Source organism: Pseudoxanthomonas sp. JBR18, from assembly GCF_028198165.1.
Taxonomy (GTDB): Bacteria; Pseudomonadota; Gammaproteobacteria; order Xanthomonadales; family Xanthomonadaceae; genus Pseudoxanthomonas_A.
Map to the genome: position 1 here is coordinate 1,149,246 of NZ_CP116339.1, position 57,671 is coordinate 1,206,916.

Genomic DNA, 57,671 nt, shown 5'->3' on the forward strand with positions numbered 1-57,671 from the left:
TCAGTGCCTTGCCCAGGCTGGCGCGATAGCCCGACACCTTGACCGTGTCGACCTCCACCACGCCGTCGTCGGCCTGCTTGGGCGGTTCCTGCTGCGGCTCGGCAGCCAGGGCCATGTTCGAGAAAGACAGGGCGGCGGTGATGCTCAGGGCTAACGGCGTGATTCGGCGCTGCATGGGGGCTCAACCTCGATCGGGGATGGGACGTTTCAAAATCCGTGTCTGCGCAGCCGTGATGCGGCGGCGAGCTTCAATCAGGCAACACGCCAGCCTTCCAGCACGCATGCAGAAGTGTTCTGGCTTGGGAATTGGAGGGTCGAACACGCCGCACGATTGAGGAGGCGGCAGGCGCAATGAGCGCTTCGGCGGCCAACCCGGCGAAGCCCTCGTTAATGCGATCAGGGGCGGGCCAACGCCTTTGGCTGCGTAACGCGCATGCAATCTGAAGGGTGTAATGGAGAATGCCGGTGCGGCTTGAGTCTCGGATGTCGCTGACAACCTTGTCAACCATGCAAACGCCTTGATTCGCAGCATTTGGTGCGAAAGCGTGACAAGCATCCGAGCGCATGTCCGGGTCGGAAATGGCGCCAGCACAGACAGCCAGATGCACGACATTTTGGCGCGCCATCAGGGACCGAGCAGGCCAAGACCATGCCTCTCCAAGTCTCGCCCGCAGCGTCGCGCAGCCCGCCCTGCCTTCAGGCCTTGATCAACACCACCCCAGCGCGCTCCATGGTCTTTGCCAGGCCCCACCAAAGCCCGGTGAATGCCATCGCAAAAGCCAGCGAGGCCAGCTCTGGTTCTGCGCCTGGACTCCACCACTGTGCAAAGCCGACGCGATAGATCGCACTCCCGGCGCCGGTCGCGTCGAGCAGGATCGCCATCACCGCGGCGCCCACGTAGACGGTGAGGGCATGGCGTCCGAGCGAACGCCCCAGCGCGGGCCAGCCGCGCACGTCGATCAACATGTGGAACAGCCATAGCAGCGCCATGGCCCAGCCGGCCGTCCACAGGACGAACGAGGGCGTCCACAGGTTCTTGTTCCAGGGCACCACTGCCGCCCATAGCCAGCCCACCAGCAGGCAGCCCAGGGCACCGGGCAGCAGCCGGTGCGCACGCCCTCGACGCAGCCAGCCACCCGCATGCAGGCCGATCAGGGTGGTGGCGATCGCCGGCAGCGTGCTGAGCAGGCCTTCGGGATCGTGGCCGCGCCCGGTCGCAGAATCAAATTCGTATACCAGCGGCCCAAGCAGCGCGGTATCCACACGACTGGCCAGATTGGTCCACGGAGCGAACCCGCCGGTCAATGCCAGCAATGCCCAGTAGCCCAGCAACAGGGCCACGATCAGCGCGCCTTGTACCCGCGCACGGGGCCGGGTGGCGAGCAGGCCGACCACCAAGAAACACAGGCCGATGCGCTGCAGGACGCCCCAGGGCCTCAGATGGGGCTTGTCCAGCAACCACCAGCCCAGCAGATTGATCGCCAGCCCAATGCCGATGATCTTGCCCGCACGAATCCACAGCTCGCGCCGCAGCGGCGCCGGGTCGGCACCGGCCTCCACGCGGGGGACGATGCCCAGGGCGATGGAGACCCCGACGATGAAAAGAAAGAACGGGAAGACCAGGTCGGTCGGCGTGCAGCCGTCCCATTGCGAATGCAGCAACGGCGCGTAGACATGCGCCCAGTCGCCCGGGTCGTTAACCAACAGCATGGCCGCGACGGTCAGGCCACGCAGGGCATCGACCGAAGCGAAGCGACGAAGAGAGGGAACAGCCATGGCATCAGCCGGCGGACGTTTCCCCGCCGATCCAGGTTTCGATAACCTGCACATTATCGTCCAGCGCCACCAGGTCGGCACGCAGGCACGGTGCGATGCGGCCACGCTCGTGATCCACGCCGAGGAACTGCGCGGGATACAGCGCGGCCATGCGCAGGGCTTCGTCCAGTGGCAGGCCGACCAGCTGCACCGTGTTGCGCACCGCCGTGGCCATGTCCAGCGCCGATCCGGCCAGCGAGCCGGCCGCGTTGCGCACCACGCCATCCACCGCGGTGATCGTTTCGCCGTACAGGTCGAAGGCGGGGCTGTCGGCGCCCACCATCGGCATCGCATCGGTGACCAGGAACACCTTGCCGCGCGGCTTGGCGGCCAGCGCCACGCGCAGCGATCCAGGATGCACGTGGACCCCATCGGCGATGACGCCGCACCAGCTGCCGGCATCCTCCAGCGCCGCGCCCACCGCGCCGGGCTCGCGCCCCTGCAGCGGCGACATGGCGTTGAACAGATGGGTGAAACCGCGCACGCCGGCGTCCAGCCCGGCACGGATCTGCTCGTAGGTGCCCGCGGTGTGTCCGGCGACCACCAGCGCGCCTTGCGCGATGAAGGCGCGCAGGGTCTCCACCGGCACCTGCTCGGGCGCCAGAGTGACCAGGGTGACGCCGTTGTCCAGCGCCGTGGCCATGGCGACCTCGTCCGCATCGGGCACGCGGAAGGTGCCCGCGTCATGGGTGCCCTTGCGCGCCGGCGCCAGGTACGGGCCTTCCAGGTGCACGCCGATGACACCGTCCACGCCTTGCGCGATGGCCTGGCGCGTGGCCTGGACCGCTTGCGCCATGACCTCGGCACGGTCACTGATCAGGGTCGGGAGGAAGCCGGTGGTGCCGAAGCGACGATGCGCGCGGCCGATGCTGTCGATCGCGCCGGGCGTGGGATCGTTGTTGAACAGCACCCCGCCGCCGCCGTTGACCTGGCAGTCGATGAAGCCCGGCGCCAGGGTCGCTCCGCCCAGGTCGAGCACGGTGTCGGCCTGGCGCCGCGCTTCGGCGGAGGACATGACCGCGACGATGCGGCCGGCATCGACGACAACGCCACCGTCGGCGATGAAGCCCGTGTCGGACAGGACGCGGGCGTTGACCAGGGCAAAGCGCAGGCTCATACGGTTTCGGTGACCTTGTTCAAATGGGGCGGCACGTCGGGATTGTGCCCGCGCGCCAGGGCCAGCGCGTTGATGGCCTTGTAGAAGCTCTGGATGGTCAGCAGCGGCGCGCAGGCCGGATGCGGGGCCGCCACCAGCGGCAGGTCCCCCTGCCCCGAGGCCACCCACACCTGCGCGCCCCGGCCGCGGAACTCCTCGGCCAGCGCCAGCATGCCGGCCTCGGTGCCGTCGGGCTGGGCGAAGCACAGCACCGGGAAACCCGGGCCCACCAGCGCCATCGGCCCATGCTTGACCTCGGCCGAGCTGTAGGCCTCGGCGTGCAGGCCACAGGTTTCCTTGAATTTCAGCGCGGCCTCCTGGGCGGCGCCCAGACCCAGGCCACGGCCAAGCACGAACAGGTTGTGCGCGCCGACCAGACCTTCGCTCAGGCCCGACCAGTCTGCATCCCAGGCCTGGCGCAGCGCACCAGGCAGCGCGTCGAGCGCGGCCAGCAGCTTCTCGTCCTGCGACCAGTGCGCCACCAACTGCAGCAGCGCGGCCAGCGAGGCCAGGTAGCTCTTGGTCGCGGCGACGGAAGTCTCCGGACCGGCGCACAACGGCAGCACCACGTCGGCCAACTGCGCCAGTGGCGAGTCCTCGACATTGACCAGCGCCACCACGCGCGCGCCGGCAACCCTGGCCGCCTCGGCATTGCGCAGCAGGTCAGGGCTCTTGCCCGATTGGGAGATGGCGATGAACAGCGCGCCGGACAGCTTGAGGGGCGAACCGTAGACCGACCCGATCGAGGGCGAGGCCGAGGCCGTCATCACCCCGACCTGGGTCTCGATCAGGTACTTGCCGAAGGTCGCGGCGTGGTCGGAGCTGCCACGCGCGCAGGTGGCCACGAACGGCGGCGGCGACTGGCGCAGCGATTCGGCCAGTGCCACCACGGTGTCGTGGTTGCGCGCGAACTGCGCGGCGACTACCTCGGCGGTGGAGGCGGCCTCGTTGTACATCAGGGTCTGCGTGGCGGCAGGCAGCGCCGCGGCGGAAGTCGGGGATGAGCTCATGGAGTCGATGTCTTGGGTTCGGCGCGGGTCGGTCGCATCGGCGCGGTGGAGCCACGCACCACCAGCTGCGGGGTGAAGCCCTGGTTGTGCATGGCGATGGGGGATTCTTCGTAAGCGTCCTGGCGTAGACGCGCGATCAACAGGCGCGCGGCGTGCTTGGCGATGTCCTCGGTCGCCTGCTTGGCCGTGGTCAGGGGCGGCCAGGACTGCTTGGAGAACGGGCTGTCCTCGAAGCCGGCGATGGACAGGTCGTAGGGCACGTTGAGTCCCATCGACTTGGCTGCGGCCAGCACGCCGGCGGCGATCTCGTCGTTGGAACCGAAGATCGCGGTGGGTGGCTCGCGCAGGGCCAGCAGGCGACGTGCACCACGAAAGCCATCGTCGAAAGTGAAGTCGCCCGGCACCACCAGGTGCTTGTCCAGGGTGATGCCGTAGTCCTTCAGCGCCTGCTCGTAGCCGGCATAGCGCTCGGTGCTGGAACGGTGGGCCAAGCCGCCCATAAGGAAACCGATCCGCTGGTGGCCGAGCTGGATCAGGTGCTCGGTGATCTCGTAGGCCGCATCACGATCGTCCACGTACACGCACGGCGGGCCATCGCCCGGATCCTCGGTGGCGGCGATGATCCGCACCAGCGGCACGTTGCGCGCGGCCAGCGCGGCGATCAGCTCGGGACGTTCGGACATCGGCGCGGTCAGCACCAGGCCGGCCAGGCGCGAGCGCTGGACGAACTCGGCCAGCTCCTCGGCCAGCAGCGGCGAGGTGGAATCGCAGGGCTGGATCTGCAGGCCGAAGCCGGTTTCGCGGCATGCGGCCAGCACGCCGTTCTGCACGCCGATGATGTGATACGGATTGGGGTTGTCGTAGACCAGCCCGATCACGAAGGGCGTGCCGCTGCGCAAGTTGCGCGCGGAAGGGTCCGGCTCGTAGTCCAGCTCGGCGATGGCGCGCAGCACCCGGGCGCGGGTGCCCTGCATGACCGAAGGTTCGTTGTTGATGACGCGCGAAACGGTCTTGAGCGACACCTTGGCCCGCTCGGCAACGTCCTTGATGGTGGGTCTGCGCATGGTCGGTTCTGCCTTGTGTGCCAGATGCGCCTCAGCGCGCGGCCGGCCCCTGGCCGACGCGATGACCGCGCACGGCAAAGAACAGGATGTACAGGTAGCAGGGCACCGCCAGACCGGCGAAGACCCACTGGAAATCGAAGTGCTGCTTGAGGATCGCGAAGCTCTGCGAAAGCACCGCGCCACCGGCGATGCCCATCACCAGCAGCGCCGAGCCGGTCTCGGTGAAGCGTCCCAGGCCCTTGATCGCCAGCGGAAAGATCGCCGGCCACATCATCGCGTTGGCGAAGCCCAGCGCGGCCACAAAGCCCACCGACACATAGCCGTGGGTGAACAGCGCGCCCAGCGCGAACAGCACCCCGAGCACCGCGGAGATGGCCAGGTAAGCCTGCTGCGAGAGCATCCGTGGGATGGCCACCAGACCGACCAGGTAACCGAGCAGCATCGCGCCGAGGGTGAAGGAGGTGAAGAACTTGGTCTGGTCCAGCGGCAGCCCGAAGCCATTGCCGTAGGTGCCGATCGCATCGCCGGCCAGCACTTCCACGCCGACGTAGACGAACAGGCACAGCACGCCCAGCCACAGATGCGGGAACTGGAAGATGCTCGCGCGCGCCGCACCGCCGGCGGCCGTGGACTCGGCGTTGGCGTCGCTGCCCTTCAGCTCCGGCAGCGGCGAGAACAGGATCACCACCGCCACCACGACCAGCACGCCGGCCATCACCAGGTAGGGCCCATGGATCTTGGCGGCGAAAGCGGTCAACAACTGCTCCTTGGTGGCCGGATCAGCCGCGGCCACCTGCGCGGACAGGTCGCCGATGCCATGCAGCACCACCGAACCGATCACGATGGGGGCCAGGATGCCGGCGATCTTGTTGCACAGGCCCATGGCTGCGATCCGACGCGCGGCGGTTTCGATCGGGCCCAGGATGCTCACGTAGGGATTGACCGCCGTCTGCAACAGCGCCAGGCCGCCACCGATCACGAACAGCCCCGACAGCGCGCCGGCGTACCAGCGCTGGGTGGAGAACTGGCCGAACATCGCCGCTCCCACCGCCATCACCACCAGGCTCAGGGCCAGGCCCTTCTTCATCCCGGTCATCTTCAGCGCGGCCGCCGCCGGCAAGGCCAGCACGAAGTATGAAATGTAGAAGACGAACACCACGAAGAAGGCCTTGACCTCGTCCAGGTCAAAGGCCAGGCGCACGAAGGTGATCAGCGGCCCGTTGATCCAGGTGAAGAAGCCGATGATGAAAAACAGCAGACCGGTGACGGCGAGCGAGCTGGCGAAGCTTTTGGGCTGGTCGGGCGACATGGGACGTGCAACTCCGGGCTGAGGCGTCGGTGGAAGGAACACCCGCTGACCGGCTTGATGCCGATGCGCGGACATCGGTCTGGCTAGCGCCGCAACTCGGCGACGAAATCGTAGAAATCGTTGTGACAATAGGTATTGCTGAGCTCGATCGCCGCGCCGTCGCGCGCATACCCCACGCGCACCACGTGCAGGATCGCATCGCCAGTGCTCATGCCCAGGTGTCCGGCCATGCGCGCACTGAGATTGACCGCGCGGAAATACTGCAGCGCGCGCACCACCGGCGTGCCGTGCGCGTCGAGCCAGGCGTAGAGCGAATCACCGACATCGTCGGGATCGGGCAGGACGCGCTGCGGGATCACCGAATGTTCGTAAGCCATCACCCGCTCATCGGCGCGACGCAGACGCGTGATCGAAGACACCGGCGTCTCCGGGGACAGGCCCAGGCGCAGGATTTCCTCGCCATGGGCCGGACGCACGCGCCGCTCCAACCACTGGCTGCTGGGCTGGTAGCCCTTCATGCGCAGGGTTTCGCTGAAGCTGGCCAGGCCCGTCAGCGGATGGGTGATTTGCGAGGTGACGAAGGTGCCCGCGCCTTGCCGACGGGTCACCAGGCCCTGTTCGACCAAGGCATCCATCGCTTGGCGCAAGGTCACCCGCGAAACCCGCAACTGCTCGCACAGCACGCGCTCGGCCGGCAGCGCCTCGCCAACCTTCCAGGCCCCGTCACGGATCGTCTCGCCGAGCTGCGCGGTCAACTGCAGATACAACGGCGTGGGCGCGTCGGCATTGAGCACGATCGCCGACAGCCGCGGTTCCAAGACGGACGTGCGACGGGTCATGACCGCGCGCCGGGCGTGAGTGGGCTCAAATTCATTGGGTCCAATTTAAAACCAATTTTTCTGACGACTGCAAGCGCCGGAAGATGGCAGGGCCATCGCATGCGGGTCGCCGCGCTCCAAGTCCAAGGGCTCCGACGCAATCGCTGCTCCCGTTTGGTATCGACCGCTGACGATCGTGCTGCGCTGCCGCAATGCCACGGAGTTAAAAAAATATTGCGACACCTGTTGACATCGTTGTCATCACCGGCGGAGACTCGATCCATCGGCGCCGGGGAGCTAGGCGCGTCGGCCATCCGTCGGGGAGCGCTGTTCGCATGAAGGATCAGGACATCCAGGGGGCACAGCCTTGAGCACCAGCGCGCCCTTCATCGCGGCGGACGTGGGCGGCACGCATGTGCGCCTGGGTTTGGTACGCCCCACCGGGCGCGACCTGCAGCCGGTGGAGATCCTGAGCTACCGCAAGTACGCCTGCGCCGAGTTCGCCGGGCTGGCCGACATCATTGGCAACTTTCTCGACGGCCTGGACGGCCAGCGCGTGCAGCGCGGCGTCATCGCCAGCGCCGGATTCCCCCTGGAAGACGGCACGGTCATCACCGCCAACCTGCCCTGGCGCCTGTCCCCCCGGGAAATCCAGGGTGCCCTGGGCCTGGATGACCTGCGCCTGGTCAACGATTTCGAGGCGGTGGCCTATGCCGCGGCCTTGGTCGGCGACCAGGAGGTCCTGCGCCTGACCGGGCCCGCGCATGTGTCCGAGCGCGGCCCGACCCTGGTGCTCGGCCCTGGCACGGGCCTGGGCGGCGCCGTCTGGATCCCCACGGGCCGCAGCGCCACCGTGCTGGCGACCGAGGCAGGCCAGGCCGCGCTGAGCGTCGGTACCGAACTGGAGATGGCGCTACTGGCGCAGATGCTGAAAAAGCGGCCGCACGTGCCGGTCGAACATGCACTGTCCGGCCCTGGCCTGCTCAACCTGTACCGCACGCTGTGCGAGGTGCGCGGCGCCACGCCTGTGCACGCCGCACCCGACGCGGTCACCGCCGCTGCCGGGGAAGACCCGCTGGCGCGTGAGGCCCTGGACGTGTTCTGCGGACTACTGGGCAGCACCGTGGGCGACATGGCCCTGCTGTACGGCATCACCGGCAGCGTCTATCTGGCCGGCGGCATCCTGCCGCGCATCCGTGAGTTCCTGCTGCAGAGCAGTTTCGTCGAGCGGTTCCTCAACAAGGGACCGATGCGGGCCGCCCTGGAGCGCATACCCGTGCGACTGGTCGAGCACGGGCAGTTGGGCGTCCTGGGCGCCGCCAACTGGTACCTGGGCCAGACCGCACCGCACTGAAGTCTCTCGTACGGCCGCCCGCGGCGTGACGCTGGTCGGGACATTCGGCACCACGCAACACGTTATTTCGACGTTTCACCACATCGACGTACAGGCCTGGCAGCTCACTGCCACAACCCAACACACAGACCGGGGAACGCACCATGACCTGCAAGAAATCCCTTTTGACCGTGGCCATCCTGAGCAGCCTGAGCTTCGCCGCGCAGGCGCAGCAGGCTGACGGCAGCCAGTCCAGCACCGACGCCACCAACCTGGACACCATCACGGTGGTCGGCATCCGCTCCAGCCTGGAGAAATCGCTCAACACCAAGCGCGACGCCTCCTCGCACGTGGAAGCAGTCAGCGCCGAGGACATCGGCAAGCTGCCCGCCAAGAACGTGGCCGACACTCTGCGCGAACTGCCGGGCGTGAGCATCAGCTCGTCCTCGGCCAGCGAAGGCGGCTTCGACGAGGCCGATCGCGTGTCCCTGCGCGGCACCAGCCCCAGCCTGACCCAGACCACGGTCAATGGCCACGGCGTGGGTACCGGCGACTGGTTCGTCCTCAGCCAAGTCCAGACCGTGGGCCGCAGCGTGAGCTATTCGCTATTGCCCTCAGAGATCGTCGATCAGGTGATCGTGCACAAGACCTCCGAGGCCAAGCTGGTCGAAGGCGGCGCGGCCGGTTCGGTGGACATCATCACCCGCAAGCCGCTGAACTTCGACAAGAACTTCACCGGCGAGCTGTCGGTGGGTGCGGTCTACGCCGACCAGCCCGACGACACCAAGCCGCAGATCGACGCGCTGCTGAATTGGAAGAACGATGCAGGCAACTTCGGCGTGCTGTTCCAGCCTTTCTACGAAAAGCGCAGCCTGCGCCGCGACGGCCAGGAAGTGGTTGGTGGCTACGCTGCCGTGCCGGGAACGACTTCCGTGGACATCGATGGAGACGGCATACCCGAAACGATCCCCTCTGCGGTCTCGCAAGCCAATCCGGACTTGGTGGGCATGCTGTACCCAAACGAGATTGGCGCAGTGCTGTTCGAGCAGCAGCGTGAGCGCAAGGGCGCCACCGTCGATATCCAGTTCAAGGCCAGCGACACGCTGGAGTTCAACCTCAACGGCTTCTACAGCAAGCTCAAGGCCGACAACTACAACCGCAACTACATGATGTGGGCCAGCCACGCACTGGGGAATGGCGCAACGTTCTCGAACGCCACCGTGAAGAACGGCGTCATTACATCCGGCACGCTCAATGGCGATGGCATCGCGAATGTCTATAACGGGACCACTTACGCCAACGACGGCGCCTACGGCATCTACGACATGATCTCGCGCCCCGGCGCCAGCTCGCAGACCAACTACATCACCCTGGATGCCGACTGGCAGGCCACCGATGCGCTGGGCTTCAAGTTCCAGGCCGGCACCAGCGAGGGCATCGGCAAGAGCCCCACCCAGAACGTGATTGAAACCGGTACCCAGTACGGCTCGGGCGCCAGCTGGGCGATGAACGGCATTGGCAACGTGATCGACTGGTCGATGGGTGATGACTACGGCAATCCCGCCTCGTCCATCCCGTCGGCCGGCTGGATCTTTGGCGGCCAGGACATCGAGGTCAAGGACAAAGAGGACTGGTTCTCGGCCGATGGTGAGTACGCCTGGACCGAGGGGACGCTGGCCTCGCTGGACTTTGGCGTGCGCTACACCGACCACGATCGTCACAACGACTATGAGATCGCCCAAGGCCCGAATTGGTCCAGCAACTGGACCGACCCCTCGGCTTATCCAACCAGCACCGGACAATATCCCGGCGACTTCGGCAACGATCTTGGCGGGAACACCCCGTCGGGCATCTGGTACTACACGCCCGAGCAGTTGGCCGCGCTTAATGCCGAGTTTGCCAACCGCAACTATCCCGAGCGCTTCTACTTCTCCGACGTATACGGGGTGAAGGAGAAGAACGCCGCGGCCTACATCCAAGCCAATTTCCAGAGTGATCGCTGGAGCGGCAACATCGGTGTGCGCTACGTGCACACCAGCGGCGACATCCGCTACAACCAGGCCCTGGCGTTGAATTCCGGCCTGCCCGGCGCGGTCGTGGGCTCGGCCTTCGGTGACTACCTGCCGGTCAAGGTGAAGAACAACTACGGCAAGTTCCTGCCCAGTGCCAATATCAAGTTCGACCTGACCGACGACCTGGTCCTGCGCGGCGCCGCCTCGCAGACCCTGACCCGGCCGGACTACTCGGCGCTGGCCGGCTCGCTGTCGCTGGACGACCTGACCCACACCGGCAGTGGCGGCAACCCCGAACTCAAGCCGCTGGTGTCCAGCAATGCAGATGTCTCGCTGGAGTGGTACTTCATGCCGCGTGGTCTGCTGGCTGCCAGCGCGTTTTATATGAAAATGAAGGACTATGTGGACGTGGGCGGCTCCACGGTCATCCAGTACAAGGACCAGCAGGCCAGCTTCGATCAGGGTACCGACGTGTACTCGAACTACACCGTCACCGTGCCGGTCAACACCGACGCGACGGTCAAGGGCATCGAGCTGACCTACCAGCAGCCGATCGGCGAGTGGTTCGGCGTCAACGCCAACTACACCTATACCGATGGCGACACCGATACAGAAACGCCGATGTTCGGCACCTCGAAGAACACCTACAACATCGCCGGGTACTTCGAGAACGATGCCTTCAGCGCCCGCGTGTCCTACAGCTACCGTGACAAGTTCTACGCCGGCGCCAGCCGCGCCACGCCGTTCTATCAGGATGACTTCGGCGTGCTGTCTGCTTCGCTGGGATACAAGATCAACGACCATCTGTCCGTGTCGCTGGACGGACTGAACCTCAACAACCCCAAGTACAAGTATTACACCGACACCTCGGCCGGCTTCCTGCCGTATTCGATCTACTCTAACGGTCGCCAGTACTACCTCAACCTGCGCGCGAAGTTCTGATCGGCGCCAACTTGTTGCATGCTTGCCCCCAGGCGGGCCCGGACTTGTCCGGGCCCGCCTGCGTTTTTGCCACGACCGGCACCGCCCCCCCGGCGATACCGGTCCCCGCTTTCAAAGGTGCCTTCATGCCACTGCCGTCCCCACTCCGCCCCGCCCTGCGCATCGCGCTGGCCTGCCTGGCCCTGCTGTGCGCGGGCGCCATCGCCGCGCCACTGCCGCTGATTCCCGCACCGCGCAGCGCGACCCCGGGCCAGGGACAGTTCGTCCTCAAGTCGGGGATGACAGTGACCGCGCAAGGCGAGGAAGCCCTGACCACCGCGACCCAGTTCATCGACCTGCTGCGCAGCACCGGCGGACCGGCGCTGAGGCTGGCCGACACCGGCGAGCAGGCGGCGGTGCGATTCGTCCTGGATCCGACCACCGGCGGCGCCGAGGGCTACACCTTGCATGTCGGCCAGGACGGCGTGCGCATCCAGGGCGCGACCTCGGCTGGCCTGTTCCACGGTGCCGTGAGCCTATGGCAGCTGCTGCCGGTCGGCGGTGGCCAGGGCGCGCCGGCAGCACTGGACGCGGTGGACATCACCGACAGCCCGCGCCTGGCCTGGCGCGGGGTGATGCTCGACTCGGTGCGCCACTTCCAGAGCGTGGAGGAGATCGAACGCCTGCTCGACGCGATGGCCGTGCACAAGCTCAATGTCTTCCACTGGCATCTGACCGATGACCAGGGTTGGCGCATCCAGATCGACCAGTACCCGCGCCTGACCAGCGTGGGCGCCTGCCGCGTGCCCTTTGGCGATGCCGGCATCGGCGCGGACGGACAGCCGATCCAGGAGTGCGCCTTCTATACCAAGGACCAGATCCGCGCGGTGGTGCGCTACGCGGCCGAACGCCACATCACCGTGGTGCCGGAGATCGACATCCCCGGGCACGCGACCGCGGCCATCGACGCCTACCCCGACCTGGGCGTGGACCGGCCGCAACTGAAGGTCTCCAGCTGGGGCGGCGTGCACACCAACCTGTTCAACGCCGACGAGGCGACCATGCAGTTCCTGGAGAACGTGCTGGGCGAAGTGATTCCCCTGTTCCCCGGGCCGTTCTTCCACATCGGCGGCGACGAAGCAGTCAAGGACAGCTGGAAGGCGTCCAAGCACATGCAGGCGCGGATCAAGCAACTCGGCCTGAAGAACGAGGAAGCGTTGCAGGGCTGGATGATCGACCGCCTGGGCACCTACCTGGCTGCGCACGGCAAGCGCCTGATCGGCTGGGACGAGATCCTCGAAGGCGGCAAGCTGCCGGCCAACGCGGCGGTGATGTCCTGGCGCGGGACAGAAGGCGGCATCGAGGCCGCGCGCAAGGGCCACGACGTGGTGATGACCCCGGTCTCCCCGCTGTACATGGACTACCTGCAGACCGCCTCGCCCGATGAGCCGCCGGGCCGTCCCACCCTGAATCCGCTGCAGAAGGTGTACGCATTCGATCCGGTGCCGGCGGTGCTCGATGCGCAGCAGAAGCAACACATCATCGGCGTACAGGCCAACGTGTGGACCGAGCACATGCAGTCCTTCGACCGGGTCGAACACGCGCTGTTCCCGCGCGCGGCGGCCCTGGCCGAGATCGGCTGGTCGCCCCAGGCCAGCCGTGATCTGGACAGCTTCAAGGCCCGCCTGCCCAACCTGCTGGCGCACTACCGCGCCCTGCACCTGGGCTACGCACGCACGCCGTTCCAGGTGCTGTACGACACACAGGCCGACGCCAGCGGCCAGCACGCCACCGTGCGCCTGTCCGATCCCCTGGACTATTCGGACATCCGCTACACGCTCGACGGCAGTGCGCCCAAGGCGGACTCGCCCCGTTATCGGGATCCGCTGCAGCTGGACGTGCCGAGCACGCTCAAGTCGGCGGCCTTCTTCAACGGCAAGGCGCTGGCGCCGGCCACGGCCCTGAGCCTGACCGCGCAGGGGCTGCGCACGCGCAGCGACGAGCAGTTGGCCATGTGCACCGGCGCGCTGACCCTGCGCCTGGAAGACGACGGCCCGCGCGAGGGGCCGCGGGCGATCTTCAACGTGGACATCTTCAATCCCTGCTGGGAGTGGAAGCAGGCGCACCTGGACGGCATTGGGGCCATCAAGGTCCGGGCCGGACGCATGCCGTACTACTTCTACCTGGCCCACGACGAGCCCAAGCGCACGTTCAAGCCGGCCAAGAGCGCTTACGGCGAACTGGAGATCCACGACGGCTGCGCCGGCCCGCTGCTGGCCACCGTGCCGCTGCCGGAGGCGCCGGGCATCGACGGCTTCGTGACCTTGCAGGCGCCGCTGCAGCAGGCGCCTTCCACCTCGGACCTGTGCGTATTCTTCACCGGCGATACGCGCCCGGACATGTGGGTCCTGGATCGCATGACCCTGGTGCCCGGCCCCTAGCGCTGCGCCGTGACCGTCCCGGTGCGGGTCGCGCGCGCCGGGATTTCAGTACAGCAGGTAGCGCGCCCGCAGCGCCTTGAAGCGGGCCAGATCGGGCTGCCAGCGGTCCTGGAGGGCCTGCAGGTCTTCGCCCTCGGCGATGGCCGGCCGCAACCAGTCGTTGCCGATCAGTTTGTCGAAGAACGGCGGCGTCCCCGGCAAAAACTGAAACTGCGCCGGATACAGGTCGTGCAACGCCTTGATCACGGCCACCCCGGTGAGCACCGGCCTGAAGGCCTGCGCATCGGTCACGTGCAGCTGCACACCGGCACAGGCCTGGCCCTGGAACTTGGAAAAGGTCGGCGTGAACCACACCGGGCGGAAGCGCACGCCCGGCAGCTGCAGCGCCTCCAGCGCGCGTGCCAGCGTGGGTGCATCGACGAAGGGCGCGCCCAGCATCTCGAACGGCAATGTGGTGCCGCGTCCTTCGGAGACATTCGTGCCTTCCAGCAGTCCGGTCCCGGGGTAGACGCGCGCGGTCGCCACAGTGGGCATGTTCGGTGACGGCGGCACCCAGGCCAGCGTGGCCGGGAACCCATCGCCGCGCTGCCAGCCGCGCATCTTCACCACGTGCAGGTCTGCGCCGATCCCGAAGCCCTCGTTGAACAGCCGTGCCAGCTCGCCGATGGTCATGCCGTGACGCACCGGAACGGCGTACATGCCCACGAACGATGCCACCTGTGGCATCAGCACCGGGCCTTCGACCGCCTCGCCGCCCAGCGGGTTGGGCCGGTCGGTCACCACCACCGGGATGCCCGCGCGCCTGGCCGCGATCAGCAGATGCGCAAGCGTCCAAGGATAGGTATACCAGCGCGTGCCCACGTCCTGGATGTCATAGACCAGCACGTCGATGCCGGAGAGCATCTGCGGCGAGGGCTCGCGGTGGTCGCCGTACAGGCTGTAGACCGGCAGGCCGGTGGCGGCATCGCGGCGGCTGTCGACGTGTTCGCCGGCCTGTGCATCGCCGCGCACGCCGTGCTCGGGCCCGAACAGCGCCACCAGTTTGAAGTCGGTGCGCGCGGCGAAGCGGTCGATGTCGCTGCGCAGTTGCCCATCGACGCCGGTGGCGTTGGTCACCAGCCCCACGCGCTTGCCACGCAGCAGCGCCGGATCGTCCAGCAGCACGTCCACGCCCAGTCGAAAGTCCGCCTCACCCGCGGCGGATCCCAGCCCGGCCGCCCGCCCGGGTAGCGACAGGACAGCGCACAGCATCGCCAGACACCAGCACGACAAGCGAGTGGACAAGCGTGACGGCAACCAGGACATGCAACGACTCCCTGCCCGCACTTGCGATCCATCGCACGCGGGCATCGTGCGAACGTCGGCCGCGGTCATGCCGATGCGGCAGCTGCGTGTTATATCGTGGTGACCCACGTTGGAACATGTCCGCTGCGCCAGCTTCGGCGCCATGCCTTGCGAGGGTCTGTCCTGATGGTTCTGCGCGTATTTTCGTCCATGGCTCTTGTCGCCTGCCTGTCCACCAGCATGCTGCCGCTCGTCGCGCACGCCGATGACCGCCTGGGCATCACGCCCTCGGCGCAGTCCATCGACTATGTCCAGCACAGGCAGCAGTTCCAGCTGCACACGCTGCTGACCGAACAGCGCCATCCGCGCACGATGGACCTCAGTCAGGTCATCGCCGAGGACACCACCGCCGGCCTGCGCGAACTGCTTTCGGTGGATCAGGACGTCACCGCCACGATGAACGCCGTGGCCATCGACCCGGCGCGCCTGGGCCAGCTGCAGGCCGCGTCGGGTGCGGTGCAACAGGCGCTGCGCGAGGGGCATCGGATCTATTTCTACGGCACCGGCTCGACCGGGCGCCTGGCCGAAACGCTGGAAAGCGGCCTGTGGCGTCCGTTCTGGAAACGCGTGGCCAACGAGCATCCTGATCTGTGGAAAACCATCAGCGCCAAGTACCCTGGCCTCGACGCGCGCGTGCGCGGCGAGATCACCGGCGGCGATCGCGCGCTGATCTCCTCGCTGGAAGGCTTCGAGGACCTGCAGCTCATCGGCAGACTGCAGCTGCAGGACAACCACATCGCGCCGCAGGATGTGGTCTTCGCGGTGACCGAAGGCGGCGAGACCTCGGCGGTGATCGGCACCGCGCTGGCCGCGGCCGCACAGCCCGGCCGCGCGCAGGGCCGCACTTGGTTCGTCTATAACAACCCGAACACCGTGCTGCGCCCGTTCGAGCGCAGCCGCGCGGTCCTGGACGATGCGCGCATCGGCAAGATCGAGCTGGCCACCGGCCCACAGGCCATCACCGGCTCGACCCGCATGCAGGCCACCACCACCAGCCTCTACGCGCTGGGCGCGGTGATGGAAGACGCGGTCCAGCGACTGCTCGCGCCCATCCTCACGCCGGCCCAGCTCGCCTCGCTGGGCTTCGATCCGGGCACCACGTTGGCCGAGCGCCTGCGTACCTTTTCCAGCCTGCAACGCATCGCCGCGGCGGCCGCGCCGCAGCTATCGGCCTGGACCGACCTGGAGGCCAGCACCTACCGCGACGGCCACCACGCCACCTACCTGGCCCAGCGCGCGCTGATGGCGGTGTTCGTGGATGTGACCGAACGCGCGCCGACCTTTCGCCTGGCGCCGCTGGACCGCCGCGATGCCGATCCGCGCCGATCCTGGATCCAGGTCTGGGCGCCGGTGGACGACCCGCGGGCAGCCTGGGACGCACTGCTGCACCGGCCCTTCCACGGGCTGGACCCGGCGCTGTATTCGGGACCATTCCAACACGACATCGACGATGCCTATCTGCGCGGCGCGGCGCTGCACAGCCTGGCCTCGGCCGGCGCCGACGAGCAGGCGCTGTACGACCTGTCGGTCTCGGCACACAACCTGGACCACGCCGGGCCGCAGGCCGGTGACCTGGGTGCGCTGGTGCTGCTGGGGCACGAGGCGGTCTCGCCCGTCGGCCGCCGCTGGCTGGAGCAGGTCGCGACGGCCAAGGCGCACCAGGTCGTGTTCTCGGTCTCCGACCAGCCGCTGGACCGCTCGGTACACGCGTCCGCGCCGCAGGCCACCGTGGTCGCGGTCACCGTGCCGCAGCGCGATCCGTTCGCCCTCAATCAGACCATCGTGCTGAAGATGCTGCTCAACGCCCACTCCACCGGGGTGATGGCCAAGCTCGGGCGCGTGGTCGGCAACACCATGACCGCGGTGCAGCCAGGCAACCTCAAGCTCTATGGACGCGCGACCTACCTGATCCAGTCGCTGGTCAACGGCGCGCTGGACAGCCCGGCCTGGCGCCAGACGCACGGCACCACCGCGCCGCTGACCTACGCCGAGGCCAATGCGGTGATGTTCGCAGCCATCGACCAGCGCCAGCACCTGGCCGCAGCCACCGACATCCCGGAAGTGGAATTGTCCATCGTCGCGGTGCTGCAGGCCCTGGCTGCCGGCAAGCCGGTGGACTGGGCACAGGCCGCCACCACCCTGCAGCACGAACGCCTGGGCACCTACATGGCGCCCTACACCGCCGCCACCGCGCGCTAGGCGCGGCGCGGGAACAGCTTCAGCAGCAGGTCGCGGGCGGGGGTCAGGGCCACGCACAGGCCCAGCAGGACGCCCGCGGCATCGGCCAGGGCGTCGGTCGGATCCGGGGTGCGGTCGGCGGTGAACCAGCCCTGCATGAATTCGATCAGCACCCCCAGGATCACCAGCCACGCCGCCGCGCGCCACAGCGCCCGGCGCGTGGCGAACAGCTGCACCGCGCACACCGACAGGACGAAGAACGCCGTGGCGTGCTCCACCTTGTCCCAGCCCAGCGGGACTTCGGGGATGTCCTTGCCGGGCAGCAGGCACACGGTCACCACCACGGCCATCGCCACGCCCCACAACACCAGCCAGAAACCGGGCCAGCGCAGCGGCTTCACGGCACCGCCGCTCAAAGGCGCCATGTCAGATCTCCGGACAGGAAGGCGGCCTCGAAGTTGCAATCCCGCGCAAATCCCATGAACTGGAAGCGCTCGCCCATCTCGTTGGGCAGGGTGAGCTTCTTGAACTCGTTGCGCAGGCGCAACTTGCCGGCCTCGTCCATGCGCGCCTCGGCCTCGCCCAGGCGATCCATCAGCCCATTGCCGATCAGGAAGCCGGCCTGGGTGGCATAGCCCGACAGCTCGAAGCCTGCGCCGGTGCCGGCCTCGGCCAGCGCGGTGAAATCCACCGAGGCAGTGATGTCCTGCAGTCCGGGCCACCGATACACATCCGCGTGCATCCGATGCCGGTAGAAGGCGCGCGTAGTGCCGCCGTTGCGCTGTTCCAGGTAGTACTCCTTGCGCGGGTAACCGTAATCGCAGAACAGCATCGCGCCGGCCTGCAGGCCGCCGATCACCGCCTGCACCCAGTACGGCAGCTGCGGCAGGAGTTCGGCGCGGTAGCCGTCCTCGAACAGGACATCGCGCGCACGCTCGACATGGCGCACGGCGGCGGCCAGCAGCGGATCGGCCGGGCGATCGGTGGCCACGAAGCACCCCTCCCCATCCAGGGCGACGTGCTCTTCGAACACTTCGCCCTCGCGCAGGGTGAAGCGTGGCGTGGGCAGCGCATCGATGACCTCGTTGGCGAACACCACGCCGTTCCAGGCCTCGTTGGGTGGTGTGTCCAGCCACTCCACGCAATCGAACACCGGCGGGATCAGGCGCCGGCCCAGGCGCTCGCGCTGGCGCTCACGCAGGTCCGCGCTGGGCTCCAGGATCCAGTACTTGGCGGGCATCGCGTCCAGCTGCAGCAGTCGCTTGAGCATCACCTCGGCAAAAGCCCCGCTACCGCCGCCGATCTCCAGGAAGCAGCATTCCGGACCCAGCTGCTGCAGGACCGGCGCTACGGCCTGGGACACCGCGCTGGCAAACAGCGGGCCCAGCTCCGGGGCGGTGACGAAATCACCCGCCTCGCCGAACTTCTCCGCACCGGCGCTGTAATACCCCAGCCCTGGCGTGTACAAGCAGCGCTCCATGAAGCGGGAGAACGGCACCGACCCGCCAGAGGCGTTGATTTCGCTACGGATCAGCGTGGCCAACCGGTCGCTGTGGGCCAGCGCGTCGGCATCGGGAAGAGGAAGATCGTTCATGCAGGTGAGGGGGGCTTCTCAACAAAGAACGCCATGTTACGCGGCGCTGCCAGCTGCGTTGCGCGGATCGCGTGAATGCAGTCGGGCGATGGCCCTAGCCAGCACCGGATGCCTTCCCTATGATCCAAGGTGCACTTTTCCCCGGCTTTGACATGACCTACTGCGTCGGCATCGAAGTGGACGAAGGCCTGGTCTTCGCCGCGGACACCAGGACCAGCGCTTCGTTTGACGACGTGCGCGTCTACCGCAAGATGCATATCTTCGAATATCCCGGCGACCGGGTGTTCGTGATCATGTCCGCGGGCAACCTGGCGACCACGCAACTGACCATCTCGCGCCTGAAGCGCGACGCCGAGGATCCGGACTGCACCCGCAGCCTGCGCAGCTTCAAGCATCTCTACGAAGTGGCCGAGTATGTGGGCGAGGTCCTGGTGTCCAGCCAGGTGGCCGTGGGCGACCAGGCCCAGCACAGCGGCGTCAGCGTGCAGTCCACCCTGATCCTGGGTGGCCAGGTCGCCGGCGAGCGGCCCGGGCTGTACATGGTCTACCCGTTGGGCAACTGCATCGCCACCTCGCCCGAGACGCCCTACCTGCAGATCGGCGAGTCCAAGTACGGCAAGCCGATCCTGGACCGCATCCTGCGCCCCGAAACCACGCTGGAAGATGCGGCGCGCTGCGCGCTGGTCTCGCTTGACTCGACCATCCGTTCCAACCTCTCGGTCGGCATGCCGGTGGACATGGCCGTCATCCGCGCCGGCGATCTGCGGATCACCCAGCAGATGCGCCTGGAAGCCGATACCCCGCTCTATGCGGAGATCCACGACACCTGGTCGCGCAAGCTGGAGAACGCCGTGCGCACCCTGCCCCGGTTTCCGTGGGAAGCGCCGCGCGGGGATGCCGGTGACGAGGACGATGGCCCTGCACGCGCGCCGGTCGCACCGCCCAGGCGCATTGCCGCGCGCCCGGATCCGGGCGATGAGTCCGGCCAGCAGTAACCATCCACTTTTCAGACCCTAGCGCAGGGACGACTGGGTAGCACGCTTCCCCGGCACACCTCTTCGCTAGTTGTAGAAGTAGCCCTCAACGACGGCGTCGTGCAGGCGGCTCAGATGCACCTGCACCTCGTCCATGAAACCGGCCGGATTCTTCGCCGCCAGCCACACCGGATCGGCGTTGCGGATCATCCCGACCACCCGGTTCAGATGTCGATCCACCGCCGGACGCGGCGGCATCGAAGGCAGTACGTGCTGGGCCCGGGTCAAGCAGAACTGCACGCTGCGCGGGAACTCGGTGTTCTGCAGCAGAAAGCGCAATGCGTGCTCGCCGGTGACGCGCTGGCGAATGTGCCGACGGTACATCTGGTAGGCGGCCAGCGAACGCAGGACCGCCATCCATTGCATGTTGCGGAAGGCCTCGCGGTCGTCCTCGGTACGTGGCGTGATCAGGCCTGAAGCCCCGGCATCGATGATGCGCGTGGTCATGTCGGCCTGCTCGATGCCGGTGCCCAGGCGCAGGAACTGGTAGCCGATGTCGCGGCTGACGTTGGCCGAAAGCAGGCCGGAGACCTTGAGGCAGCCATCGACGATGCGGTTGATGAAGTCCAGGCGGTAGCGACGCTGCAGCGCGCGCTCGCCGCTGCTCTCCACATACAGGTGCAGGTCGTTGACCGCTTCCCACACCTCCTGGGGAAGGGTGTCGCGGATGCTGCGCAGCAGTTCGCGCGCGTTGACCAGGGACACCTTCAACGATGAGCCGTTCTGCTCGTCCAGCAGCAGGAAGCGGATGACGTCCACGTCGGCCACGTCGCTGCCGGCCTCCGGGTGCAGGCTGGTGAAGATCTCACCCGCGCCGACCGTGTCGATCATCGGCCGCCAGGTGAACCGCACCGAGCGCGGCAGGTCCAGCTGCAGCGTGCTGCCCACGCCGACCAGGCGCGCGGTGTTTTCGGCGCGCCGCACATAGCGGCTGAACCAGTACAGGTTGTCTGCGACGCGGGACAACATCAGGGCGTGCTGCCGTGGTTGGAGGGGGTCGCGTTGTCGTGACCGGCGCTCGGATGGTTGAGCGAGCCGCCGCGACAGGCTGGCGGCCTGTCCAAGGCGCGCGCGAGCGCATGGCCGCCGGACACGGCAACCCGAAGGGCCGCGCCTGCGGGGGCACGGTGCAGTGTCATCACTCGATCATGTCGCGACATACATTTCCTCGTTCTTCCGTGCCCGAGCCCACGCAGGCACGGCGTGGCCCACGCCAGCCGCGGCAGCAAGCCCTTTAGCCTTCTTCGTCGGCATCGACCACCCAGGTGTCCTTGGCGCCGCCGCCTTGCGAGGAGTTGACCACCAGCGAACCCGGCGTCATCGCCACGCGGGTCAGCCCGCCGGTGGTCACGTAGGTGTCCTCACGCGAGAGGATGAACGGGCGCAGGTCCAGATGCCGTGGCGAAGGACCGTCGTCGGTCACGATCGGCGCGGTGGACAGGCTCAGTGTGGGCTGGGCCATGTAGTTGCGCGGGTCGGCCTGGATCAGCTCGCGGAATGTCTCGCGCTCGGCCTTGCTGGCCCGCGGGCCGATCAGCATGCCGTAGCCCCCGGACTCGTTGGCCGGCTTGACCACCAGCTTGTCCAGGTTGTCCAGCACGTACTGGCGGTCCTTGGCGTCGTGGCACAGGTAGCTGGGCACGTTGGGCAGGATCGGCTCTTCGCCCAGGTAGTACTTGATCATCTTGGGCACGTAGGCGAAGACCACCTTGTCGTCGGCCACCCCGGCGCCCGGCGCATTGGCCAGCGCCACCTTGCCGGCGCGCCAGCTGCGGATCAGGCCCGGCACGCCCAGCACCGAATCGGGATGGAACACCTCCGGATCGATGAACAGATCGTCCACGCGACGGTAGATCACATCCACGCGCTGTGGGCCGTAGACCGTGCGCATGTAGGTGCAGTCGTCGTCGGCCACGAACAGGTCCGAACCCTCGACCAGCTCGATGCCCATCGCCTGGGCCAGGTAGGCGTGCTCGAAATAGGCGCTGTTGAACACGCCCGGGGTGAGCAATGCGATCACCGGGGCATCGCCGGGGCGCGGCGAGAGCGCCGCCAGGGTGTCGTAGAGCTGGCTGGGATATTCGTCCACCGGCAGGATCGAGCTGGTCTCGAACAGTTCCGGGAACACGCGCTTGGCGACCATGCGGTTTTCCAGCATGTAGCTCACGCCAGAAGGAATGCGCAGGTTGTCCTCCAACGCATACAGCGTGCCATCGCCGTCGCGCACCAGGTCCGAACCGCAGATATGCGCCCACACGCCCAACGGCGGTGTCACCCCCACGCACTGGGTGCGGAAGTTGACCGACGCCTTGAGCAGCATCGCCGGAAACACCTTGTCCTTGACGATCTGCTGCTTGCCGTAGATATCGCCGATGAACAGGTTGAGCGCACGCATGCGCTGCTTGAGACCGGCCTCGGTGTGCTCCCATTCGGTGCGCGGAATCACGCGCGGGATCAGGTCGAATGGCAGCGTGCGGTCGACGTTGCGACCGTCGGAATACACGGTGAAGGTAATGCCCATGACCCGGGCGATGACGTCGGCGGCCACCTGGCGCTCGGCGATGTCACGACCATTCAGGCCACCCAGGTATTCCACCAGGCGCCTCGCTGCGGGACGCGGAACGCCATCGGCCTGGATCAGCTCGTCAAAGGTGGAACTGCGGTATTGCGCCCAGTCCATTCGCTCCATTCCGATGCCCTTGCAGCCAGCGGAAAGCAGGTGCGACAGGGGTGAACCCCAACATGCCCGCAAACCATGATGGGCGTCAAGCAACGCGTGCGACGTGCGCGCCCCCGGCTCAGGAGGCCATGCGCTGCAACGCTCCGGGATCGCCCAGATCCTGGAAAACGCGCAGGCCGAACTGCGGCAGCACCGCCAGCAGGTGATCGAAGATGTCCGCCTGCACCCCCTCGTACACGTTCCAGGCCGTGCTGCGGGTGAAGCAATACAGTTCGATCGGGATGCCGCTGCGCCCAGGCTCCAGCTGTCGGACCAGCAAGGTCATGTCCTGGTGGATGTCCGGATGCTCGCGAAGGTAATGCTCCACATAGGCGCGAAAGGTCCCCAGGTTGGTCAGGCGACGCGCCTGGACCACCCCGGCCTCCAGGCCGGCGTTGGCCTGGGCCAGTTCACGCCCCTTGCGCGCCAGGTAGTCGCCCAGCAGCGGCGAGGCCGCCAGCCGGTCCTGCAGGCGCGCATCGAGAAACACCACGCTGTGCTGGTCAAGATACACGGCGCGCTTGATGCGGCGCCCGCCGGCTTCGGTCATGCCGCGCCAGTTCTTGAACGATTCGTGATCAGCTTCTTGGTCGGCACCGTGCTGATGGACTTGTCCCAGTTCTGGATCTTGACGGTATGCAGCGCGATGTCGACCACGTCGCCATCGGCATGCTGCGAGGGCATTTCGACCCAGTCGCCAACGCGCACCATGTCGTTGCTGGCGATCTGCACACTGGCCACCAGCGACAGCAAGGTATCCTGGAACACCAGGATCAGCACCGCCATCATCGCGCCGAGGCCTGACAGCAGCACCATCGGGTTTTGATCGATCAGAGTCGCGACCATCAGCACCCCTGCCAGTGCGAACAGCATGATCTTCAGCACCTGCAGATAGCCCTTGATCGGCTTGCTGTGCGCATCGGGACGGCGCAGGTAGACCAAGTTGGCCAAGTCCAGCGCGCGCGAAGCCGACAGCGCCACGGTCAGCACGATGAAGGCCGCGCACACGTTGCGCACCACTTCCACCAGCAGCGGCGGCAGTTCCGGGACGGCCCGCACCCCGGCATACAGCACCAAGGCGGGCACGGCATTGGCCAGACGCGGAATCACCGACAGCCGCATGCCCTCGTCTTCGGACGCGAACGGCGAGGCCGCCAGGGCGCGACGCAAGGCGCGCAGCAGCACGCGTTTGGTCAGCCAGTTGGCGGCGAAGGACGCCAGCAGCAACGCCGCCACGGCGAGCAGCGTGTAAGCATGGGGATACGGCGCGAGCGCAACGCGCAAGGCCTCCAGGTCATGGAGCATCGTGGGTCCTCGGTCGGCATGGAGCTGCGACATCACGGCGGGCAGGACACGCCATCGCAGCCGTACAGTGTAACGCCCTGTCCCCGCACACCCGTCGCCGACATCCGCGATGCCACAATGGCCGGGCCTTCCGTCCGGGTGCCACCGCCATGCCTCCATCGCCCCGCGTTGCCCTGATCACCGGCGCCGCCAAGCGTATCGGCGCGGCCATCGCGCGTGCGCTGCATGCCGATGGCTACGCACTGGGCCTGCACTACCGCGGCTCGACCGACGCCATGCTCGCACTCGCCGCCGAACTGGAAGCCGCGCGACCCGGCAGCACGCTGGTGTTGCAGGCCGAACTGGCCGACGTTGCGTGCCTGCCGGCGCTGGTCGAGGACACGGTGCAGCGCTTCGGTCGGCTCGATGCACTCATCAATAACGCCTCGGCCTACTACGCCACGCCGGTGGGCAGCGCGACGCCGACGCAATGGGACGAACTGTTCGCCTCCAACGCACGCGCACCGTTCTTCCTGTCGCAGGCCGCCGCGCCGCACCTGAAGGCAAGCGGCGGGGCGATCGTCAGCATCGCCGACATCTACGCGCAGCGCCCGCTACCCGAGCACACCCTCTACTGCATGGCCAAGGCCGCGCTGGTGATGATGACCCAGTCGCTGGCACGCGAACTCGGCCCGCAAGTGCGGGTCAACGCCATCGCGCCAGGCAACATCCTGTGGTCGGAGAATCCGGTCAAGGCCGAGACCCAGGCTGTCCTGGAACAGCGCGTGCCGCTGCAGCGCCAGGGCGCGCCGGATGACATCGTCTCGGCCGTGCGCTGGCTGATCGACGGTAACGCGTACGTCAATGGCCAGATCGTCGCCATCGACGGCGGGCGCTCGGTGTTCGTCTAGCGGACGGTTTGTGCTCGTGTGGCAGGGGTCTGCCTGTGTGGGAGCCGCCACGACGGCGATGGCGCACGAAAGGGAAGGCCCCTTCACCGCCATGGCGGCTCCTACTCCATCTAAGCCAACGCGGTCCCGCGCAACTGATCGAGCACGTTCTGCATCAGGTCCACGAACAGCGGATGGCCGAGCTTGGCATCGTCGCGCCACAGCACGATGCCGTGGGCATCGCACTCGCAAGCCAAGTCGATATCGATCACGCACTGCGCCGGCTGCGGCGTGCGCCCCAAGGCCGTCTCGATCTGCTTGAGCGTCGCGCCCAGCGCCTCACGCGGCAGCCCTGTCGCCAGGGCGACGGCCTGGTTGTGAAAGCGTCGCGCGTCGGCCGGGTTGATGCTGGGGCCTTCGACCCGCGTCGAGGCGACCTCGAGCAGGCCATGCATGGCCAGCGCGGCGCGCGCGTCATCCAGCGCCTGCGGCGTGTCCAGGCTGCTGCCCAGCAGCAGCACGTACCGGCGGGTCTTCATGCCACGCTCCGACGTCGCACGATGCGCACGCCGACTCCGCGCGCGGCCGGGACCGCCTGCGGCTTGGTCACCCGCAGCATCACCTGCCCGATGGGGAAGTCGTGCAGCAGCCGCGTGGCGATCGTTTCGGCCAGTGCCTCGACCAGGGCAAAGCCCGACTGGGCGCAGGTCGATTCGATGGTCTGCGCGACCACCGCGTAATCCACCGTATCCTCGAGCACATCGCTGTCACCGGCACGACGCGTGTCGAGCGTCATCTCCACGTCGAACACCAGCGGCTGGGCGGCATCGCGCTCGAAGTCGTAGACCCCGATCAGCGCCTGGGTGCGCAGTCCATCGATAAAGATCACATCGTCCATGGCGCGCGTCCTAGCCGTCCTCGCGCGGGCCGGCCATGCGGGCCAGGCGCAGCTGGAAGAGCACCTTGGTCACCAGCAGACGTTCCTCGATCGGCTTGAGCACCAGGTCATTGGCGCCGCTCTGCAGCAGCTCGGCCTGGTTGTCGCGGTTGGAATCGCCGGTCATCACCAGGATCGGCAGACGGCGTTTGCCGTAGCCGAAATCCACGCGCACCCGCTGGACGATGTCCACCCCGCTCAGCTCGCCCTTGAGGGTCACATCGGTGAGCACCACGTCGAACTGGTGGGTCGACATGCCCAGCGACTCGGCGGTCAGCAGGGCAAAGGCATCCTCGGCACGCAGCACGTGGACCACCTTCAGATCGTGGCGTTCGAGCATGCGCTTGGTGGTCTCGGCGACCACGCGGCTGTCCTCCACGTAGAGCACCGTGGCGCCTGGCACGGCCTCGGGCGCCACGTAGCCGTGGATGAAGGCGGCCAGTGCCTCATGGCCCAGGGCCTTGTCGAAATAATCGGTGACGAACTCGGTGAAGCGGCGCTCCTCGAGATGGGCCTGGGCCTCGCCGGAAACCACGATGACCGGGACGTAGGCCTGCCCGGCGGCCTCGCGCACCGCGCGGGCGACCTCCAGGCCGGTCCCGCCGCCCTTGAGCGAAAGCGCCGTGGTGACCAGGTCCACCGGGCCATCGGCCAGCGCCTTGCGCGCTTCGGCCAGGCTGGCGCAGCCGACGACCTCGACCTGCGGCAGGTCGCGCTTGAGCACATCGGCGATGAGCTTGCGCACCATCTTGGAGCCGTCCACCACCATGACGCGTGGCGCTTCGCTGATCAGATGACGCAGGTCTTGTGGGGGCATGGGGGCGAGGCAGGTCAGGTGTCGGTCGGGCGGGTCTGGCGCAGATAGTGACCGGTCACCCACCAGGCCCCCAGCCAGCCGATGATCAAGGCCGCCACTAATACCAGTCCTGCGCTCACCGGGTCCAGCCCATCCAGCGCGAAGCTGCTGCCGTAGCTGTGCGCCAGCGCGTCCAGTGGCGCGCGCAACGCAGCGGCCGCGGCCAGCACCAGCCCCAGCGCCACCAACCCGGCTCCCAGCCCATACCAGGCGCCCAGGTAGAGGAACGGGCGCCGGATGAAGCCGTCGGTGGCCCCGAGCAGCTGCAGCACGCCGATCTCCTCGCGCCGGGCCTGGATGTCCAGGCGCACCGTGTTGCCGACCACCAGCAGCGCCCCCAGCCCGAACAGCGCGGCCAGCACCCAGGCCAGGCGGTTGCCGAAATGCAGCCAACCTTGCAGGCGCTGGCGCCAGACCGCGTCGTGCTGGACCACGTCGGCCTCGGGCAGCTGGGCCAGGGCCTGGGCAAGCGCCGCGTCGTCGCCGCTGGGGATCACGACCAGCTGGGCCGGCAGCGGGTTGTCATCCAGCGCATCGATGGCCGCATCCAGCCCGCTGAGCTTGCGGAAATCGGCCAGCCCCTGCGCGGGCGTGCGCAGCTCCACCCTGGCCACATCCGGCCGGGCGCGGATCTGTTCGGCCAGCGCCTGCGCCCGTGCGGCGTCGGTGTCCAGCTTGAGGAACACGTCCACCTCGCGCGACGCCTGCACATCGCCGGCGAAGTGGCGCACGTTACCCAACGCCAGCCACAGCCCCAGCGGCAAGGCGAAGGCCACGGCCATCACGCCGATGGTCAGCGCCGTGGACCACGGCCGGCGCAGCGCGCGGCCCAGGCTGGAGACGAAACTGTAGAGATGCTGGTCCATCCAGATGCCCACGCCGGAGCGGGGGCCGTCGGCACGGCGGTTGGTCTCGATCTTGGGGGCCTGCTCGTTCATGCGCGGCCTCCCGGCAATACGTGGGTCATGGGCATCATTCGGCCAGGTCGTCGGGCGAGATGTCATCCATCAGCCGCCCGTGGTCCAGGATCAGCACGCGCTTGCGCATGCGCTTGATCAGGGCCAGGTCGTGGCTGACCACCAGCACCGAGGTACCGCGCTCGGGCATGGAGGCGAACAGCGACATGATCTCGGCGGCCAGGGTCGGGTCCAGGTTACCGGTCGGCTCATCGGCCACCAGCAGCTGCGGCTCGGAGACGATCGCCCGGGCGATGCCCACGCGCTGCTGCTCGCCGGCCGAGAGCTGGGTGGGCAGCGCGCGTTCGCGATGCCCCAGTCCCAGGCGGGTCAGGACCTCGCGCACGCGCTTGCCGATGTCCCCGCGTCGGTCTCCGCGCAGGATCAGCGGCAGGGCGACGTTCTCGGCCACGGTCCGGTCGGTGAGCAGGCGATGGTCCTGGTAGACCGCGCCCACGTGGCGACGGTGCAGCGGGATCCTGCCGCCGCGGACCTTGAGCAGGTTGCGCCCGCCAAACACCACCGCGCCGCGGCTGGGACGCTCGCTCAGGTGCACCAGCTTGAGCAGGGTGCTCTTGCCGGCACCGGAGTGGCCGGTGACGAAGAGCATCTCGCCCTCGGCCACCTCGAAGTTGATCTCCGACAGGGCTTCGTGCCCGCCGGGATACTGTTTGCTGACGTTTTCAAAGCGCAGGACGGTCATGGGCGGCGATTATGCCTATGCGTAGGTGAGTCGTGCGCCAGCGCAGACTGCCGATCCGTCGCACCTGGCCCGCGGCGGCGGCGAACGGAGGCCAGACACACGAAGGGCCGCATGCAGCGGCCCTTCGTTTTCCTTGCCGGGTCGACCGGCTCAGCCACCGACCATCGACTTGATCTTGCGCCCCAGGCGGGTCAGGAACGAGTCGTTGCCGGCTGCCGGCGCAGGCACGGCAGGGGCCGGGACCGGCTTGGGCGGCTTGGGGCTGGCCACGCGGGGGGGCTTGGGCGCGGCGCTGGTCGACGAGGTCTCCCCGTTGGCGCTGGCGGGCGTCTCTCCCCCTTCCAGCGGACGACCGTGACGCCGACGACGGCGCTTGCGCGGACGCTTCTCGCCCTCGGGCGCCTGCGCGTCGGGTGCGCCACCCGGAACCGGGGCGGACGGCGTGGCCACGGTGTCGACGGCAACCTCGGCAGGCGCGGTCGCCACCGCGCCATCCGCTGCGGGCTCGGCGCGTGGCCGGCGCGGCGGGCGCGGACCACGGCTGCCTGCGCCACTGCCGGCGCTCTCGCCACTGCGCCCACCCTCGCGTGGACCACGACGACCGCCGCCGCTGGAACGCCCGCCGCCACGACGCGCCTCGTCGGCGGCCTTCTGCTCGCGGGCCTCGCGGAAGATCGCGCTGACGCTCTCGGCCTCTTCCCCGTCCTCGCCTGCCGGCGGCGCGGCGCGCTCGGGGCGCGGCAGCGGCGTCAGCAGTTCGGCGGTGACCGGTTCGACCGGGATCTTCTGCTCGATGTAGGCCTCGATGTCCGGCAGGCTCATCGCATAGCGCTCGCAGGCGAAACTGATCGCGTCGCCCTCCGCACCCAGGCGTGCGGTCCGGCCGATGCGATGCACGTAGTCCTCGGCATCGAACGGCAGGTCGTAGTTGTAGACGTGGCTGATGCCGTCGATGTGCAGGCCGCGCGCAGCCACATCGGTGGCCACCAGCAGCTCCAGCTGGCCGGCCTGGAAGCGCTTGAGCAGGGTCTCGCGCTTCTTCTGCGGCACGTCGCCGGACAGCACGCCGACACGGTAGCCGGCCTTTTCCAGGGCCCGGGCCACGCGCTCGACGAAGGCCTTGGTGTTGACGAACACCATCGTGCGGGCGCCCTCGCTGCGCGAGAGCAGGCCCAGCAGCAGCGGGATCTTCTCGTCGTCGGCCGGCAGGTACATGCGCTGGCGCACGCGCGAGGCGGTGACGGTTTCGGTCTCGACCACGAGCTTTTCCGGCTCGTTCATGTGCTCGTACGCCAGCTCGAGCACGCGATGGCTTAGGGTGGCGCTGAACAGCAGGGTCTGCCGCGTGGTGCGCTCGGGCATGCGCCGCAGCAGGAAGCGGATGTCCTTGATGAAGCCCAGGTCGAACATCCGGTCGGCCTCGTCCATCACGCACACCTCGCAGGCGTGCAGGGAGACGACCTTGTGCTGCTTGACGTAGTCGATCAGGCGGCCCGGGGTGGCGATGATGATGTCCACGCCCTGCTGCAGCAGCTCACGCTGCTTGTCGTAGTCCACCCCGCCGTAGACCAGCGCGAAGCGCAGGCCCAGCGTCGAGCCGAACTTCACCGCGTCCTTGTGGATCTGGATGGCCAGCTCGCGGGTCGGCGCCATGATCAGCGCGCGCGGATCCTCGGGCTTGCGATCGGCCAGCGCCGGCCGGGTCAGCAGGCGGTTCATGACCGCGACCAGGAAGGCCAGGGTCTTGCCGGTGCCGGTCTGGGCCTGTCCGGCCACGTCGCGGCCGGCCAGGGCCACCGGCAAGGTCAGGGCCTGGATCGGCGTACAGCGTGAGAAACCGGCCGCATCCAGCCCGGCCAGCAGGTCGGGATGGAGCGTGAAGGAGTTGAAGGTGATGTCGGTTAGGGGCTTGTCGCTCATGAATTCTCTTTGCGCCGCAGCGCAGGGGCGACGGCAGGCTGAAGGGGCGGGGGGATCCGCTTGCATCGCCGGCACCTACGGTCGCAAACTGGCGACATCGATGCCGGGTGGCGCGGCCGTACCCCCGCATGCAGGGCTTGATCTGGCCGCGAAGCGCCCCAATTTTACCGCATCTGGCGGCCATCTTCGGCCCCCGCACCGCGAAAACCCCATGGAGACCCCGATGAGCGACAAGGTGACCCACGTCGGCGACGCCGATTTCGACGCCGCCGTATTGCAGTCCGACGAACCCGTCCTGGTGGACTTCTGGGCCGAATGGTGCGGTCCGTGCAAGATGATCGCCCCGGTCCTGGACGAACTGGCCAACAGCTACGAGGGCCGCCTGAAGGTGGTCAAGCTGAACGTGGACGACAACCGCGCCACGGCCATCAAGTACCACGTGCGCAATATCCCGCTGCTGCTGCTGTTCAAGGACGGCCAGGTCCAGGCCACCCAGGTCGGCGCGGTTGGCAAGGGGCAGCTGACCCAGATGATCGACAAGGCCATCGGCGCCCAGGCGGCCTGATGACCCGCCTGGCCGCGCCTCCGGCGCACCGCCAGGCCTGAATCCGCTGCAACCCGTCGCCGGAGCGCGCTTGAAGCCGCTCCGGCACGGTGCTACTGTCAAGACATCCGGCGCTCGGGGCTTTCGCGCCGCACCCCCTCTGCAGTACCACACACCCTCACTTCAACAGCCGCCCGCGCCCGTTCGTGCCGCCGGCAGGCTCGCAACCTCTCAGCGAGGAATCGCACTTTGTCCGACAGCAATGAAACCGGCGCCGTTACCGCCGAGAAGCGCGTGCGCAAGCCGCGCGTGAGCAAGGCCGCCGCCAGCAAGACCGATACCGCGGCCCCGCAGGCCGCCCTGGCCCTCGACACCGCCCCGCCCGCCGCCAAACCGGCCGAAGCACCGGCTCCGCCGCGTGCCACGCCAGCGCCGCCCGCCCCGACCCCCGCCCCGCAAGCCGAAGCTTCTGCGCCCACGCCGCGCGCCGAAGGAGGCAATGAGTCCGCAGGCGGCGAGCCGCGCAACAGCGGTCAGCAGGTCACCGCGGAAGGTGGCCAGCAGCACAACGGCCAGAATGGGCAGAACGGCGGCGGCAATGGCCAGCGCCCGCAGCACAACGCCCAGCAGAACAACGGCCCGCAGGGCCAGGGCGGCCGCCGCGAGCGCTTCCGCAATCGCCGTGACCGCGACCGCAACCGCGGTGGCGGCGGCGACCGCTTCAACGATGGTTTCCCGCAGGACGGCGCCAGTGACAATTTCGTCCCGCGCCCGCATCCGCAGGTCCCCGAGGGCTTCCCGCAGTATTCGCTGAGCGACCTCAAGCGCATGCCGGCGCACAAGCTGCTGGAGATCGCCGAGCAGCTGCAGATCACCGACGGGGTGGCCCGCGCCCGCAAGCAGGACGTGATTTTCGCCCTGTTGAAGGTGCTGACCCGCCATGGCGAAGGCGTGGCCGCCGACGGCGTGCTGGAAATCCTGCCCGATGGCTTCGGCTTCCTGCGCGCGGCCGAGGCCAGCTACCTGGCCGGCCCTGACGATACCTACATCTCGCCCAGCCAGATCCGTCGCTTCAACCTGCGCACCGGCGACCACATCGCCGGCCGCATCCGCTTCCCCAAGGACGGCGAGCGCTACTTCGCGCTGAACATCGTCGACACCATCAACGGTGAGCCGATCGAGGCCAGCAAGGGCAAGGTGCTGTTCGAGAACCTGACCCCGCTGTTCCCGCGCAAGCGCTTCACCCTGGAGCGCGGCAACGGCTCGTCCGAGGACATCGCCGGCCGCATCCTGGACCTGATGGCACCGCAGGGCAAAGGCCAGCGCGCCCTGATCGTCTCCCCGCCTAAGGCCGGTAAGACGATGATGATGCAGCAGGTGGCCACGGCCATCACCACCAATCATCCAGACGTACACCTGATCGTGCTGCTCATCGACGAGCGTCCGGAAGAAGTGACCGAAATGCAGCGCACCGTGCGCGGCGAGGTCATCTCCTCCACCTTCGACGAACCGGCCGCGCGCCACGTGCAGGTCGCCGAAATGGTCATCGAGCGCGCCAAGCGCCTGGTCGAGCACAAGAAGGACGTGGTGATCATGCTCGACTCGATCACCCGCCTGGCCCGCGCTTACAACAACGTGGTGCCCTCCTCGGGCAAGGTGCTCACTGGCGGCGTGGACGCCAACGCCCTGCATCGCCCGAAGCGCTTCTTCGGCGCGGCGCGCAACGTGGAGGAAGGCGGCTCGCTGACCATCATCGCCACCGCGCTGGTGGAGACCGGCTCGAAGATGGACGAGGTGATCTACGAAGAGTTCAAGGGCACCGGCAACAGCGAAGTGCATCTGAATCGTCGCATCACCGAGAAGCGCGTGTACCCGGCCATCGACATCAACCGCTCGGGCACCCGTCGCGAGGACCTGCTGATCGAGCCGGAGCTGCTGCAGAAGATCTGGATCCTGCGCAAGCTGCTGCACCCGATGGACGAAATCGCCGCGATGGAGTTCATGCTCGACAAGATGAAGAACACCAAGTCCAACGACGAGTTCTTCTCTTCGATGAAGCGCTAAGGCCTCGGGCCCGACTGCCGCAAAAAAGCCCCGCTTGCGCGGGGCTTTTTTGATCCGGGGGTCTTACCGCCGGTCTGGTCCGACCCTGGTTTCTTACGAGCCCAGAATCGCTCCGCCACCTCAGCTGGCGCCAAGCGGCGAGCGCAGGTGCAGGCCGACCCCCACCTGGCTGGGCTGCCCGGCCGCGCCGGCATCCACGCCCGCGTCGGCGGCCATGTCCGGCGTTGCCCACGGCACAGGCTGGCGTGGCCCGGGGACGTAGGCGCGCCAGTGGTTCTCCCCTTTGGACGGCAAGTCCTCACCGACGCTGAAGGACACCGGCACGCGCACCTGCCAGTACGCATCGTCGACCGTGTCTCCGCGCGTGGGCGGGGTAAAGGACCAGTGCCTCGCGCCGCTGAGGGCGGCCTGCTCCAGGATGCGGCGCCACTTGTCCATCCTCGGCGCGCTGTCCACGACGCGCAGGTTGGTCTGCTCGGCCGCGACATCTTCGACCTGGCCGTCCCGCCCAACCCGCACCAGCACATAGACATCGCCCCCCACGCCGCTCTGCGCCGCCGCCATGGGGTAGGAAGGCGGCTTCATGTCGCGACTTTGCACGCGCTCGCCCGGCTCAGGCTCACCGTCGAACTGCGCGCTGACCACGCTCAGGCCATAGCGATCCTCGCCCAGCTTGCGGGCCACCAGGCGCAGGCGCATGAGCGAGCGCGCCGCGACGGCATGCCCTTCCCGCTCCACCGGCTCGAAGCGCCAGGCGGGAATCAGCTGGTCCAGCAGCCCGGTCACTTCCGGCGGCAGGTCCTCTCGCCCGGCGACGCTGAAGTTGCGCACCTGACCCTGCGGGCTGATCTGGATCTCGCCGGACACCAGCATGGACGCCTCGACCGTCTGGCGTACCGCCCTGGCCGTCTGCGCCTGGGCGCCCATCGACAGCATCAGCAGGGCCACGCCCCCTCCTGTCCACCATCCCATTTTCGGCATGGTCCGCGCTCCTTTGCGATTGAAGAGCAGCCAGCGTAGATGCAGGAATCGCGTCAGGCAAAACCGGGATTGAACACAGCATCCAGCACGCGTCCTCCCCCGGCGCGCGAGGCGCACCGCATAATGCGGGCCGTTCCTGGAGATTCCTATGCACAGCGGCGGCCTCGAAATTGCCCTGCTCTTCTTGCTGGCTGGCGTCATCGCCGTCCCGGCGTTCAAGCGCTTCGGGCTGGGCGCGGTGCTGGCCTACCTGGCCGCTGGCGTTGCGCTGGGGCCGTTCGGCTTCGGCTTCGTGCGCGATGCCGAGCGCATCCTCAACGCCTCGGAAGTCGGCGTGGTGATGCTGCTGTTCGTGATCGGGCTGGAGCTTTCGCCCTCGCGCCTGAAGGTGATGCGCAAGCCGGTCTTCGGCACCGGTGGCCTGCAGGTGCTGCTGAGCACCCTGCTGCTGGGCGGGATCTGCCTGGCGCTGGGCCTGAGCTGGAAGGCCGCGCTGGTGGTCGGCATGGGCCTGGCGCTGTCGTCCACGGCGGTGAGCCTGCAACTGCTCGCAGAGCGCAAGGAGCTGACCACCGATTACGGACGCACCGGCTTTGCGGTGCTGCTGTTCCAGGACCTGGCGGCGATCCCGTTGCTGGCGGCCATCCCGCTGCTGGGCGGCGCCAAGAACCAGACCCTGACCTGGTCGATGGCGCTCCACGCGGTGGGCGCCATCGTCATCGTTATCGTGTTCGGGCGCCTGCTGCTGCGGCAGATGTTCCGCATCGTGGCGCGCACGCGCATGCCCGAGGTCTTCACCGCCAGCGCGCTGCTGGTGGTGCTGGGCACGGCGTGGTTCATGCAGCTGGCGGGACTGAGCGCCGGCCTGGGCGCGTTCCTGGCCGGCGTGCTCCTGTCCGATTCGGAATTCCGGCACGAGCTGGAATCGCAGATCGAGCCCTTCAAGAGCCTGCTGCTGGGGCTGTTCTTCATCGCCATCGGCATGACCGTGGACCTGGACCGCATCCGCAACGAACCGTGGATCATCGCCGCCGGCGTCGTCGCGCTGCTGCTGATCAAGGTGGGCGTGCTGGTCGCGCTCGGGCGCTGGCAGCAGCAGATGACCTGGCGCTCGGCGCTCAAGCTGGGCGGCGTGTTGTGGCTGGGCGGTGAGTTCGCCTTCGTGGTGTTCAACCAGGCCGAGGCCTCGCAGCTGCTGAGCACCGAGCACCATGACCGGCTGGTGGCCATGGTCGGCCTGTCGATGGCGGCCACCCCGCTGCTGCTCATCGCCGCCGGGCGCTGGCTGGACAAGGCCCCGGTCGGTCCCAAGCGCGCCTTCGAAGAGGTCGACGATCTGCAGCCCCAGGTGCTGATCGCCGGCATGGGACGCTTCGGCCAGATCGTGGCCCGCCTGCTGACCGCCCAGCGCGTGCCGTTCGTGGCGCTCGAGCACAGCCCGGAGACGGTCGACACGCTGCGCCGCTTCGGCACCGCGCGCCTGTTCTACGGCGACCCCACCCGCCCGGACCTGCTGCGCGCGGCCGGCGCGCAGCACTGCAAGGTCTTCGTGGTGGCCATGGATGACCCCGACACCAACATCAAGGCCACCCGCCTGATCCGGCGCATGTACCCGACGGCCACGGTGCTGTCCCGCGCGCGCAACCGCCAGCACGCCTGGCGCCTGATGGACCTGAGCGCCGAGCCCTTCCGCGAGACCTTCGGTTCCAGCCTGGAGATGGGCGAACGGGTCATGACCGCGCTGGGCGTGGACGCGGCCACGGCCGCCGAGCACACCCAGCGTTTCCGCGCCCATGACGAGAAGCTGCTGCGCGAGCAGTACCTGATCTATGACGACGAAGCGGCACTGCTGCAGACCTCCAAGGACGCGCGCCGCGACCTGGAACGCCTGTTCGCCGCCGATACCCAGACCTCGACCGACGGCGACACCGCCAGCCGTCCGTAGCCGGCCCTGCGATTCCAATCAACGGTCGCGCCGCGCGATCCTCGCCGGGTGCTCAGCCCAGGCGCGATCCATTGGGAACGGGCCGCTCCAGCGCGCTGACCACCACACCGGCCTCGGTGTAGACACCGGTCAGCAGGAACTGCGACTTGAACGGGCCGATCTGCTTTTCGGAGAAGTTGATCACCCCGATGATCTGCCGGCCCACCAGGTCCTGCGGCGCGTACAGATCGACGATCTGCGCGCTGGTCTTGCGCTCGCCGTAGGGGCCGAAATCCACCCAGACCTTATAGGCCGGGCGCCGGGCTTCGGGAAACGGTTCGACCCGCAGCACCGTGCCGGCGACCATCAGCACGCGGTCGAACTCGGACCAGGTGATGGATTCGGCGATGACCGGGCTGGTGGACATGAGGGCGCTGCAGTGGGTCCGATCGGGGCCTGATCAGCGCGGATCGCGCAGATAGCGGGCGATGGGCGTGCCGTTGCCGGGCACCAGCGCCGGGGCGAGTTCGCCGGCCACGTCAACGAAGCCGCGCATGATCGCCACCTCGCGCGCGCTGCGGCCCAGGCCATCGCGCAGTTCCGGATCGGCGCCGGCGCGCAGCAGCCGCTGGACCACCCGCAGCAAGCCATGCAGTGCCGCCAGATGCAGGGGCCCGAAGCCGCGCGGATCGCGCGCCTCCAGCGAGACCTCTTCGTCCAGCAAGCGCTCGAGCCCGGCCAGGATGACGTCCTCGTCGCAGGACGTCCCTGGCTCGGCGCGCGCACCGAGCAAGAGCAACAGCGGGGTCACGGTGGCCGCATCCGCGCCATCGGCTTGCGCGCCGGCCAGCAGCAAGGTGTCCAGCAGCGCCAGCAGCCGGGCGCGATCGTGGGCGATGAAGCCGAACAGGCAGGCGCAGTGCAGCGAGGTCAGGCCCTGGGCGTCGGCGGCATGCACGTCGGCGCCCGCGGTGAGCAGGCGCGCGGCGATGTCCGGCAGGCCCAGCGCCGCGGCCAGCATCAGCACGCTGACGCCTCCGGGCAGGCGGTATTCCAGATCGGCACCGGCGTCGAGCAATGCGCCGACGATGCCGGCCTGGCGCATGCTCACCGCCGCCGACAGCGGCGTGGCGCCCGTACGCGCGGCGCATTGCGGATCGGCCCCGTGGGCGAGCAGCAGGTCGACCACCGGACGGTGTCCACCGCCGGCGGCGCGCAGCAGCGCGCTGCAGCCCTGGACGTCGGGGGCGTCGACCGGGAAGCCGAGGTCCAGCAGCTTGCGCACCGCATCGGCATCGCCGGCCATCGCGGCCAACGGCAGATCGCCGGGACGCAGCGTGCGGCCGGGCAGGGTCCAGCCGCGCCAATCCAGCCAGTCGGCCAGATCGCGCCGGCCACTGGATAGGGCCACGCCCAGCGGGGTCTGCCCATCCGCGGCGCGGGCGTCGGGCGAGGCGCCACCGGCGATCAGGCGGCGCACCATCGGCACGTTGCCCAGCGCCGTGGCCAGGTGCAAGGCGGACATGCCGCGCGCATCGCGGGTTTCGCGATCCACGCCGATCACCAGCAAGGCGTCGACCAGCGGCGCCCAGTCCAGGCGCACGGCCAGGGACAGGGGCGGATCGCCGGCGGGCGAGGTGGCAAAGGGGTCGGCGCCGCGCTGCAGCAGTTCCAAGGCCAGCGCCTGCGCGCCAACCGAATCGGTCCCTGGACTGCAGGCAGCCAGGAAACGCGCAAGGCCGGCCCCGCCCGCAGGCGACAGCCCGGCATCAAGCAAGACTCGAATCACCGGCTGCGCCGCCGGGCCTCGCGCCAGGTTGGCGTGCAGCGGCACGTCCCCGCGCACGTCGCGCTCCTCGCCTGCGGCACGGTGGCGCAGCAGCCAGGCCACGGCCTGGGGTGAGGCGAACAGCGCCGGCGCATGCAGGAGGCTGCCCAGTTCTGCGGGGGTGCACAGGCGCGCCAGTTCGGCCAGGCCGTTGAACTGGCCGCGTTCGAGCGCCTCGCGCAGCAGGCCCAGCGGAGCCTGGTCCGGCGGCGGTTGCTGGCCCTCGCTGGCCGAGACGGCATTGGGCAGCGGGTAGTCCGGATCCAGCACGGCCACCAGCGACCAACGTCCGGCGGCGGCGGCCAGATCGCTGGCACGCTGCCCGTCGGGCGTGCGTCGCGCCGGATCCAGGCCCAGCGTCAGCAGGCGCTGCACCAGGGCCGGGGTCACCCGCTCGGCCGCGCAGGCCAGCATCAGCGCATCGCGCCCCCGCGCATCGACGGCCTGGCAGTCGGCGCCGGCCGCGGCCAGGGTGTCGAGCACGCGGTGGCGTCCGCCTCGGGCCGCTTCCAGCCAGGGCGTGGCCTGCGCGTCGTCGCGCGCATCCACGCTGGCGCCGGCTGCCAGGAGCGCGGCCAGGATGTCCTCGTGTCCGGCGAAGGCGGCCTCGTGCAGGGCGCTGCGTCCGCCCGTCCCACGCGCATCCACCTTGGCCTTGTGACGCAGGAGCAGCTGCACGCCGGCAGCGTCGTCTTCCTCGGTGGCCGCCGCGGCGACCAGGACCGGCTGGGCGCCAGCGGCCTCAGGCCGGGCCCCGCGCTCGAGCAGGAACTTGGCCAGGCGCCAGTTGCCGGCCAGGCAGGCGATGCCCAGCGGGGTTAGCCCGTCGCGGTTGCAAGCATCCAGTTCGGCGGCGGCATCGCGCAACAGCGCAGCCACGCCCGGATCGGAACTGCGCGCGGCGTGGTGCAGGGGGGTGTTGCCGTCGCGATCGGCCTGGCGCGGATCGGCCCCGTTGGTCAGCAGGGTAGTCACCGCGTCGGGACGGCCATGCCAACTGTCGCGGGTCGCGGCAAGCAGCGGGGTCATGCCGGCGTGGGCCTGGTTGAGGTCGATTCCGCGGGCGATCAGCTGGCGCAGCAGTCGAAGATCGGGCAGCACCGCCGCCAGCACGGCCAGGCTGCGCTGGTCGCGGGCATCGGCGGGCGGCAGTGCCCGTGGATCGGCGCCGGCCTCGATCAATTCAAGCGCACGCTCGACCCGGCCACTGCGGGCGGCCTCGTACAGCGCGGCGACCTGCGCCGGCCCTGACGCCGGACGCGGCGCGGGGGCGAGGACCGGCTCCATCACGGGCGCCGGGGGCTGGGGCCGGGCCGCCGCGCGGCCGGGCATTTCCAGGACCGGAAGGCCACCGCTGCGCGGGGTGCGCTGCAGGCCCCAGTGCATCAGCGGCAGGGCAATCACGTAGACCGCCGCCCCCAGACCACGCAGGTGGCCGGGCCACAGCGCCGGCCACGCAAGCGCCAGACCCGTACCGATGGCGAGCGCGGCCGCGAACGCGACAACCAGGCCATGCCAGTCGCCCGCATCGCGCTCGAGCATGAGGCGCCAGTGCCGCGACAGGCGCCCGCCCTGGCATTCCACCGCTTGCCACAGCGGCCAGGTGCGCCACAGCAGAATCAGGGACAGGCCGGCCGCCGCGCTCAGGCCCAGCGCCGCGCCCAGGCTGCCGCCGTCGCGCAGGCGCTGCAGCGGCCAGGCCAGCAGCAGGGCCATGCCGGCGAACCCGCCCGCCCAGACCGCCAGCAGGGCCAGCAGGTCGCGCCGCAGGAAGCCGGCGCCGGCCATGCCGCGGGTCCGCGCGTGCCAGGACACGGCCAAGGCGAACGCCGGCTGCGCCAGCCAGGCGCCGGCCACGGCCAGCCAGCCGCCGAAGTAACTCAGCCCCGCCAGCACCAGGCCGGCGCCCATCGCGGCGGCCACGGCGGGCATCGGCGAACGGCCAGCATCAGGCATCGGGCGTTTCCCCGAGCAGCGGCTTGGGCGGGAACTGGAGGTGGAACCCGCGCGTGGCCAGGTTCTGGCGGACCACCGCCACGTCCTCGCGGGCCAGCTTGCGCTCGGGGGTCAGGGTCACGTCCAGGACGAAGGCCAGCTCACCCACCTGCGTGCGCAGCGGCTCGGGCAGGCAGGCGAAATCGTCACGCACGGCCAGATAGACGTAAGTGTCGGCCTTGCGCAGGCTCTTGTAGACGAACGCTTGCATCAGGCGCGTGCGGAAGGTTCTTGAAGGAAAGTGTCACGATTGTGCGGGAATTGACGCAACGACGGAACCCGACGAGCGCCAGGCGCGCGTGCGGGCTTCAGGTGCCTGACCAGCACGGCGTCGGTGCACAGCGCATCGACGACGCGTGGCTATACTCGTCTGTCATCTTTTGACACATCCCGCTGATGCCGTCCCAGCCCCGCATGACGCCCCTGGCGATCACGGCCTACACCGCCACCACCGCCCTGGGCGCCGGCCGCCAGGCCCAGGCCCAGGCCCTCGACCAGCGCCGCAGTGGCCTGCGCGAGAACGATTTCGGACCCGCGCCGCGGTTGGATTGCTGGATCGGCCGGGTGGACGGCGTCGAGGACGTCACCCTGCCGCCGGAGCTGGCGCAGTGGGACTGCCGCAACAACCGCCTGGCCTGGCTGGCCCTGCAACAGGATGGGCTGCTGGAAGCGGCAAGTGCGGCGGGCGCGCGCTACGGCACCCACCGGGTGGCCGTGATCGTGGGCACCTCGACCTCCAGCATCGGGGCCAGCGAAGAGGCCTATACCCGCTTGGAAGAAGACGCCGAGGGCGCGCGCTTTCCCGACGACCTGCAGCGGCCCATCGTGCACACCCCGCACTCGCTCGGGGATTTCGTCCAGCACGCCACCGGCCTGGCCGGCCCCTGCATGACCGTGGCCACGGCGTGCTCTTCCAGCGCCAAGGTCTTCGCCCAGGCCGCACGTCTGATCGCCGCCGGGCTGGCCGATGCCGCGCTGGTCGGCGGCGTAGACACCCTGTGCGGCAGCGTGCTGTACGGCTTCAACTCGCTGCAGTTGGTATCCAGGAACAAGTGCATGCCTTTCGACGCGGCCCGTGACGGGCTTTCGTTGGGCGAAGCCGGCGGCTTCGCCCTGGTCGAGCGCCCCGAGGCCGCCGACGGCGCCGTGCAGTTGCGCGGCTACGGCGAATCCAGCGACGCCCACCACATGTCCGCCCCGCACCCGGAGGGCCTGGGCGCGCAGCTGGCCATGCGCAATGCACTGGCCCGCGCCGGCATCGAGGCCGATCAGCTGGACTACCTCAATCTGCACGGCACCTCGACCCCGGCCAACGACACGGTCGAGGCGATCGCGGTGGCGGCCATGTTCCCCGACACCCTGCATGCGGCCTCGACCAAGGCCTGGACCGGCCATACCCTGGGCGCGGCGGGCATCGTCGAATCGGTGTTCGCGCTCATCGCGCTGGAGACTGGGCAACTGCCCGGCACGCTCAATTCCCAGACCCCCGATCCGGCCTGCGGTCCGCAGATCCGCTTCGCGCCCGAGCGGCGCACGGTGCAGTACGCCATGAACAACTCCTTCGGCTTTGGCGGCAACAATTGCGCGCTGGTGTTCGGCCGCGCATGAAGTCGCCTGTCCTGTCCGCCCGCATCGCGGGCATCGGTTTCTGGTGTCGCGGCCTGCCCTCCTGGGACGCCGCGCAGTCCTTTGCCCGGGGCGGCGCCCTGCCCGAGCAGGCGCCGGCCAAGCCTGCGCCGCAGCTGCTGGCCCCCAACGAGCGGCGCCGTGCGCCGGAGACGGTGGCCGTGGCCTTGGAAGTGGCCCTGGCCGCCTGCCAGGCCGCCGGGCGTGATCCCAAGCTGCTGCCGTCGGTGTTCACCTCCACCCACGGCGACCTGGCCATCACCGACTACATGTGCCGGCAGCTGGCCGAGGATCCGGCCGGAATCTCGCCGATCCGCTTCCACAACTCGGTGCACAACGCCGCGGCTGGCTACTGGACCATCGGCGCCGGGACCCATGCCCCGGCCACCGCGCTGAGCGCCTTCCATGGCAGCTTCGCGCAGGGCCTGCTTGAAGCCCTGACCCAGCTGGCCACCGACACCGATGAAGTGCTGCTGGTGGGTTACGACAGCCAGTCGGCCGGGCCGCTGGGCCGGGTCTCGCACAGCCAGGGTCTGCTGGGCGCTGCGCTGGTCCTGAGCCGCACCGGCGAGGGCGCCGTGCTGCGCGCCAGTCTGGGCAGCGGCGGTCGCGACCGCGCCCCGGCCGGCCCGCTGGAACACCACGCCGCCGGCAACGCGATGGCGCCGATGCTGCCGCTGTTCGATGCGCTGGCCGCTGGCGCGTCGCACGCCCACCTGGACGCAGGCAACGGTGACGCGCTGCATGTGGAGCTCGCGCGGTGACGGCGCTGACGATGCAGGACGTGGCGGTGGTCATCCCCGCGCTCAACGAGAAACTGCGCATCCGCGAAGTGGTCAGCGACGCGCTGGCCGTGTGCCCGCACGTCATCGTGGTCGACGATGGCTCGGACGACGGCACCAGCGCCTGCCTGAACGGCCTGCCGATCACCCTGATCCGCCATCCGCGGCGCATGGGCAAGGGTGCGGCGCTGCGCACCGGTTTCGCCGAGGCCGCTCGCATCGGCGCACAGGGCGTGATGACCATGGACGGCGACGGCCAGCACAAGGCCAGCGACTTCCCGCGCATGCTCGAAGCCGCCAACGCTTACCCGGGTTGGGTGGTCAACGGCGCGCGCCTGCGCAAGCGCGCCAGCCAGCCGACCATCCGCCGCATCGGCAACGACTTCGGCGACTGGGGCATCGCCTGGGCCTGTGGCTTCCGCCTGCGCGACACCCAGAGCGGGCAGCGCTTCTATCCGCGCAGTGTGTTCACGCTCGAAGGGGTGGAAGGCGAGGGCTTCGTGTTCGAGGCACAGATGCTGATTTCCGCCGCGCGCCGCGCCAACGCGCGGCTGGTCTCGGTGCCGGTGGAAACCCGCTACCTGCACCTGGAAGGCGGCGAGTTCCGCCAAAGCCATTTCCGCCTGGTCCACGATCTGGTCAAGATCACCGCGCACGTGGTGAGGCAGGTCTTTGCGTACGGCCACGTGCTGCGTGAATATCGCAACGCGCGCCGGCAGCCGCCGGTGATCCACGATCCCTCCGGTGAGTTCGCAACGGTACCCGCATCGTCTGCCGCCAAGGACGCCTAGATGACACAGCACACCGATGTCGCCATCCTCGGCGGGGGCCTGGCCGGCCTGACCCTGGCTTTGCAGCTCAAGCGCCAGGATCCGGGTATGCAGGTGCAGGTGATCGAACGTCGCCGCCACCCGGTGGCCGAAGCGGCCTTCAAGGTGGGCGAATCGACCGTGGAAATCGGTGCGCACTACCTGGCCGACGTGCTGGACCTGCGCGCCCACCTGGATGCCGAGCACCTGCGCAAGTTCGGATTCCGCTTCTTCTTCTCCGATGGGCGCCACGATGTGGACCGCTGCACCGAGGTCGGCGTCAGCCAGCTACTGCCCACGCCGTCCTGGCAGATCGACCGCGGCCGCTTCGAGAACTTCCTGGCCCGGCACGCGGCCGAGCATGGCGTGCAATTCGTCGATGGCGCCACCGTGCGCGCCATTGAGCTCGACCAGGACGATGCACCGCACCGGGTGCGCTTCGAACGCGAGGGCGCGCTGCATGCGCTGGAGGCACGCTGGGTGATCGATGCCAGCGGTCGCGCCGGCCTGCTCAAGCGCCAGCTCGACCTGGCCCAGGACAACCCGCATCAGATCCACGCGGTCTGGTGGCGCGTGGACGGCCATGTCGATCCCAACGCCTGGTCGCAGAATCCGGACTGGCTGGCGCGCTGCACCCCGCCGGACCGCTGGCGCTCGACCAACCACATGTGCGGGCCGGGCTACTGGGTGTGGCTGATTCCGCTGTCCTCGGGCGCGCATTCGCTGGGCATCGTGTGCGACACGACGATGCATCCGCTGGAATCGATGAACACCCACGCCAAGGCCATGGATTGGCTGGCGCGGCACCAGCCGCAGGTGGCCGCCACGCTCGCGCGCGAAGAGCACGTGCTGCGCGATTTCGCGTTCTTCCGCAATGTGTCCTACGGCTGCCGACAGGTGTTCGGGGAGCATCGCTGGGCGATCACCGGCGAGGCCGGGCTGTTCCTGGATCCGTTCTACTCGCCGGGCACCGACTTCATCGCCATCTCCAACACCTACGTGGCCGAGCTGATCGCACGCGACCGCGCCGGCAAGGACATCGGCGCCTACGCCAGCGTCTACAACCAGCTCTACCAGGGCTTCTACGAGAACACCCTGACCCTGTACCAAGGCCAGTACGCGCTGTTCGGCGACGCCCAGGTGATGCCGGTCAAGGTGATCTGGGACTACACCTATTACTGGTCGCTGCTCGCACCGCTGTTCTTCGCCGGGCGCCTGACCGACATTTCGCTGCTGGGCCGACTGCGGCCGCTGTTCCAGCGTGGGCGCGCGCTCAACCTGAGCGTGCAGGCCCTGCTGGCCGACTGGGGCCAGCGCAACCTCGCCGCGCCGCCCGTGCTGGAAGACGGCCGCCTACTGGACCAGTACACCATCGGCTGGTTCCACGAACTCAACCGCGCACTCAACGATGTGCTCGACACGGACGCGCTGGCGGCGCGCCTGCAGTCCAACGTCGCGCGCATGGAGTGGCTGGCCGGGGAAATCCTCACCCGTGCGCGGCGCCAGCATCCGGAGATCGACGACCGCGGCCTGGGCGCGCTGCTGGCCGGTACAGAGATGCCGCCGGGCCGCTCGCTGAGTGATGCCTGGTACGCGGAAGCGACTTAGCGCGATCACCGAAAGAGGCGCAATAATTTGCGACTGAAGCTCTCTCTTCCCAAGCGCAGCACTAGGCATTGAGGGAGTCCCTAGGCGTCCATTACCAGCATTTGAGCGCCGAGGAGCAGGGTACGGTATCGGCGTTGCGGCAGCGCAAGGCCTCCATCCGCGAAGTGGGTAGCGTGCTGAATCGTGCGTCGAGCACTATCTGCCGCGCACTGCGCCGCAAGGGCGATCACGCCAGCGACCTCCTGGGCCACAGCCCCGGCTACCAGACCACTTTGCCGGCGCGCACGCCAGACGCCCGCGTCGCGGGCCATGCACCCCGCGCAAACTCGATCCTAGAGGCCGGATTTGAGCCCACGCCCACAGCCTCCTGGCCCAGCGATGTTTACCCCAACACATTGCATGCAAGCGGAAAAACGTGTCGCAGTGTGGAATCTACGAGAACACCAACGGTCTGCTGCGCCAGACCTGCCTGAGGGCAGGACCCGGGCGTCTACTTCCAACGCTAGCTTGATGCTATCGCCTGTAGAAATAAGTCACCGACCGCACGCACCGACGGGCTTTCGCACGCCAATGGGAGCCTTCTTCGCCCGCCCGAAAGGCCGACCGGATTGATCAGGCGTTGCTGTTGGGACTTGAAACCGCCGAAATAGTTTCACCCCATTGACTTTCAGGCGCCACGCCGAGATAGTCGAGCTGTGCCATCAATTGACCCGCCCAGGCGAATGCACTTGAGCTCACTCACCTGGTCGATGGAACTGCGCGTTTCGATATTCAAGGTCGCGCGACGTGTCATCTTGAAAAAGGGATTTTCATGGAATTATTCGGACGGTCGCTATATACGATCCTGAGGGCACTGCCTAGATACATCTATTCGTCTTCCAAGCAAGCGATGTTAATCATGCTGGCAATGGTGGCGACCACGCAGTATGCGATCTCCCAAGAAATCAAGACGACCTGGAAGTCGACTGACATCGGCGTCAATGTCGGCTATAGCAGCGAGCGATCGGTACAAGATGCCATACAAGTAAAGTGGAAGTCGCAGTCTCCCCCCGACGCCAAATGGACCGTCTCCTCGGTAAAAACGTCTGAGATTGAATCTATATATTTCTATGGAATCGAGCCTGTCAATACGGCCATCGGCCCCTGGCACTACTACAGATATCACCGTAGCGGCAACACTGACATTTATCATGACGATCCTGAGGATGATCAGCAGGTGGTCGCCTACCTGGTAGGCAACATGGTGAATCTATGTGGAGCCGATACTGCGGTCGACGTTACACACGAGGGCTGGGAAAATGCAAAAATCTTGGAGCGGGGAGATAACGGAGATTCCAAGTCCGAATCCTTGAATTACTACTATCACGCTTCTCCCACCACGACTTGTCCATCTGGATTTAATGGATACCACACAGTCTACCGTCGACGCACGACAGACTGCTTCAAATCGAGAAAGTTGAACACATCTAGCCACATGTGCGAATCTCGGTTTGTATCGTTGAAAAGTTATTACTCTCGGCTCGTCGCGCAAAGTGACCAATGCATAGGCAACCCCTGCGATCCAACAACAGGGGATAAGCATGAGTCAGCCATCGATTTTGGACTGGACTGGATTAATTTTACCCGCCATTTCCATTCCGTCATTGGTACCGGCACTTCAGGATTCGGAGCGGGTTGGGGCCATGAACACGCGATCCGATTAAATATTGCTGCTGATAGCGATGGCAGCTTGACAGTATCTTACATTAACCCGCAGGGCTTCCAGATTCCTTTCCGCCTACAAGGCACATCCTACTTGGCTAGTGACGGCAGCGGCGATGTACTGCGCCAGGAGAATGGCGAGTGGGTCTTGGAGCGGGCCGACCGCACCCTGTGCTTCGACGCGCAGGGCAAGGTTCTCTGGCAACGACTGGATAGCGGCCTCCAGTGGACCTACGGCTATACAGGGAAATTGCTGACCACCATTGCAGGCTCGAGCGGTCGCTCGCTGCAACTGGTCTACGACGGCGACCAGGCAAGCGGGAAACTGACCAGCATTGCCAGTGAAGGCGTGGTCTTAGTCGCCTACGGCTACGACGCTGGCGGCATGCTGGCGACCGCTAGCTACGCGGATGGCCGCAATGTGCAGTACCACTATGAAGACCCTGCCTTTCCCGCATTGCTTACCGGGGTTACGCGCGAAGACGGGCAACGCTACAGCACCTTTACCTATGACGCGGCGGGCAGAGCGAGCAGCACCACTCATGCCAACGGGATTGATCGATTCACACTGACCTACCCGGCGACCGGCGGTTCCATTGCGAAAGATCCGCTTGGAAATGTGACCACGTACGGATTGGTCGGCACGCCAACTGGGCGTCCACCACAGTTTTCCGGTGCAAGCGACGAGGCGGGGCAGAGCGATCGCACCTATTATCCCGAATCTGCCGATTTTCGACGCCGCCTGGATACCGAGACCGATCGCAATGGTGTGATCACCAAGCACACCTATGCCGAGGCGACGAAGGGCACGGCGGCACTGGAGGTACATACTGTCCAGGAAGGCCAGGGACTGCCTACTCAGCGGACCACGACGACCCGGACGCTGGCCAATTTCAACCGGCGATCTTCGGTCGAATCGGATGCCCGCCTGACCTCTTACACCCGCAATGCCCGCTTGCAGCCTCTTTCGGTGATCACGACCGACCTGGACTCCGGGCTGTCACGGATGACGACATTCGCCTACTGTGAGGCCGCTGACGTATCTGCCAGCGGCAGCGTCTGCCCTATCCTGGGACTAGTGAAATCGGTCGACGGCTCGCGCACGGACGTGACCGACCTCACCCAGTACGCCTATTACCCAGCCGATGATGCCGGCTGCGCCACTGGCGGCAATTGCGCTTACCGCAAGGGAGACCTGTGGAAGGTCACCAACGCCTTGGGTCAAGTCACCGAGACCCTGGCCTACGATGCGGCCGGCCGGAAGCTGTCGGTCAAGGACCCGAATGGCATGATCACTGACTACAGCTACAGCCCGCGCGGCTGGCTGACCGCCATCAAGCTGCGCGGCACCAACGACGATAGCGAATCGGACGACCGCATTACGACCATCGCCTACTGGCCCACTGGCTTGGTCAAGCAGCTCACCCAGTCCGATGGCGCCTTCACCGCCTACACCTACGACGCGGCCCATCGCCTGACCGATATCAGCGACAACACGGGCAACACGATCCACTACACCCTGGACAATGCGGGTAACCGGATTGCCGAAGACACCAAGGATGCCAGCGGCACACTCAAGCGCACGCTCTCACGCGTCTACAACCAGCTCGGCCAGCTGGAGACGCACGCCGATGCCGCGGCCAACCCCACCGACTTCGGTTACGACCCCAATGGCAACAACACTGCGATCACCGATGCGCTGGGCCATATCACCCAGCAGGATTATGATCCGCTCGACCGGCTTAAGCGCACGCTGCAGGACCCGGGCGGCATTGCCGCGCAGACCCAGTTCACGTACGACGCGTTGGATAACCTGACTCAAGTGACCGACCCCAAGGGCCTGAAGACCACCTACACCTACAATGGCTTGGGCGATCTGACCACGCTGGTCAGCCCCGACACCGGCACCACCCGCTACACCTACGACAGCGCCGGCAACCCGGTCGGCAAGACCGATGCGCAGGGCAGGATCACCACCTACACCTACGATGCGCTCAATCGTTTGACTGAGCAGGCTTACGCCAACACCAGCTTCAACGTCACCTATACCTACGACGCCACGCAGAGCGTGTGCGCTGCTGGTGAAACCTTCACGGTCGGACGCTTGAGCAAGCTGCAGGACGCCAGCGGCTTCGCGCAGTATTGCTATGACCGTTTCGGCAATCTGACCCGCAAGGTGCAGACGACCAATGGCGTCGCCTTGACGCTGCGTTATGCCTACGCACCCGGCGGCCAGCTCAGCGCGATCACTTATCCCGATGGCGCGGTAGTGGATTACCAGCACGATGCGCAAGGCCGCACCACCGAGGTGGGCGTCACCCCCGCCGACGGCGGACGCCAGGTCCTCCTGACCGGCGCGACCTATCACGCGTTCGGTCCGGTGGCCGGCTGGATTTACGGCAATGGACGCCAGCTCAGCCGCACGTTGGATCAGGACTATCGCCCGTTGGCCATCCACGATGGTGGTCCAGGCGGCCTATCGATGGAGTTGGACTACGACGCGGTGGGCAATGTGGATCAACTGCGTCAGGCCGGCACCACACTACCCCAGGTGAGCTTCGGCTACGACGCCTTGAACCGGCTGACTCAGTTCAAGGATGGTCCGACCGGCGCGGTGATCGATGCCTATGGCTACGACCAGACCGGCAATCGCACCAGCGCGACCACGGCCAGCGGCACCACGCTGTATGCCTATCCGAGCAGCAGTCATCGGCTGAGCAGTGTTGGCGGTCTGACGCGCCGTTACGAAAGGACGGGCAACACCATCGGGATTAGCAGCAGCGCGCAGGATTTCTTTTACGACCCGGCGGGGCGGATGAGCAGCGTGCGCCGGAACGGTGCGACGGTGCGCAATTACCAGTACAACGGCAAGGGCGAGCGGGTGCGCAGTTTCCTGGGCGCGGACAGCCGCTACACGCTCTACGACGAGGCCGGGCATTGGATCGGCGACTACAGCGCCAACGGCACGCCCATCCAGCAGGCGATCTGGCTGGACGATCTGCCGGTGGGTTTGCGCAACGAGGCCAGCGGAGCACTGACCTATATCGAGCCCGACCACTTGGGCAGTCCGCGCGTGGTGATCGACCCGGTGACCGACAAGGCCGTATGGAAGTGGGATCTGAAGGGTGAGGCGTTCGGCGCCACCGCGCCGGAAGAGGACCCGGATGGTGATGGCACTTCGTTCAAACTGGATATGCGGTTTCCGGGGCAGCGGTTCGACGCGGCGACGGGACTCAACTACAACTACTTCCGGGATTACGAGCCGACCACTGGGCGGTATAGCCAGAGTGATCCGATTGGGCTCGATGGTGGGATCAGTACATATGCCTATGCCGGGGGGAGTCCCATAAGCAACATTGATCCGCTTGGACTGGCCACTTGTTATTACGGGATAAGCGAAGGAGAACTGTTTTGTGTGCCAGATAGCACAGAAAACGGGGCGCCATTCGCAATCAAAGCTGCATCGGGAAATAATGGATCAGGCCTTCGCTGCAAAAACAATCCACGTTGTACTGATCTGGCAAATCGCGGCCCGATTCCACAAGGCGATTGGAAGTGGGTGCCTGGATATACAGCAAAGCCTAACGGGCGCGTTTTGGCACCGATGCCTGGAACTGAGGATTATGGAAGAGACTTATTCCGGAGTCATAGTTGTGCGAATGCATTTGGTGCATCACTTGGCCCTAAATTTTGTTCTGAGGGATGCGTAACTGGATCAGCATCTGACATACGTAGCCTAAACAAGTTACTTGATGCCGAGCCAGGAAGCACACTTCGAGTTATCGATACTCTTAATCCGAGGCTGCCGCCGCCATTTTGGAGTGAGCTAGATGATTAAAAAAATTTCTCTACCACTTTTCGGCTTGGCCGTTTTGTCCGCGGGGATTTATCTATCTGCGGGAGCGGTCGCTGCTGAAAGCGGGCGACCAGAGCGCGACCTAAATACTGCCGAAGAAGCATTAATCACCTCTTTACTGGCTCATCGAAGCAGTCAGGCTAAGTACATTTGCGTACAGAATAACTACGCATGCTTGGGAGTAGATCCAGTCGAATCCAGCATGGCGCTATTCTCAGCGAGCCAAGATCAATCCGCAAAGGAAAAACTTTTTAGTGCCATTAGATTTAAACTTGATGCAGGGGCAGCCGAGGACTTTTCTTGCTATATATCATTAATGAATCAGAACGATCTTAAACGATTAATATCCAATTCCAATTCCCACTCCCTGATGAAAAGATGTCAAGAGGATGTACGGAGAGCCAAGAAGAGGATTGGATATCCGCTGAGTGCTGAAGCAAGTGATGTGTGCCAAAGTGAAGAGAAGATTAAAGTGGCAATCGAGAATCTCGCTTCCTCTCCAAGATGCGGTGCATGACATGGCATATGAAACTTAATGTAATTCACATTAATAAAATTCGGGGACCGGCGTCCTTATTTTTGGTTCTTTTGGTTGTGGCTGCGGGGGGGTTGGCTAGAAGAGGATGCATGGCTTGGCGGAAGCGTGGCGACCAATACCGCCGTGGGTTGGCTTGCCATTGGCACCAGTATTACGGCTGCGGTGCTACTTTCGACGTCCTCTATCCTGAGTAGCGGTTGGGTTTAGAGTCTGGGGTTGATGATATCGGTGTTGGCCAGTTGTTTGACGCAGGCGGCCGGGGGTCAGCCCATGCCGCCATTGACGCCGATGACTTGGCCGTTGATGTAGCCGGCCGCGTCCGAGCACAGGAAAGCCACCAGCGCGGCGACCTCTTCGGGCTTGCCGGCGCGCGCGGCCGGCACGAGTTGCTTGATCGCCTCCGGTGGGAAGGCCTGGCCGATCATCGCGCCTTCGATCACGCCGGGGGCGACGACGTTGGCGGTGATGCCGCGGCTGCCCATCTCCCGTGCCAGTGACTTGGTCGCCCCATGCAGCGCCGACTTGGCCGCCGCGTAGTTGGTCTGGCCGCGATTGCCGATCACCGCCGCCACCGAGGACACGCTCACCACCCGTCCCCAGCGCGCGCGGGCCATCGGCAGCAGCAGCGGCTGGGTGACGTTGAAGAAGCCATGCAGCGACACGTCGATGACGCGGTGCCACTGCTGCGCGCTCATGCCGGCCATCGGCGCGTCGTCATGAATGCCGGCGTTGTTGACCACGGCATGGACCGGGCCGGCTTCCAGCAGCGCCGCGATCCCCGCCGCGCTGGCCTCGGCGTCGACCACGTCGAAGGCCACCGCCTGGGCCTGGCCGCCGGCATCAATGATCTGCTGGGCCACGCCCTGCGCCTTGGCCAGGTTGCCGTTGGCATGGACGATCACCTCAAAGCCCGCCGCACCCAGGGCCAGGCAGATCGCGCCGCCAAGATCGCCACTGCCACCGGTGACCAGGGCGCGGCGCGCGGATTTTGAAGTCTGTGCACTCATGCGCGTCATGCTAGCAGCCGCAGGAGGTCACACCGCGGTGGGAGCTGCTGCCAAGGCAGCGCTGGGGCCTGCCCGGCAAAGCCCCGTCGTCGCCGTGGCGACTCCCACAACAGAGGCGCTGCATCTGGTCAAAGTCAATTCCCTGCAGGTCGAAGTCGCTTGCCTGTGGGAGCGGCTACAGCCGCGATATGGCCTGCCCGGCCAAGCCCCGTCGTCGCCATGGAAAACTCCCACAACAACAGCTCGACCTCAGGGCGCCGGACCCAGCATCACCGAGGCGCGGCCTTCTGCCAGCAGCGCGCCGGCGTGCAGGATGCGAAAGCCGTATTGCTGGCTGTCGGGGGTGTGCATCAACAGTTCTGCATGACCTTCCAGCGCGCCGCCGAGGTCGTCGAACCGGGCCACGTGCAACTGCACGCCACGCAGCGCCACCAGCATGCCCGGGCGCACCGGCGCGCCGCTGGCCTGGCCGAGCAGGCCGCCGTGCACGGCCATGGCCTGGGCCCCGTATTCGCACAGGTGCACCGCGCGCAGGCGTCCATGCGAACGTAGCGGATGGTCCGCATCGCGATGGCCCACGCTGCGCAAGGCAACCGAGGTCGCATCCCAGGCCACTACCTCGTCCCACAGGCACATCAGGCCCTGGTGCGGGACCAGCCTGGCGATCGCCTCACGCCCGCGCATCGATCACCTGTGCCACCGGCTCGCGCGAGACCAGCAGGGCCAGCGCGAAGTTGAACACCACGCCCATCGCCACCGTCGAGCCAATCGCGCGCAGCACCGGGATGCTGGACAGACCCAGCAGCACGAACACCAGCAACGTCATCAGGCTGCAGACAATCAATGCATGCAGGGTGCGGCGCTGGTCGGCGGCATCGTCGCCGGCGTGGTCGAAGAACAGCGCGTAGTCCAGGCCCAGGCCGGCCCCGAGAATCATCGAGATCAGATGGAACAGGTTGAGCTCCACGCCAAAGCCGCGCAGCACCGCCAGGATCAGCAACACGCTCAGACCCATCGGCAGCAGCACCCGCACGATGCGGCGGCGCTCACGCAGCGCCACGCTGACCGCGAGCGCCAGCAGCACCGCGGCCACGGCCATGGCCACCAGGACCCGGTGATAAGTCCCCACCAGCGTGCGCGAGGCCTCGCGCAGGTCCATCAGCTGCGCGCCGGTGCCTTGCACCGCCTTGGCCAGCGCCTGCGCATCACGCAGGCCACTGAGGGAGACCAGCGCGGTGACATGGTCGCCTCCCTCCATCAACAGGCCCTGCACCGGCGAAGCCAGCGGCGTGCCCGCCAGGTCGGCTACGTCCAGCGGCTTGGCCGTGCGCGCCTGCTGAAGATCGGCCAGGAACGGGGCGAACACATCGCTGCGGAACGGCAGGTCCGCGGCGGCCTGATCCAGCATCGCGCGCGCCGCTTCCGGCGTGGGCAGCCGGGCTTGGCGACGGCGCTGCACGGCCTCGCTGGGCAGGTAACGCGCCGCCATGTCATAGCCGCTGAGGTTGCCATCGGCGACCTGCGCGTCCAGGCGCGTGCGCAGACCTTCCGACGCGTCCAGGGCCGCCTGGCGGGTGGGGCCCTGCACGGTCAGCACGTACATCACGTCCGGCGCGCCGAGTTCGGCGCGCAGCTCCTGGTCCTGCATCAGCGAGGCCGTGGGGACCGGGGTCAGCTTGGACAGGTCGTGCTGCCAGAACGGCGTGGGCATGACCACGATCACCACGATGGCGACGACCGCCAGCCCCAGCAGCGCCTGCCAGCCTGGGCGCGGCAGGCGCTCGATCAATACGTACATCCGCGCCATCAGGCGCGAATCGGCATAGTCGCGTGGCGAAGGGTCGATCAGCGCCGGGAGCAGGAAGCGCGTCAGCAGCGCCGCGCCGCCCAGCCCGCAGATGGTGAATACCGCCAGCTGCCGCAGTCCTTCCACGCCGGAGAAGAAGAACGTCACATAGGCGATGCAGGTGGACACCACCCCGGTCGCCAGCGTCGGCCACAGGTGGCGTGCATTCGCGTAGGGCGCCAGGCCCGGGCGCTGGTGGCTGAACAGATGGATCGGATAGTCCTGGACCACGCCGATCAGGGTGAAGCCGAACGCCAGGGTGATGCCATGCACTTGGTCGAAGACCAGCATCACCGCGATCATGCCGACCAGGCCGGCGCTGGCCAGCGGCAGCACGCCGAGCAGCGGGATCTTCCAGCTGCGGTAGGCCACCAGCAGCAGCACGACCAGGCCGACGGTATCCAACATGCCGATCCACTGAGTCTCGTTCTGCGTGCGCGTGCTGATCTCCACCGAGAACGCACCCGGCCCGGTCAGCAACAGCTGACTGTCGCTGCCCTTGGCCACCTCGGCGAATGCGCTACGGATATCGGCCACGGCCTGCTGCTGGCCGCTGGGATCAAAGCCACCGGCTAGCGTCTGTACCACCAGCAACGCGCGTTTGCCGGCCTTGTCGAACCACACCCCGTCGATCAGCTGCGGCGCATCGGCCGGCTGCAGGGTCTCGGCCACGTGCAGCAGTTCCAGGGTCGGATCGCGCGGCAGCATCGGCTCGATCATGTCCGCCGCCGGCGAGCCCAGATCCTGGACGCGCTCGACCAGGGCGGCATGCAGGCTGGCGGCATCCAGCGGGTGCGCGTCGTAGCGGTCGGTCAACAGGAAGCGATAGGGCATCCAGCGCGGCGGGATGGCGTTGGACAAGGACTGGTCACCATTGCCGACCATCGAAAAGGTATCGCCCTGCGCTTGCAGCCGCGCGCGCAAGGCCTTGGACTGCGCGGCCAAGGTGGCCGGGTCGCTGCCGGAGACGGCCAGCAACAGCAGGCGTGACCCAGGCCCCTCGCCGAGTTCGTCCAGCAGCAGCTTTTGCGCCGGGGTGCGCGCCTCGGGCATGAACATCCGCAGGTCGCCGGAGAGCTTGAGCGTGTTGCCGATCCACGCGCCCAGCGCCAGCAGCCCGGCCAGCCACAGCAGAGCCAGGCCGGTGCGCGCGATCGGGGGCAGACTCACCCGTGGGCGCCGTGGCACAGCGCGGTCAGTGCCGCGCCGTCATCCACGCCTGCCGCCGCCTGCGCGGCGCCGGCCAGCAGCGTGCGCTGGGCCTGGCCCTTGGCATCGGTGGTTTCGATGCAGCGCAATTCGGCGCCCTTGCCGTACAGCTGGATCTCGCGCACCGGCGCCTTGGCCGCGGCGGCGTCCTTGGGATCCAGCTTGAGCTGCCAGGCCTGGCGGGTGCCGCTGGCGCTCAAGGCATAGTGCTGCTCGAGCTGGGTGGCATCGCCGGACAACAGCGCACCAAATCCGCGTTGCAGGTCGACCAGTTCCGGCGCGCGCGACAGCGAGAAGGTTCGGGTCTTCTTGCCCTCGCGCTCCAGGGTGGCGCTGTCGCCCTTGAGGGTGATCTTCTCGTGGTAGGGCGCGGTGACCTCGCGCACCAGGGTGTCGTCGGCATCGCGCGCGTAGCGGCCCTCGACCCGCAGCGGGGTCTTGAGCAGCGCCGAACCGCGCAATTCCACGAACTGGGTGGTGATCGCACCGGGGCGGGCGATCTTGGACAGGATCCAGGTCGGATCGACCGCGTCAGGCGACGCGGCGCACAGCGGTGCGGCGCTGCACAGCAGCGTCAGCATCAGCGCCCAGGGCCGCAGCGGCAGCGTCCTGCGCATGCTTGGTGTTCCAGAAATCATAGAAGTTGAACCAGTTGTAGGGCGCCAGGCCCACGTAATGCTCCAGCCGTCCGGCATAACCGCGGATGAGCGCTCCCAGGCTGGCCGCACGATTGCGACGCGGCACGTCCAGCCCCTCGCTGAAGGTCTCGAAGGTCAGCGAGTATCGCGCCTTGCCGTGGTACAGGCCGAAGGCCAGTACCACCGGCACCTTGAGCACCGCGCCGATCAACCAGGGCGAGGTCGGGAACTGCGCCTGGCTGCCAAGGAACTGCGCCGGCAGCGCCGGCTCCTCGGGGCGGGTGCGGTCGACCAGCAGCGCGACCAGATGGCCCTCGTCGGTGGCCTGCTTGATCGCCATGACGATCGAGGTGCTGTCCTGGCTGGCGTCGATGATGCTGTCGGCCAGGCGCGGGTTGAGCGCGGCCAGCACCTCGGTCATCGCCGGCGCCTGGGCCTTGTCCAGCACCACCCTGACCTGCACATCCGGTCGCTCCTGGGCCAGCACCCGCAGCGCGTCGAAACTGCCCAGGTGCGAGCCGAAGATCAGCACGCCCCGGCCCTTGTCCATCTGCGCGTGCAGCTGGTCCAGGCCGCTGACATCCACGTGGAAGGCGTCCATGCGTCCGCTCAGCAGGAACACCCGGTCCAGGATGACCGAGGCGAAGGTATGGATGTGGCGGGCGGTGTCGGTCCAACGCGCCGGGCGTCCCAGCACCCGTGCCAGATAGGCACGCGAGGCGCGGCGCTCGGGGCCGCGCACCAGCATGAAGTACACGGTGATCGGGTACAGCAGCAGTCGCGCCAGGCCGCGTCCGCCGTGGCAGGCGACGACCCGGAACAGGCACAGCGCCAGCCGCGTGCCGCCCTCGGGGCGCTGTTTCCAGGCCGCGTTCATGCCTGCACCACCTCGCCGCTGGCCAGCAGCGTGTCGGCGCGCAGCACGCGGAACTTCCAGCGCGGCGCGGTGCCGTCCAGTTCGATCCGCGCCGGCTGGCCGGGCAGCAGGGGCTGGACGAACTTCACCTGCGGCAGGCGCAGCGCCCCACGCAGGGGACCATGCGCGGCTTCCACCGCGTCCAGGACGTGGTCCAGCACCACCACGCCGGGCACGACGGGATGACCGGGAAAATGGCCAGGCAGCGCGGGATGGTCGTGCGGGACTGCGAATTCCATGATGCGTCGAACGGCCTCTAGATCCGCGGTTCCAGCATGTGGCGCACAGCCTCGTGGGCGCGCTGGGTCAGGGCCTGGCGATCCAGGGCCGCCTCGTCCTGCCCGACCTGGATCGGCGTGCCGATGCGCACGCGGATCGTGCCCGGACGCACCCGGAACAGACCCGTGGCCGGCAGCACCTTGCCGCAACCGTCCAGGGCTACCGGTACCACCGGGACGCCGGCATCGATGGCCGCCTGCAGCAGGCCGGCCTTGAACGGCGCCAACGCACCGGTGCGGCTGCGCGTGCCCTCAGGGAACAGGCACAGGCTCTGCCCGCGCCGCAGCAGTGCGGCGGCCTGGCGGCGCACGATGGCGCCGGCGCGGCGACTGTCGCGGTCCAGAAACAGCATCCCGGTGGCCTTGGCGTACCAGTTCACGAACGGCACCTTGAGCATCTCGTCCTTGAGCAGGAAGCGCAGCGGCGCCGGAATGGCCATGTACAGCACGCAGATATCGATCACCGACTGGTGATTGGACACCACCAGATGCGGGCGGGACCAGTCGATGTCCTGTCCCCCTTCGACCACCAGCCGCGCCCCAGCGCCGAAGGTCAGGCCTGGCGCCCAGCAGCGGGCGGCCATGCGCAGCACGCGCTCGGTGGGCACCCCGACCAGGCGCAGACCCAGCGCCACGGAGATCCACGCGGCCGTCCACGTCAGGGTGAAAAGAAGCTGCAAGGCGTTCCAGACACTCCAGGCCAGCGAGGCGGAGGCCTGCGACGACTGCACATCCATGTTGTCGGTCGAGGTGCTCATGCGGGACAGCATACCGGGCAAAGGCGCGATTGCGTCGCCGGAATTTGCGATTTTTTAACGGTGAACAGCGCTGGTGCGGTGAACGGCACTCGCCACGCGCCTGGGACAACGCCACCCTGGCTCAACGCAGCAGGTCGCGCCAGAAGCCCGGCCCCAGCCGGGCCAGCTGACGCACGAAATCCACGAAGTTGCGGTAGGGACGCACCGGGAACCAGCGTGAGCGCAGGGCGTACTCCCCCAGGAAGAACCCACCGATCACCCCATACCCCAGCAGGTTGGCGAACAGCGAGGCGCGCGCATCGGGGATGGTCAGCGGTGGTGTGCTGCCCAGCTGGGCCAGGACTCCCCCGGGCACCGCACACAAGGCGAACAGGAGGTTCAAGCCGGTCATGGCGGCCAGCAGCAAGGCCCAGGCGCCGGTCAGGCGCCGGGTGTAGCGCCGCTGCTCGGTGGTGAGCACGTGTCCGGC

General features: G+C 67.5%; 45 protein-coding genes and 1 pseudogene (2 of these 46 cut by a window edge). 15 read left to right on the top strand and 31 right to left on the bottom strand.

Annotated elements, in window-relative coordinates; genetic code table 11:
- From PJ250_RS05330 to PJ250_RS05360, 7 genes are all read right to left on the bottom strand, one after another.
- Positions 1-115, bottom strand: partial view of a TonB-dependent receptor gene (locus PJ250_RS05330; protein ID WP_333909519.1) — the beginning only. The gene continues 2,402 nt to the left of window position 1, outside the view; the window shows 115 of its 2,517 coding nt (coding positions 1-115); it begins with the start codon at positions 113-115; its stop codon lies off the left edge, out of view.
- A gap of 581 nt (positions 116-696) precedes the next feature.
- The gene (locus tag PJ250_RS05335; RefSeq protein ID WP_271647514.1) at positions 697-1,776 is read right to left on the bottom strand and encodes an acyltransferase family protein; all 1,080 of its coding nucleotides are present in this window, start codon (positions 1,774-1,776) and stop codon (positions 697-699) included.
- A gap of 4 nt (positions 1,777-1,780) precedes the next feature.
- Entirely contained in the window at positions 1,781-2,932 is a 1,152-nt protein-coding gene (gene nagA, locus PJ250_RS05340) for an N-acetylglucosamine-6-phosphate deacetylase (RefSeq protein ID WP_271647515.1), read from the bottom strand.
- Positions 2,929-3,981 carry an SIS domain-containing protein gene (locus tag PJ250_RS05345; RefSeq protein WP_271647516.1) on the bottom strand — a complete coding sequence of 351 codons (1,053 nt, stop codon included), beginning with the start codon at positions 3,979-3,981 and terminating at the stop codon, positions 2,929-2,931. Before PJ250_RS05345 ends, nagA begins: the two co-directional genes overlap by 4 nt.
- Positions 3,978-5,045 carry a LacI family DNA-binding transcriptional regulator gene (locus tag PJ250_RS05350; protein WP_271647517.1) on the bottom strand — a complete coding sequence of 356 codons (1,068 nt, stop codon included), beginning with the start codon at positions 5,043-5,045 and terminating at the stop codon, positions 3,978-3,980. Before PJ250_RS05350 ends, PJ250_RS05345 begins: the two co-directional genes overlap by 4 nt.
- Positions 5,046-5,076: 31 nt before the next feature.
- A complete protein-coding gene (locus PJ250_RS05355; protein WP_271647519.1) occupies positions 5,077-6,354 on the bottom strand; it encodes a sugar MFS transporter in 1,278 nt (425 codons plus the stop codon).
- A gap of 83 nt (positions 6,355-6,437) precedes the next feature.
- On the bottom strand, positions 6,438-7,160 hold the full coding sequence (locus PJ250_RS05360; protein ID WP_271648542.1) for a GntR family transcriptional regulator: 723 nt from the start codon (positions 7,158-7,160) through the stop codon (positions 6,438-6,440).
- 379 nt (positions 7,161-7,539) lie between these two features.
- On the opposite strand from PJ250_RS05360, the gene PJ250_RS05365 reads away from it, so the two are divergent.
- The 3 genes from PJ250_RS05365 to PJ250_RS05375 all read left to right on the top strand — a co-directional run bounded on the left by PJ250_RS05365 (position 7,540) and on the right by PJ250_RS05375 (position 13,879).
- Complete coding sequence (locus PJ250_RS05365; protein ID WP_271647520.1) at positions 7,540-8,526, top strand: glucokinase; 987 nt, start codon at positions 7,540-7,542, stop codon at positions 8,524-8,526.
- A gap of 143 nt (positions 8,527-8,669) precedes the next feature.
- Positions 8,670-11,459, top strand: coding sequence for a TonB-dependent receptor (locus PJ250_RS05370; protein ID WP_271647522.1), 2,790 nt, complete (start codon positions 8,670-8,672; stop codon positions 11,457-11,459).
- A gap of 125 nt (positions 11,460-11,584) precedes the next feature.
- On the top strand, positions 11,585-13,879 hold the full coding sequence (locus PJ250_RS05375) for a beta-N-acetylhexosaminidase (protein ID WP_271647523.1): 2,295 nt from the start codon (positions 11,585-11,587) through the stop codon (positions 13,877-13,879).
- A 45-nt stretch (positions 13,880-13,924) separates the two neighbouring features.
- Here the strand turns inward: PJ250_RS05375 and PJ250_RS05380 are convergent, their stop codons facing one another.
- Positions 13,925-15,130 carry an exo-beta-N-acetylmuramidase NamZ family protein gene (locus tag PJ250_RS05380; RefSeq protein WP_271647524.1) on the bottom strand — a complete coding sequence of 402 codons (1,206 nt, stop codon included), beginning with the start codon at positions 15,128-15,130 and terminating at the stop codon, positions 13,925-13,927.
- 243 nt (positions 15,131-15,373) lie between these two features.
- Here PJ250_RS05380 and PJ250_RS05385 point away from each other — a divergent pair, with 243 nt between their 5' ends.
- The gene (locus PJ250_RS05385; protein ID WP_271647525.1) at positions 15,374-17,422 is read left to right on the top strand and encodes a hypothetical protein; all 2,049 of its coding nucleotides are present in this window, start codon (positions 15,374-15,376) and stop codon (positions 17,420-17,422) included.
- Here PJ250_RS05385 and PJ250_RS05390 read toward each other — a convergent pair.
- Together PJ250_RS05390 and PJ250_RS05395 are read right to left on the bottom strand one after the other, a co-directional pair.
- A complete protein-coding gene (locus PJ250_RS05390; protein ID WP_271647526.1) occupies positions 17,419-17,826 on the bottom strand; it encodes a VanZ family protein in 408 nt (135 codons plus the stop codon). The genes PJ250_RS05385 and PJ250_RS05390 overlap by 4 nt on opposite strands.
- Positions 17,814-18,995, bottom strand: coding sequence for a class I SAM-dependent methyltransferase (locus PJ250_RS05395; RefSeq protein ID WP_271647528.1), 1,182 nt, complete (start codon positions 18,993-18,995; stop codon positions 17,814-17,816). The genes PJ250_RS05390 and PJ250_RS05395 overlap by 13 nt, the downstream gene beginning before the upstream one ends.
- A gap of 152 nt (positions 18,996-19,147) precedes the next feature.
- Between PJ250_RS05395 and PJ250_RS05400 the strand changes: the two genes are divergently transcribed.
- On the top strand, positions 19,148-19,990 hold the full coding sequence (locus tag PJ250_RS05400) for a proteasome-type protease (protein ID WP_271647530.1): 843 nt from the start codon (positions 19,148-19,150) through the stop codon (positions 19,988-19,990).
- A 66-nt stretch (positions 19,991-20,056) separates the two neighbouring features.
- Here the strand turns inward: PJ250_RS05400 and PJ250_RS05405 are convergent, their stop codons facing one another.
- The 3 genes and pseudogenes from PJ250_RS05405 to PJ250_RS05415 form a co-directional block, all read right to left on the bottom strand.
- Positions 20,057-20,998: an alpha-E domain-containing protein gene (locus tag PJ250_RS05405; protein WP_271647531.1), complete on the bottom strand. Its 942-nt coding sequence runs from the start codon at positions 20,996-20,998 to the stop codon at positions 20,057-20,059.
- Positions 20,999-21,263: 265 nt separating this feature from the next.
- A complete protein-coding gene (locus PJ250_RS05410) occupies positions 21,264-22,709 on the bottom strand; it encodes a circularly permuted type 2 ATP-grasp protein (protein WP_271647532.1) in 1,446 nt (481 codons plus the stop codon).
- Positions 22,710-22,827: 118 nt separating this feature from the next.
- A pseudogene (locus PJ250_RS05415) lies at positions 22,828-24,053 on the bottom strand (mechanosensitive ion channel domain-containing protein).
- A 149-nt stretch (positions 24,054-24,202) separates the two neighbouring features.
- On the opposite strand from PJ250_RS05415, the gene PJ250_RS05420 reads away from it, so the two are divergent.
- Complete coding sequence (locus PJ250_RS05420; protein ID WP_271647533.1) at positions 24,203-24,943, top strand: pteridine reductase; 741 nt, start codon at positions 24,203-24,205, stop codon at positions 24,941-24,943.
- A 110-nt stretch (positions 24,944-25,053) separates the two neighbouring features.
- Here the strand turns inward: PJ250_RS05420 and PJ250_RS05425 are convergent, their stop codons facing one another.
- From PJ250_RS05425 to rhlB, 6 genes are all read right to left on the bottom strand, one after another.
- Positions 25,054-25,461, bottom strand: a complete 408-nt coding sequence (locus PJ250_RS05425) for a 2-amino-4-hydroxy-6-hydroxymethyldihydropteridine diphosphokinase (protein WP_271647534.1) — start codon at positions 25,459-25,461, stop codon at positions 25,054-25,056.
- A complete protein-coding gene (gene folB, locus PJ250_RS05430) occupies positions 25,458-25,820 on the bottom strand; it encodes a dihydroneopterin aldolase (protein WP_271647535.1) in 363 nt (120 codons plus the stop codon). Before folB ends, PJ250_RS05425 begins: the two co-directional genes overlap by 4 nt.
- 10 nt (positions 25,821-25,830) lie before the next feature.
- Entirely contained in the window at positions 25,831-26,676 is an 846-nt protein-coding gene (locus PJ250_RS05435) for a response regulator (protein ID WP_271647536.1), read from the bottom strand.
- Positions 26,677-26,690: 14 nt separating this feature from the next.
- Positions 26,691-27,581: a permease-like cell division protein FtsX gene (gene ftsX, locus PJ250_RS05440; RefSeq protein ID WP_271648543.1), complete on the bottom strand. Its 891-nt coding sequence runs from the start codon at positions 27,579-27,581 to the stop codon at positions 26,691-26,693.
- 106 nt (positions 27,582-27,687) lie between these two features.
- Positions 27,688-28,374: a cell division ATP-binding protein FtsE gene (gene ftsE / locus PJ250_RS05445; protein ID WP_271647538.1), complete on the bottom strand. Its 687-nt coding sequence runs from the start codon at positions 28,372-28,374 to the stop codon at positions 27,688-27,690.
- 150 nt (positions 28,375-28,524) lie between these two features.
- On the bottom strand, positions 28,525-30,294 hold the full coding sequence (gene rhlB / locus PJ250_RS05450; protein WP_271647539.1) for an ATP-dependent RNA helicase RhlB: 1,770 nt from the start codon (positions 30,292-30,294) through the stop codon (positions 28,525-28,527).
- 223 nt (positions 30,295-30,517) lie between these two features.
- On the opposite strand from rhlB, the gene trxA reads away from it, so the two are divergent.
- Together trxA and rho are read left to right on the top strand one after the other, a co-directional pair.
- Positions 30,518-30,859: a thioredoxin TrxA gene (gene trxA / locus PJ250_RS05455; RefSeq protein WP_271647540.1), complete on the top strand. Its 342-nt coding sequence runs from the start codon at positions 30,518-30,520 to the stop codon at positions 30,857-30,859.
- Positions 30,860-31,087: 228 nt separating this feature from the next.
- Entirely contained in the window at positions 31,088-32,902 is a 1,815-nt protein-coding gene (gene rho, locus PJ250_RS05460) for a transcription termination factor Rho (protein ID WP_271647541.1), read from the top strand.
- Between the two features lie 120 nt (positions 32,903-33,022).
- On the opposite strand, the gene PJ250_RS05465 is transcribed toward rho, so the two are convergent.
- Entirely contained in the window at positions 33,023-33,883 is an 861-nt protein-coding gene (locus PJ250_RS05465; RefSeq protein ID WP_271647542.1) for an energy transducer TonB, read from the bottom strand.
- Positions 33,884-34,031: 148 nt separating this feature from the next.
- Here PJ250_RS05465 and PJ250_RS05470 point away from each other — a divergent pair, with 148 nt between their 5' ends.
- A complete protein-coding gene (locus PJ250_RS05470; RefSeq protein ID WP_271647544.1) occupies positions 34,032-35,828 on the top strand; it encodes a monovalent cation:proton antiporter-2 (CPA2) family protein in 1,797 nt (598 codons plus the stop codon).
- Positions 35,829-35,880: 52 nt separating this feature from the next.
- Here PJ250_RS05470 and PJ250_RS05475 read toward each other — a convergent pair whose 3' ends face one another.
- The 3 genes from PJ250_RS05475 to PJ250_RS05485 are packed head-to-tail and all read right to left on the bottom strand — an operon-like array spanning position 35,881 to position 39,841.
- Positions 35,881-36,234, bottom strand: coding sequence for a tRNA-binding protein (locus PJ250_RS05475; protein ID WP_271647546.1), 354 nt, complete (start codon positions 36,232-36,234; stop codon positions 35,881-35,883).
- Between the two features lie 33 nt (positions 36,235-36,267).
- Positions 36,268-39,591: an ankyrin repeat domain-containing protein gene (locus PJ250_RS05480; RefSeq protein WP_271647547.1), complete on the bottom strand. Its 3,324-nt coding sequence runs from the start codon at positions 39,589-39,591 to the stop codon at positions 36,268-36,270.
- Positions 39,584-39,841 carry a YcgL domain-containing protein gene (locus PJ250_RS05485; protein ID WP_271647548.1) on the bottom strand — a complete coding sequence of 86 codons (258 nt, stop codon included), beginning with the start codon at positions 39,839-39,841 and terminating at the stop codon, positions 39,584-39,586. Before PJ250_RS05485 ends, PJ250_RS05480 begins: the two co-directional genes overlap by 8 nt.
- A 203-nt stretch (positions 39,842-40,044) precedes the next feature.
- Between PJ250_RS05485 and PJ250_RS05490 the strand changes: the two genes are divergently transcribed.
- From PJ250_RS05490 to PJ250_RS05515, 6 genes are all read left to right on the top strand, one after another.
- Positions 40,045-41,238 carry a beta-ketoacyl-[acyl-carrier-protein] synthase family protein gene (locus PJ250_RS05490; RefSeq protein ID WP_271648544.1) on the top strand — a complete coding sequence of 398 codons (1,194 nt, stop codon included), beginning with the start codon at positions 40,045-40,047 and terminating at the stop codon, positions 41,236-41,238.
- Positions 41,235-42,020, top strand: coding sequence for a beta-ketoacyl synthase chain length factor (locus tag PJ250_RS05495; protein WP_271647549.1), 786 nt, complete (start codon positions 41,235-41,237; stop codon positions 42,018-42,020). The genes PJ250_RS05490 and PJ250_RS05495 overlap by 4 nt, the downstream gene beginning before the upstream one ends.
- An 11-nt stretch (positions 42,021-42,031) precedes the next feature.
- The gene (locus tag PJ250_RS05500) at positions 42,032-42,829 is read left to right on the top strand and encodes a glycosyltransferase family 2 protein (RefSeq protein ID WP_271648545.1); all 798 of its coding nucleotides are present in this window, start codon (positions 42,032-42,034) and stop codon (positions 42,827-42,829) included.
- Complete coding sequence (locus PJ250_RS05505; RefSeq protein WP_271647550.1) at positions 42,830-44,455, top strand: NAD(P)/FAD-dependent oxidoreductase; 1,626 nt, start codon at positions 42,830-42,832, stop codon at positions 44,453-44,455.
- Between the two features lie 811 nt (positions 44,456-45,266).
- On the top strand, positions 45,267-49,994 hold the full coding sequence (locus PJ250_RS05510) for an RHS repeat-associated core domain-containing protein (RefSeq protein WP_271647552.1): 4,728 nt from the start codon (positions 45,267-45,269) through the stop codon (positions 49,992-49,994).
- Positions 49,987-50,529, top strand: a complete 543-nt coding sequence (locus PJ250_RS05515) for an Imm57 family immunity protein (RefSeq protein WP_271647554.1) — start codon at positions 49,987-49,989, stop codon at positions 50,527-50,529. Before PJ250_RS05510 ends, PJ250_RS05515 begins: the two co-directional genes overlap by 8 nt.
- A 284-nt stretch (positions 50,530-50,813) precedes the next feature.
- On the opposite strand, the gene fabG is transcribed toward PJ250_RS05515, so the two are convergent.
- The 8 genes from fabG to PJ250_RS05555 form a co-directional block, all read right to left on the bottom strand.
- Entirely contained in the window at positions 50,814-51,557 is a 744-nt protein-coding gene (fabG, locus tag PJ250_RS05520) for a 3-oxoacyl-ACP reductase FabG (protein WP_271647556.1), read from the bottom strand.
- A 249-nt stretch (positions 51,558-51,806) separates the two neighbouring features.
- Positions 51,807-52,241 (bottom strand): hotdog family protein, encoded by a 435-nt coding sequence (locus tag PJ250_RS05525; RefSeq protein WP_271647557.1) that lies wholly within the window; start codon positions 52,239-52,241, stop codon positions 51,807-51,809.
- Positions 52,228-54,573: an MMPL family transporter gene (locus PJ250_RS05530; RefSeq protein ID WP_271647558.1), complete on the bottom strand. Its 2,346-nt coding sequence runs from the start codon at positions 54,571-54,573 to the stop codon at positions 52,228-52,230. Before PJ250_RS05530 ends, PJ250_RS05525 begins: the two co-directional genes overlap by 14 nt.
- A complete protein-coding gene (locus tag PJ250_RS05535; RefSeq protein ID WP_333909504.1) occupies positions 54,570-55,229 on the bottom strand; it encodes a LolA-related protein in 660 nt (219 codons plus the stop codon). Before PJ250_RS05535 ends, PJ250_RS05530 begins: the two co-directional genes overlap by 4 nt.
- Entirely contained in the window at positions 55,144-56,127 is a 984-nt protein-coding gene (locus PJ250_RS05540; protein WP_271647559.1) for a lysophospholipid acyltransferase family protein, read from the bottom strand. The genes PJ250_RS05535 and PJ250_RS05540 overlap by 86 nt, the downstream gene beginning before the upstream one ends.
- The gene (locus tag PJ250_RS05545) at positions 56,124-56,405 is read right to left on the bottom strand and encodes an ApeI family dehydratase (protein WP_271647561.1); all 282 of its coding nucleotides are present in this window, start codon (positions 56,403-56,405) and stop codon (positions 56,124-56,126) included. Before PJ250_RS05545 ends, PJ250_RS05540 begins: the two co-directional genes overlap by 4 nt.
- Positions 56,406-56,422: 17 nt before the next feature.
- Positions 56,423-57,202, bottom strand: coding sequence for a lysophospholipid acyltransferase family protein (locus tag PJ250_RS05550; protein ID WP_271647562.1), 780 nt, complete (start codon positions 57,200-57,202; stop codon positions 56,423-56,425).
- Positions 57,203-57,323: 121 nt separating this feature from the next.
- Positions 57,324-57,671, bottom strand: partial view of a COG4648 family protein gene (locus tag PJ250_RS05555; RefSeq protein WP_271647563.1) — the end only. It continues 402 nt past the right edge of the window; only the last 348 of its 750 coding nucleotides appear in the window; its start codon lies beyond the right edge, outside the window; the stop codon is at positions 57,324-57,326.

Excerpts from the sequence above, each read along its gene's own strand:
- PJ250_RS05410 (WP_271647532.1), bottom strand. The coding sequence starts at position 22,709 with ATGGACTGGGCGCAATACCGCAGTTCCACCTTTGACGAGCTGATCCAG.
- PJ250_RS05510 (WP_271647552.1), top strand. The coding sequence starts at position 45,267 with ATGGAATTATTCGGACGGTCGCTATATACGATCCTGAGGGCACTGCCT.
- PJ250_RS05350 (WP_271647517.1), bottom strand. The coding sequence starts at position 5,045 with ATGCGCAGACCCACCATCAAGGACGTTGCCGAGCGGGCCAAGGTGTCG.
- PJ250_RS05505 (WP_271647550.1), top strand. The coding sequence starts at position 42,830 with ATGACACAGCACACCGATGTCGCCATCCTCGGCGGGGGCCTGGCCGGC.
- PJ250_RS05485 (WP_271647548.1), bottom strand. The coding sequence starts at position 39,841 with ATGCAAGCGTTCGTCTACAAGAGCCTGCGCAAGGCCGACACTTACGTC.
- PJ250_RS05355 (WP_271647519.1), bottom strand. The coding sequence starts at position 6,354 with ATGTCGCCCGACCAGCCCAAAAGCTTCGCCAGCTCGCTCGCCGTCACC.
- PJ250_RS05540 (WP_271647559.1), bottom strand. The coding sequence starts at position 56,127 with ATGAACGCGGCCTGGAAACAGCGCCCCGAGGGCGGCACGCGGCTGGCG.
- PJ250_RS05480 (WP_271647547.1), bottom strand. The coding sequence starts at position 39,591 with ATGCCTGATGCTGGCCGTTCGCCGATGCCCGCCGTGGCCGCCGCGATG.
- PJ250_RS05535 (WP_333909504.1), bottom strand. The coding sequence starts at position 55,229 with ATGCGCAGGACGCTGCCGCTGCGGCCCTGGGCGCTGATGCTGACGCTG.
- ftsE (WP_271647538.1), bottom strand. The coding sequence starts at position 28,374 with ATGACCGTCCTGCGCTTTGAAAACGTCAGCAAACAGTATCCCGGCGGG.
- PJ250_RS05395 (WP_271647528.1), bottom strand. The coding sequence starts at position 18,995 with ATGAACGATCTTCCTCTTCCCGATGCCGACGCGCTGGCCCACAGCGAC.
- PJ250_RS05345 (WP_271647516.1), bottom strand. The coding sequence starts at position 3,981 with ATGAGCTCATCCCCGACTTCCGCCGCGGCGCTGCCTGCCGCCACGCAG.
- PJ250_RS05405 (WP_271647531.1), bottom strand. The coding sequence starts at position 20,998 with ATGTTGTCCCGCGTCGCAGACAACCTGTACTGGTTCAGCCGCTATGTG.
- PJ250_RS05490 (WP_271648544.1), top strand. The coding sequence starts at position 40,045 with ATGACGCCCCTGGCGATCACGGCCTACACCGCCACCACCGCCCTGGGC.
- fabG (WP_271647556.1), bottom strand. The coding sequence starts at position 51,557 with ATGAGTGCACAGACTTCAAAATCCGCGCGCCGCGCCCTGGTCACCGGT.
- PJ250_RS05370 (WP_271647522.1), top strand. The coding sequence starts at position 8,670 with ATGACCTGCAAGAAATCCCTTTTGACCGTGGCCATCCTGAGCAGCCTG.
- PJ250_RS05475 (WP_271647546.1), bottom strand. The coding sequence starts at position 36,234 with ATGTCCACCAGCCCGGTCATCGCCGAATCCATCACCTGGTCCGAGTTC.
- PJ250_RS05515 (WP_271647554.1), top strand. The coding sequence starts at position 49,987 with ATGATTAAAAAAATTTCTCTACCACTTTTCGGCTTGGCCGTTTTGTCC.
- ftsX (WP_271648543.1), bottom strand. The coding sequence starts at position 27,581 with ATGGACCAGCATCTCTACAGTTTCGTCTCCAGCCTGGGCCGCGCGCTG.
- PJ250_RS05335 (WP_271647514.1), bottom strand. The coding sequence starts at position 1,776 with ATGGCTGTTCCCTCTCTTCGTCGCTTCGCTTCGGTCGATGCCCTGCGT.
- PJ250_RS05500 (WP_271648545.1), top strand. The coding sequence starts at position 42,032 with ATGCAGGACGTGGCGGTGGTCATCCCCGCGCTCAACGAGAAACTGCGC.
- PJ250_RS05545 (WP_271647561.1), bottom strand. The coding sequence starts at position 56,405 with ATGGAATTCGCAGTCCCGCACGACCATCCCGCGCTGCCTGGCCATTTT.
- PJ250_RS05390 (WP_271647526.1), bottom strand. The coding sequence starts at position 17,826 with ATGGCGCCTTTGAGCGGCGGTGCCGTGAAGCCGCTGCGCTGGCCCGGT.
- PJ250_RS05525 (WP_271647557.1), bottom strand. The coding sequence starts at position 52,241 with ATGCGCGGGCGTGAGGCGATCGCCAGGCTGGTCCCGCACCAGGGCCTG.
- PJ250_RS05435 (WP_271647536.1), bottom strand. The coding sequence starts at position 26,676 with ATGCCCCCACAAGACCTGCGTCATCTGATCAGCGAAGCGCCACGCGTC.
- PJ250_RS05470 (WP_271647544.1), top strand. The coding sequence starts at position 34,032 with ATGCACAGCGGCGGCCTCGAAATTGCCCTGCTCTTCTTGCTGGCTGGC.
- PJ250_RS05380 (WP_271647524.1), bottom strand. The coding sequence starts at position 15,130 with ATGCTGTGCGCTGTCCTGTCGCTACCCGGGCGGGCGGCCGGGCTGGGA.
- rhlB (WP_271647539.1), bottom strand. The coding sequence starts at position 30,294 with ATGAGCGACAAGCCCCTAACCGACATCACCTTCAACTCCTTCACGCTC.
- PJ250_RS05385 (WP_271647525.1), top strand. The coding sequence starts at position 15,374 with ATGGCTCTTGTCGCCTGCCTGTCCACCAGCATGCTGCCGCTCGTCGCG.
- PJ250_RS05425 (WP_271647534.1), bottom strand. The coding sequence starts at position 25,461 with ATGAAGACCCGCCGGTACGTGCTGCTGCTGGGCAGCAGCCTGGACACG.
- PJ250_RS05420 (WP_271647533.1), top strand. The coding sequence starts at position 24,203 with ATGCCTCCATCGCCCCGCGTTGCCCTGATCACCGGCGCCGCCAAGCGT.
- PJ250_RS05400 (WP_271647530.1), top strand. The coding sequence starts at position 19,148 with ATGACCTACTGCGTCGGCATCGAAGTGGACGAAGGCCTGGTCTTCGCC.
- PJ250_RS05495 (WP_271647549.1), top strand. The coding sequence starts at position 41,235 with ATGAAGTCGCCTGTCCTGTCCGCCCGCATCGCGGGCATCGGTTTCTGG.
- trxA (WP_271647540.1), top strand. The coding sequence starts at position 30,518 with ATGAGCGACAAGGTGACCCACGTCGGCGACGCCGATTTCGACGCCGCC.
- PJ250_RS05550 (WP_271647562.1), bottom strand. The coding sequence starts at position 57,202 with ATGAGCACCTCGACCGACAACATGGATGTGCAGTCGTCGCAGGCCTCC.
- PJ250_RS05465 (WP_271647542.1), bottom strand. The coding sequence starts at position 33,883 with ATGCCGAAAATGGGATGGTGGACAGGAGGGGGCGTGGCCCTGCTGATG.
- PJ250_RS05375 (WP_271647523.1), top strand. The coding sequence starts at position 11,585 with ATGCCACTGCCGTCCCCACTCCGCCCCGCCCTGCGCATCGCGCTGGCC.
- nagA (WP_271647515.1), bottom strand. The coding sequence starts at position 2,932 with ATGAGCCTGCGCTTTGCCCTGGTCAACGCCCGCGTCCTGTCCGACACG.
- folB (WP_271647535.1), bottom strand. The coding sequence starts at position 25,820 with ATGGACGATGTGATCTTTATCGATGGACTGCGCACCCAGGCGCTGATC.